At 67.4% G+C, this 52,723-nt stretch carries 58 protein-coding genes and 1 tRNA gene (1 of these 59 running past the window's edge); 37 read left to right on the forward strand and 22 right to left on the reverse strand.

Features of this window, described 5'->3' with window-relative positions; all coding sequences use genetic code 11:
* The 4 genes from U5O44_RS03340 to U5O44_RS03355 all read left to right on the forward strand — a co-directional run.
* A protein-coding gene (locus U5O44_RS03340) for a proline--tRNA ligase (RefSeq protein ID WP_322587034.1) crosses the window boundary here: on the forward strand, positions 1 to 1,584 show its 3' portion. The gene continues 162 nt to the left of window position 1, outside the view; the window shows 1,584 of its 1,746 coding nt (coding positions 163-1,746); its start codon lies off the left edge, out of view; its stop codon occupies positions 1,582 to 1,584.
* A complete protein-coding gene (locus U5O44_RS03345; RefSeq protein ID WP_322587035.1) occupies positions 1,581 to 2,240 on the forward strand; it encodes a lytic transglycosylase domain-containing protein in 660 nt (219 codons plus the stop codon). Before U5O44_RS03340 ends, U5O44_RS03345 begins: the two co-directional genes overlap by 4 nt.
* Before the next feature lie 26 nt (positions 2,241 to 2,266).
* Complete coding sequence (locus U5O44_RS03350) at positions 2,267 to 2,629, forward strand: hypothetical protein (RefSeq protein WP_322587036.1); 363 nt, start codon at positions 2,267 to 2,269, stop codon at positions 2,627 to 2,629.
* Positions 2,630 to 2,712: 83 nt separating this feature from the next.
* Positions 2,713 to 3,408, forward strand: a complete 696-nt coding sequence (locus U5O44_RS03355; RefSeq protein ID WP_322587037.1) for a Bax inhibitor-1/YccA family protein — start codon at positions 2,713 to 2,715, stop codon at positions 3,406 to 3,408.
* A 72-nt stretch (positions 3,409 to 3,480) separates the two neighbouring features.
* Here U5O44_RS03355 and U5O44_RS03360 read toward each other — a convergent pair whose 3' ends face one another.
* The 6 genes from U5O44_RS03360 to hemA all read right to left on the reverse strand — a co-directional run bounded on the left by U5O44_RS03360 (position 3,481) and on the right by hemA (position 8,329).
* Positions 3,481 to 4,065 (reverse strand): UbiX family flavin prenyltransferase, encoded by a 585-nt coding sequence (locus U5O44_RS03360; protein WP_322587038.1) that lies wholly within the window; start codon positions 4,063 to 4,065, stop codon positions 3,481 to 3,483.
* Between the two features lie 10 nt (positions 4,066 to 4,075).
* On the reverse strand, positions 4,076 to 4,399 hold the full coding sequence (gene grxD, locus U5O44_RS03365; RefSeq protein WP_322587039.1) for a Grx4 family monothiol glutaredoxin: 324 nt from the start codon (positions 4,397 to 4,399) through the stop codon (positions 4,076 to 4,078).
* A 125-nt stretch (positions 4,400 to 4,524) separates the two neighbouring features.
* On the reverse strand, positions 4,525 to 5,013 hold the full coding sequence (locus U5O44_RS03370; RefSeq protein WP_322587040.1) for a hypothetical protein: 489 nt from the start codon (positions 5,011 to 5,013) through the stop codon (positions 4,525 to 4,527).
* A 117-nt stretch (positions 5,014 to 5,130) separates the two neighbouring features.
* Positions 5,131 to 5,952, reverse strand: coding sequence for a peptide chain release factor N(5)-glutamine methyltransferase (gene prmC / locus U5O44_RS03375; protein WP_322587112.1), 822 nt, complete (start codon positions 5,950 to 5,952; stop codon positions 5,131 to 5,133).
* Positions 5,953 to 5,966: 14 nt separating this feature from the next.
* On the reverse strand, positions 5,967 to 7,049 hold the full coding sequence (gene prfA, locus U5O44_RS03380; RefSeq protein WP_322587041.1) for a peptide chain release factor 1: 1,083 nt from the start codon (positions 7,047 to 7,049) through the stop codon (positions 5,967 to 5,969).
* Entirely contained in the window at positions 7,046 to 8,329 is a 1,284-nt protein-coding gene (gene hemA / locus U5O44_RS03385) for a glutamyl-tRNA reductase (RefSeq protein WP_322587042.1), read from the reverse strand. The genes prfA and hemA overlap by 4 nt, the downstream gene beginning before the upstream one ends.
* A gap of 101 nt (positions 8,330 to 8,430) precedes the next feature.
* Between hemA and U5O44_RS03390 the strand changes: the two genes are divergently transcribed.
* Positions 8,431 to 8,727, forward strand: a complete 297-nt coding sequence (locus U5O44_RS03390) for a hypothetical protein (RefSeq protein WP_322587043.1) — start codon at positions 8,431 to 8,433, stop codon at positions 8,725 to 8,727.
* Here U5O44_RS03390 and U5O44_RS03395 read toward each other — a convergent pair.
* Both U5O44_RS03395 and U5O44_RS03400 read right to left on the reverse strand, forming a co-directional pair.
* A complete protein-coding gene (locus U5O44_RS03395) occupies positions 8,716 to 9,669 on the reverse strand; it encodes a LysR family transcriptional regulator (RefSeq protein WP_322587044.1) in 954 nt (317 codons plus the stop codon). The genes U5O44_RS03390 and U5O44_RS03395 overlap by 12 nt on opposite strands.
* Positions 9,670 to 9,678: 9 nt before the next feature.
* A complete protein-coding gene (locus U5O44_RS03400) occupies positions 9,679 to 10,605 on the reverse strand; it encodes an MBL fold metallo-hydrolase (protein WP_322587045.1) in 927 nt (308 codons plus the stop codon).
* Between the two features lie 106 nt (positions 10,606 to 10,711).
* Here U5O44_RS03400 and U5O44_RS03405 point away from each other — a divergent pair, with 106 nt between their 5' ends.
* A complete protein-coding gene (locus tag U5O44_RS03405) occupies positions 10,712 to 11,362 on the forward strand; it encodes a response regulator transcription factor (RefSeq protein WP_322587046.1) in 651 nt (216 codons plus the stop codon).
* On the opposite strand, the gene U5O44_RS03410 is transcribed toward U5O44_RS03405, so the two are convergent.
* Positions 11,268 to 13,325, reverse strand: coding sequence for a sensor histidine kinase (locus U5O44_RS03410; protein ID WP_322587047.1), 2,058 nt, complete (start codon positions 13,323 to 13,325; stop codon positions 11,268 to 11,270). The genes U5O44_RS03405 and U5O44_RS03410 overlap by 95 nt on opposite strands.
* Before the next feature lie 245 nt (positions 13,326 to 13,570).
* Between U5O44_RS03410 and U5O44_RS03415 the strand changes: the two genes are divergently transcribed.
* The 3 genes from U5O44_RS03415 to U5O44_RS03425 all read left to right on the forward strand — a co-directional run bounded on the left by U5O44_RS03415 (position 13,571) and on the right by U5O44_RS03425 (position 16,791).
* Positions 13,571 to 14,461, forward strand: a complete 891-nt coding sequence (locus U5O44_RS03415; RefSeq protein WP_322587048.1) for a hypothetical protein — start codon at positions 13,571 to 13,573, stop codon at positions 14,459 to 14,461.
* 34 nt (positions 14,462 to 14,495) lie between these two features.
* Complete coding sequence (locus tag U5O44_RS03420; RefSeq protein ID WP_322587049.1) at positions 14,496 to 16,238, forward strand: hypothetical protein; 1,743 nt, start codon at positions 14,496 to 14,498, stop codon at positions 16,236 to 16,238.
* Between the two features lie 184 nt (positions 16,239 to 16,422).
* Entirely contained in the window at positions 16,423 to 16,791 is a 369-nt protein-coding gene (locus U5O44_RS03425) for a hypothetical protein (RefSeq protein ID WP_322587050.1), read from the forward strand.
* Here U5O44_RS03425 and miaB read toward each other — a convergent pair.
* Positions 16,781 to 18,175 (reverse strand): tRNA (N6-isopentenyl adenosine(37)-C2)-methylthiotransferase MiaB, encoded by a 1,395-nt coding sequence (gene miaB, locus U5O44_RS03430; RefSeq protein ID WP_322587051.1) that lies wholly within the window; start codon positions 18,173 to 18,175, stop codon positions 16,781 to 16,783. The genes U5O44_RS03425 and miaB overlap by 11 nt on opposite strands.
* A gap of 550 nt (positions 18,176 to 18,725) precedes the next feature.
* On the opposite strand from miaB, the gene U5O44_RS03435 reads away from it, so the two are divergent.
* The 9 genes from U5O44_RS03435 (at position 18,726) to U5O44_RS03475 (ending at position 25,508) form a co-directional block, all read left to right on the forward strand.
* On the forward strand, positions 18,726 to 19,115 hold the full coding sequence (locus U5O44_RS03435) for a bactofilin family protein (protein WP_322587052.1): 390 nt from the start codon (positions 18,726 to 18,728) through the stop codon (positions 19,113 to 19,115).
* 35 nt (positions 19,116 to 19,150) lie between these two features.
* Positions 19,151 to 19,774: a hypothetical protein gene (locus U5O44_RS03440; protein WP_322587053.1), complete on the forward strand. Its 624-nt coding sequence runs from the start codon at positions 19,151 to 19,153 to the stop codon at positions 19,772 to 19,774.
* 97 nt (positions 19,775 to 19,871) lie between these two features.
* The gene (locus tag U5O44_RS03445; protein ID WP_322587054.1) at positions 19,872 to 21,497 is read left to right on the forward strand and encodes a hypothetical protein; all 1,626 of its coding nucleotides are present in this window, start codon (positions 19,872 to 19,874) and stop codon (positions 21,495 to 21,497) included.
* Between the two features lie 14 nt (positions 21,498 to 21,511).
* The gene (locus U5O44_RS03450) at positions 21,512 to 22,048 is read left to right on the forward strand and encodes a GTP-binding protein (protein WP_322587055.1); all 537 of its coding nucleotides are present in this window, start codon (positions 21,512 to 21,514) and stop codon (positions 22,046 to 22,048) included.
* A 20-nt stretch (positions 22,049 to 22,068) separates the two neighbouring features.
* On the forward strand, positions 22,069 to 22,710 hold the full coding sequence (locus tag U5O44_RS03455; protein WP_322587056.1) for a hypothetical protein: 642 nt from the start codon (positions 22,069 to 22,071) through the stop codon (positions 22,708 to 22,710).
* A 76-nt stretch (positions 22,711 to 22,786) separates the two neighbouring features.
* Positions 22,787 to 23,149, forward strand: coding sequence for a roadblock/LC7 domain-containing protein (locus tag U5O44_RS03460; protein ID WP_322587057.1), 363 nt, complete (start codon positions 22,787 to 22,789; stop codon positions 23,147 to 23,149).
* A gap of 30 nt (positions 23,150 to 23,179) precedes the next feature.
* Positions 23,180 to 23,674: a PAS domain-containing protein gene (locus tag U5O44_RS03465; RefSeq protein WP_322587058.1), complete on the forward strand. Its 495-nt coding sequence runs from the start codon at positions 23,180 to 23,182 to the stop codon at positions 23,672 to 23,674.
* Positions 23,671 to 24,420, forward strand: coding sequence for a phosphate/phosphite/phosphonate ABC transporter substrate-binding protein (locus tag U5O44_RS03470; RefSeq protein ID WP_322587059.1), 750 nt, complete (start codon positions 23,671 to 23,673; stop codon positions 24,418 to 24,420). The genes U5O44_RS03465 and U5O44_RS03470 overlap by 4 nt, the downstream gene beginning before the upstream one ends.
* Before the next feature lie 8 nt (positions 24,421 to 24,428).
* Entirely contained in the window at positions 24,429 to 25,508 is a 1,080-nt protein-coding gene (locus tag U5O44_RS03475; RefSeq protein WP_322587060.1) for a FimV/HubP family polar landmark protein, read from the forward strand.
* Positions 25,509 to 25,523: 15 nt separating this feature from the next.
* Here the strand turns inward: U5O44_RS03475 and U5O44_RS03480 are convergent, their stop codons facing one another.
* The 3 genes from U5O44_RS03480 to cysM all read right to left on the reverse strand — a co-directional run bounded on the left by U5O44_RS03480 (position 25,524) and on the right by cysM (position 28,623).
* Positions 25,524 to 26,297 carry a hypothetical protein gene (locus U5O44_RS03480; protein WP_322587061.1) on the reverse strand — a complete coding sequence of 258 codons (774 nt, stop codon included), beginning with the start codon at positions 26,295 to 26,297 and terminating at the stop codon, positions 25,524 to 25,526.
* Positions 26,298 to 26,301: 4 nt separating this feature from the next.
* Positions 26,302 to 27,516 carry an ammonium transporter gene (locus U5O44_RS03485; protein WP_322587062.1) on the reverse strand — a complete coding sequence of 405 codons (1,215 nt, stop codon included), beginning with the start codon at positions 27,514 to 27,516 and terminating at the stop codon, positions 26,302 to 26,304.
* Positions 27,517 to 27,717: 201 nt separating this feature from the next.
* Positions 27,718 to 28,623, reverse strand: coding sequence for a cysteine synthase CysM (gene cysM / locus U5O44_RS03490; RefSeq protein ID WP_322587063.1), 906 nt, complete (start codon positions 28,621 to 28,623; stop codon positions 27,718 to 27,720).
* Positions 28,624 to 28,762: 139 nt separating this feature from the next.
* On the opposite strand from cysM, the gene U5O44_RS03495 reads away from it, so the two are divergent.
* Positions 28,763 to 28,850, forward strand: a tRNA-Leu gene (locus U5O44_RS03495).
* A gap of 53 nt (positions 28,851 to 28,903) precedes the next feature.
* Complete coding sequence (locus U5O44_RS03500; protein WP_322587064.1) at positions 28,904 to 29,509, forward strand: rhomboid family intramembrane serine protease; 606 nt, start codon at positions 28,904 to 28,906, stop codon at positions 29,507 to 29,509.
* Between the two features lie 26 nt (positions 29,510 to 29,535).
* Here the strand turns inward: U5O44_RS03500 and U5O44_RS03505 are convergent, their stop codons facing one another.
* Positions 29,536 to 30,408: an SDR family oxidoreductase gene (locus tag U5O44_RS03505; protein ID WP_322587065.1), complete on the reverse strand. Its 873-nt coding sequence runs from the start codon at positions 30,406 to 30,408 to the stop codon at positions 29,536 to 29,538.
* Between the two features lie 164 nt (positions 30,409 to 30,572).
* Here U5O44_RS03505 and U5O44_RS03510 point away from each other — a divergent pair, with 164 nt between their 5' ends.
* A complete protein-coding gene (locus tag U5O44_RS03510; RefSeq protein ID WP_322587066.1) occupies positions 30,573 to 31,598 on the forward strand; it encodes a CDP-6-deoxy-delta-3,4-glucoseen reductase in 1,026 nt (341 codons plus the stop codon).
* Positions 31,599 to 31,668: 70 nt separating this feature from the next.
* On the opposite strand, the gene rpsT is transcribed toward U5O44_RS03510, so the two are convergent.
* The gene (gene rpsT / locus U5O44_RS03515; RefSeq protein ID WP_179632726.1) at positions 31,669 to 31,974 is read right to left on the reverse strand and encodes a 30S ribosomal protein S20; all 306 of its coding nucleotides are present in this window, start codon (positions 31,972 to 31,974) and stop codon (positions 31,669 to 31,671) included.
* Between the two features lie 84 nt (positions 31,975 to 32,058).
* Between rpsT and murJ the strand changes: the two genes are divergently transcribed.
* From murJ to folK, 7 genes are read left to right on the forward strand one after another with little or no spacing between them, the layout of a single operon-like run.
* On the forward strand, positions 32,059 to 33,618 hold the full coding sequence (murJ, locus tag U5O44_RS03520) for a murein biosynthesis integral membrane protein MurJ (RefSeq protein ID WP_322587067.1): 1,560 nt from the start codon (positions 32,059 to 32,061) through the stop codon (positions 33,616 to 33,618).
* A 24-nt stretch (positions 33,619 to 33,642) separates the two neighbouring features.
* Positions 33,643 to 34,515, forward strand: a complete 873-nt coding sequence (locus U5O44_RS03525) for a SirB1 family protein (RefSeq protein ID WP_322587068.1) — start codon at positions 33,643 to 33,645, stop codon at positions 34,513 to 34,515.
* Between the two features lie 46 nt (positions 34,516 to 34,561).
* A complete protein-coding gene (locus U5O44_RS03530; RefSeq protein WP_416222119.1) occupies positions 34,562 to 35,620 on the forward strand; it encodes an AI-2E family transporter in 1,059 nt (352 codons plus the stop codon).
* Positions 35,621 to 35,668: 48 nt separating this feature from the next.
* Positions 35,669 to 36,352, forward strand: coding sequence for a DnaA regulatory inactivator Hda (gene hda, locus U5O44_RS03535; RefSeq protein ID WP_322587070.1), 684 nt, complete (start codon positions 35,669 to 35,671; stop codon positions 36,350 to 36,352).
* A gap of 18 nt (positions 36,353 to 36,370) precedes the next feature.
* Positions 36,371 to 37,078 carry an HAD family hydrolase gene (locus U5O44_RS03540; RefSeq protein ID WP_322587071.1) on the forward strand — a complete coding sequence of 236 codons (708 nt, stop codon included), beginning with the start codon at positions 36,371 to 36,373 and terminating at the stop codon, positions 37,076 to 37,078.
* Positions 37,075 to 38,673, forward strand: coding sequence for a polynucleotide adenylyltransferase PcnB (gene pcnB / locus U5O44_RS03545; RefSeq protein WP_322587072.1), 1,599 nt, complete (start codon positions 37,075 to 37,077; stop codon positions 38,671 to 38,673). Before U5O44_RS03540 ends, pcnB begins: the two co-directional genes overlap by 4 nt.
* Positions 38,663 to 39,178 (forward strand): 2-amino-4-hydroxy-6-hydroxymethyldihydropteridine diphosphokinase, encoded by a 516-nt coding sequence (gene folK / locus U5O44_RS03550; RefSeq protein ID WP_322587073.1) that lies wholly within the window; start codon positions 38,663 to 38,665, stop codon positions 39,176 to 39,178. Before pcnB ends, folK begins: the two co-directional genes overlap by 11 nt.
* Positions 39,179 to 39,190: 12 nt before the next feature.
* Here the strand turns inward: folK and U5O44_RS03555 are convergent, their stop codons facing one another.
* On the reverse strand, positions 39,191 to 39,652 hold the full coding sequence (locus U5O44_RS03555; protein ID WP_322587074.1) for a TM2 domain-containing protein: 462 nt from the start codon (positions 39,650 to 39,652) through the stop codon (positions 39,191 to 39,193).
* Positions 39,649 to 40,212, reverse strand: coding sequence for a GNAT family N-acetyltransferase (locus U5O44_RS03560; protein WP_322587075.1), 564 nt, complete (start codon positions 40,210 to 40,212; stop codon positions 39,649 to 39,651). Before U5O44_RS03560 ends, U5O44_RS03555 begins: the two co-directional genes overlap by 4 nt.
* A gap of 215 nt (positions 40,213 to 40,427) precedes the next feature.
* On the opposite strand from U5O44_RS03560, the gene rpsP reads away from it, so the two are divergent.
* The 6 genes from rpsP (at position 40,428) to U5O44_RS03590 (ending at position 44,374) form a co-directional block, all read left to right on the forward strand.
* Positions 40,428 to 40,700, forward strand: coding sequence for a 30S ribosomal protein S16 (gene rpsP, locus U5O44_RS03565; protein ID WP_322587076.1), 273 nt, complete (start codon positions 40,428 to 40,430; stop codon positions 40,698 to 40,700).
* Positions 40,701 to 40,735: 35 nt separating this feature from the next.
* Positions 40,736 to 41,329: a ribosome maturation factor RimM gene (rimM, locus tag U5O44_RS03570; protein ID WP_322587077.1), complete on the forward strand. Its 594-nt coding sequence runs from the start codon at positions 40,736 to 40,738 to the stop codon at positions 41,327 to 41,329.
* 16 nt (positions 41,330 to 41,345) lie between these two features.
* Entirely contained in the window at positions 41,346 to 42,086 is a 741-nt protein-coding gene (gene trmD / locus U5O44_RS03575; RefSeq protein ID WP_322587078.1) for a tRNA (guanosine(37)-N1)-methyltransferase TrmD, read from the forward strand.
* An 85-nt stretch (positions 42,087 to 42,171) separates the two neighbouring features.
* Complete coding sequence (rplS, locus tag U5O44_RS03580) at positions 42,172 to 42,525, forward strand: 50S ribosomal protein L19 (protein ID WP_322587079.1); 354 nt, start codon at positions 42,172 to 42,174, stop codon at positions 42,523 to 42,525.
* Between the two features lie 101 nt (positions 42,526 to 42,626).
* The gene (locus U5O44_RS03585) at positions 42,627 to 43,331 is read left to right on the forward strand and encodes a CoA pyrophosphatase (protein ID WP_322587080.1); all 705 of its coding nucleotides are present in this window, start codon (positions 42,627 to 42,629) and stop codon (positions 43,329 to 43,331) included.
* A gap of 59 nt (positions 43,332 to 43,390) precedes the next feature.
* Positions 43,391 to 44,374 (forward strand): CobD/CbiB family protein, encoded by a 984-nt coding sequence (locus U5O44_RS03590; RefSeq protein WP_322587081.1) that lies wholly within the window; start codon positions 43,391 to 43,393, stop codon positions 44,372 to 44,374.
* A gap of 14 nt (positions 44,375 to 44,388) precedes the next feature.
* On the opposite strand, the gene U5O44_RS03595 is transcribed toward U5O44_RS03590, so the two are convergent.
* A complete protein-coding gene (locus U5O44_RS03595; protein WP_322587082.1) occupies positions 44,389 to 45,009 on the reverse strand; it encodes a LysE/ArgO family amino acid transporter in 621 nt (206 codons plus the stop codon).
* Between the two features lie 75 nt (positions 45,010 to 45,084).
* Here U5O44_RS03595 and U5O44_RS03600 point away from each other — a divergent pair, with 75 nt between their 5' ends.
* On the forward strand, positions 45,085 to 45,987 hold the full coding sequence (locus tag U5O44_RS03600; protein ID WP_322587083.1) for a LysR family transcriptional regulator ArgP: 903 nt from the start codon (positions 45,085 to 45,087) through the stop codon (positions 45,985 to 45,987).
* Here the strand turns inward: U5O44_RS03600 and rsgA are convergent.
* Positions 45,981 to 46,895 (reverse strand): ribosome small subunit-dependent GTPase A, encoded by a 915-nt coding sequence (gene rsgA, locus U5O44_RS03605; RefSeq protein WP_322587084.1) that lies wholly within the window; start codon positions 46,893 to 46,895, stop codon positions 45,981 to 45,983. The genes U5O44_RS03600 and rsgA overlap by 7 nt on opposite strands.
* A complete protein-coding gene (locus U5O44_RS03610) occupies positions 46,882 to 48,150 on the reverse strand; it encodes a M48 family metallopeptidase (protein WP_322587085.1) in 1,269 nt (422 codons plus the stop codon). The genes rsgA and U5O44_RS03610 overlap by 14 nt, the downstream gene beginning before the upstream one ends.
* Positions 48,151 to 48,206: 56 nt before the next feature.
* Here U5O44_RS03610 and orn point away from each other — a divergent pair, with 56 nt between their 5' ends.
* Positions 48,207 to 48,797: an oligoribonuclease gene (orn, locus tag U5O44_RS03615; RefSeq protein ID WP_322587086.1), complete on the forward strand. Its 591-nt coding sequence runs from the start codon at positions 48,207 to 48,209 to the stop codon at positions 48,795 to 48,797.
* On the opposite strand, the gene U5O44_RS03620 is transcribed toward orn, so the two are convergent.
* Complete coding sequence (locus tag U5O44_RS03620) at positions 48,706 to 48,966, reverse strand: AbrB/MazE/SpoVT family DNA-binding domain-containing protein (RefSeq protein WP_322587087.1); 261 nt, start codon at positions 48,964 to 48,966, stop codon at positions 48,706 to 48,708. The genes orn and U5O44_RS03620 overlap by 92 nt on opposite strands.
* A gap of 112 nt (positions 48,967 to 49,078) precedes the next feature.
* Positions 49,079 to 49,771: an NBR1-Ig-like domain-containing protein gene (locus U5O44_RS03625; RefSeq protein ID WP_322587088.1), complete on the reverse strand. Its 693-nt coding sequence runs from the start codon at positions 49,769 to 49,771 to the stop codon at positions 49,079 to 49,081.
* Positions 49,772 to 50,083: 312 nt separating this feature from the next.
* Here U5O44_RS03625 and U5O44_RS03630 point away from each other — a divergent pair, with 312 nt between their 5' ends.
* The gene (locus U5O44_RS03630; protein ID WP_322587089.1) at positions 50,084 to 52,633 is read left to right on the forward strand and encodes a hypothetical protein; all 2,550 of its coding nucleotides are present in this window, start codon (positions 50,084 to 50,086) and stop codon (positions 52,631 to 52,633) included.
* The last annotated feature ends 90 nt before the right edge of the window (positions 52,634 to 52,723 follow it).

Here is a 52,723-nt window from a genome sequence, read left to right on the forward strand (position 1 = left end):
GCCATCATCCGCGAGGAGATGGGACGCGCGGGCGCCGTGGAGATGCTGATGCCGGTGGTGCAGCCGGCCGAGCTGTGGCAGGAGACGGGCCGCTTCGACAAGATGGGCCCGGAGCTGATGCGCGTGAAGGACCGGCACGGCCGCGACTTCATCATCCAGCCGACCAGCGAGGAGGTCGTCACCGACGTCGCCCGCCAGGAGCTGCGCAGCTACAAGCAGCTGCCGAAAAACTTCTACCACATCCAGACCAAGTTCCGCGACGAGCGCCGGCCGCGCTTCGGCATCATGCGCGGGCGCGAGTTCACGATGAAGGACGCGTACTCCTTCGACCGCAACCCGGCGGCGGCGGCCAAGAGCTACGAGACGATGTTCGCCGCCTACAAGCGCATCTTCGACCGCTTCGGCCTGCAGTACCGCGCCGTGGCCGCAGACACCGGGGCCATCGGCGGCGACCTGTCGCACGAGTTCCAGGTCATCGCCGACACGGGTGAGGACGCCATCGTCTACTGCCCGACCAGCGACTACGCCGCCAACATCGAGCTGGCCGAAGCCGTGGCGCTGACGAGCGAACGGGGCGCGGCGACGCAGGCCCTGACCAAGACCGCGACGCCGGGCAAGAGCACCTGCGCCGATGTGGCCGTGCTGCTGGGCCTGCCGCTGGCGCAGACGGTGAAATCGCTGGTCATGGCCACCGACGAGGTCAATGAGAAAGGCGATATCGTCAAGTCCACGGTCTGGCTGCTGCTGGTGCGCGGCGACCACGACATGAACGAGGTCAAGGTCGGCAAGGTCGAGGGGCTCAAGGGCGGCTTCCGCTTCGCCACGCTGGGCGAGATCGAGGACCACTTCGGCTGCAAGCCCGGCTACCTCGGCCCGATCGGCCTGAAGAAGCCGGTCAAGGTCATCGCCGACCGCACGGTGGCGAACATGGCCGACTTCGTCTGCGGTGCCAACGCGCCGGACTTCCACCTCACCGGCGTCAACTGGGGCCGTGACCTGCCCGAGCCGGACCTCGTTGCCGACATCCGCAACGTCGTCGCGGGCGATCCGTCGCCGGACGGGCAGGGCGTGCTGGCGATCCAGCGCGGCATCGAGGTCGGCCATGTGTTCTACCTCGGCACCAAGTATTCGAAGGCCATGAACGCGACCTTCCTCGACGAGACCGGCAAGCCAGCGCACTTCGAGATGGGCTGCTACGGCATCGGTGTGACGCGCATCCTCGGCGCGGCGATCGAGCAGGCCCACGACGCCCGCGGCATCGTCTGGCCGGACGCGATCGCGCCGTTCACGGTGGCGATCTGCCCGATCGGCTACGACCGCTCGGCCGACGTGAAGGCCGCCGCCGACGCGCTGCACGACGAGCTGCAGGCCGCCGGCATCGACGTGATGCTCGACGACCGCGGCGAGCGCCCGGGCGCGATGTTCGCGGACTGGGAGCTGATCGGCGTGCCGCACCGCGTGGTGCTGTCCGACCGCGGGCTCAAGGAAGGCCAGCTCGAATACCAGGGTCGCCGCGACGCTGCGGCGACCAAGGTGGCCACGGGTGAGGTCGCGGCCTTCGTGAAGGCCCGTCTGCAGGCATGACACCGTGTCGCCGCACGCTGCTGGCCTGGGCTGGCAGCGTCGGTCTGACTGGCTGGGCGCCTGCGGTGCAGGCCGGTCGACAGGCCGAAGAACCCCTCGCCGACTCGGTGCGCACCGCGCTGGCGGCCGCGGTGGCCGACAGCGGGGCGCCTCCCAGGCTCGACTTCCCGTCGCTGGATGCGCGGCTTGCGCACCTGCGCTGGCTGGGGGCGATGAGCCAGCGGCTGGCCAAACGCAAGCCGGATTTCGATGTGCGCCGCGAGTTCCTGGAGACCGTCTGGTACGAGAGCCGCCGCGCCGGGCTCGACACCGCGCTGGTGCTCGGGCTGATCGAGGTGGAAAGCGGTTTCCGCAAATACGCCATCTCGGTGGTCGGCGCCCGCAGCTACATGCAGGTGATGCCGTTCTGGGCGCGCCTGATCGGCGACGGGGACGCGAGCCGGCTGTTCCACATGCAGACGAACCTGCGCTTCGGCTGCGTCATCCTGCGCCACTACCTGGACCGCGAAAAAGGCGATCTCTTCATGGCACTCGGCCGCTACAACGGCAGCCGCGGCAAGGCGCCGTATCCAACCATGGTGATGGCCGCACGGCGGCGCTGGGAATTCGCCGATTCTGCGTCGCTTACCCCGATTGTTTCTCCGACTTCACGGTGATCGGCAACCCGCTACACTCAAGCGTCATGTTGCGCCGCGGTCTGTCCCTGTTGCTTGCCTTCCTGCTGCTGTTCGCCGGCTGGTCTGGCTCGGCGCGCGCCAGCGCCATGGTGCTGGACGCCGTCGGAGGCGCGGTGTCGCAGGTGTCGGAGCGGGTCTGTGGATCGGCGGAGACACCGGAGGAGGGCTTCTGCCGCTCCGAATTGCCTGCAGCGCCGGTGGAGGCGCCGGGGCAGGTCGAACTGGCAGAGCTGCTCTGCCTGCCTGTGGACCTGGGTGCTGCCGCCTTCGGGCTGGGTGTCCATCTGCGTCCCTACCCCGTGCTGGAGACTGGGCACCCCGCCCCGTGCCTTGCGGGCCTGCTGCGCCCCCCATCGCACGGCGCCTGAGCCCTTCTCAGGCCGCGGCCGCGGCTTGATTTCCGCCTGTTCGTCTCCATCTCGTTTCCACTGCACTCTCAGGAGTACCTGTCATGTCCGATCTTTTCCAGACCCACGGCTTCGGCCCTGTGGCGATGCCCAGCGCCGCCGAGCGCAACCGTGTCCTGCGCAACACCTACTGGCTGCTTGCGCTGTCGATGATCCCCACCGTGCTGGGCGCCTGGATCGGCGTCAGCACTGGCCTGACGCGCATGATGTCGCCGATGGTCGGCCTGATCGTGTTCATGGCCGGCGCGTTCGGCTTCATGTACGCGATCGAGAAGAACAAGAACTCGGCTGCGGGCGTGCCGCTGCTGCTGGCGTTCACCTTCTTCATGGGCCTGATGCTGTCGCGTCTGGTCGGCTCGGTGCTGGGCATGGCCAACGGTGCCAGTCTCATCATGATGGCCTTCGCTGGCACGGGCGCCATCTTCCTGGGCATGGCCACGCTGTCCTCGGTCATCAAGCGTGACCTCGGCTCGATGGGCAAGTTCCTGTTCATCGGCATGATCATGCTGGTGGTGGCTGGCATCGCCAATGTCTTCCTGCAGTCGAGCGCGCTGATGATCACGCTGTCGGTGCTGGCGATCGGCATCTTCTCGGCCTTCATCCTGTACGACCTGAAGCGCGTCCAGGACGGCGAGGAAACCAACTACATCACCGCCACGCTGGGCATCTACCTGAGCCTGTACAACGTGTTCCAGTCGCTGCTGGCACTGCTTGGCATCTTCGGCGGCAACGACGACTGATGACCATCGCCTCTGCCGTCAGCCGTCAGATGCCTGTCTGACTGACTTGACTGACTGACGGTTGCTGGGCCATCAAAGCCCGTTCCAGGCCTTGGGACGGGCTTTTTCCATTCCGCTGAGCTGCAGCACCCGCTCCACCGTCTCGTCGACCAGTTCGGCAATGGTCTGCGGCCGGTGGTAGAAGGCTGGCAGCGGTGGGAAGACGATGCCGCCCATCTCGGTCACCGCCGTCATGTTGCGCAGATGCGCGAGGTTGAACGGCGTCTCGCGCACCAGCAGGATCAGGCGGCGACGCTCCTTGAGCGTCACGTCGGCGGCGCGGGTGAGCAGGTTGTCGCCAAAGCCATGCGCGATGGCGGCCAGTGTCTTCATCGTGCAGGGCGCCACCACCATGGCGGCGGTGTCGAAGCTGCCGCTGGCGATGCAGGCGCCAATCTCGCCGGGGGCATGGGCGCGGGTGGCCAGCGCTTCGAGCTGGCGGCGGTCGAGGCCACATTCATGGTGGACATTCAGCACGCCCGAGGGCGTCACCACCAGATGCGTCTCGACCCCGAGATCGCGGGCGCGCTCCAGCAGCCGCACGCCATACGCCGCGCCCGAAGCGCCGGTGATGCCGACGACAAGGCGCTGGGGCGCTGCAGGCACAGGGGCGGTCAACGGGATGCGCTCAGGCCGCCGGCTTGACCGACTGCACCAGTTCCTGCAGTTCGCCCGCCTGGTACATCTCCATCATGATGTCCGAACCACCGACGAACTGGCCGCCGATGTAGAGCTGCGGGATGGTGGGCCAGTTGGCGTATTCCTTGATGCCTTGGCGGATTTCCGGGTCTTCCAGCACGTTGACCGTGGTGAGCGGGCCGACGCCGCAGGCCTTGAGGATCTGGATCGCGCGACCGGAGAAACCGCACTGCGGAAACTGGGCCGTGCCCTTCATGAACAGGACGACGGGGTTGCCCTTGACGAGTTGGTCGATGCGTTGCTGTGTGGACATGGTGCAGGGGGAATCGGTTGTGGAGTACGTGAACAAGCCCGATTTATACGGCAAAGCGTGTGCCCGGGACACGATCAGGGCACTCGCCCGTCACCGGGTGCCCCGGAAATCGTCTGGCGGTCCGCTCAGAATGCGTACGACACCCCCATCTGCAGCACGGGTGTCAACCGCAGTTCGCGGAGCAGTTCACCGACGCCGGCCGGGTTTTCCAGCGCCCGGCCGAGTGTCAGATCGCTGCCGCGCCCAGCCAGCACGCCGATGTCGGCCGACACGCCCCAGCCGCCCCAGCGGTTGGCGCTGACACCGCCGGTGCTGTAACCCAGCCCGACGTACGGGATGGCGCGCTGGCGGGTCGTGCCGAGCCGGATGTCGCTGCTGCGGGCCATGCCCGCTTGCAGGCCGCCAGTGGCCCGCAGGCCCAGGCTGGGTGCAAAGTAGTAGTCGCCGACCATCTGCCAGCGTACCGGGTTGGCAAAACTGCGGACCAGTCCTGCGTGGGGACGCAGTCCCGGCTGTCCAGGCGTGGTGTCGGAGCCGGTCTGGTCGTTGGCCGTTGCGGTCTGGCAGACCAGCGTCAACAGGGCCAGGGTCAGGATGCGAGCGGATGGGGCCATGGGATCCTCCAGTCGGTGCCGGCGTGGGATGCGCCGCTGAAGTCCATGCTACGTCGGTAACCAAACGTGTGCTTGCGACATGGGTCGGGGTGTGCACGAATTGGGAATACGGGTGGCTCAGCCAGTGGGCCGCATGGCGCCTGTACAACGCCAGTGGCCCGCGAGGTCGTTTCGCCGGTCTGTGCCGCGCCACCCTGCCGCGTCGAGCAGGGCGGCCACGGCAGGCCCCTGGTCATGGCCATGCTCCAGCAGCAGCCAGCCCCCAGGCTGCAGGTGTGCCGGCGCGTCGGCCACGATCTGCCGGATCGCGTCCAGCCCGTCGGCGCCGGAGGTCAGCGCCAGCGTCGGCTCATGGCGCAGCGCGGGCAGGTGCGCATCGCCCTCGACGATGTAGGGTGGGTTGCTGACGACCAGATCGAAGTGCTCGCCCGCCAGCGGTGCGAACCACGCCCCCAGCCGCCAGCGCACGCGCAGGCCGAGCCGCTCGCCATTGCCTTGTGCCACGGCCAGCGCGGCGGGGCTGAGATCGACAGCACTGACCACGGCGTCTGGCTGACGGTGCTGGATCGCCAGCGCGATCGCGCCGCTGCCGGTGCCCAGATCGACCACCTTGGCGCCGGGCGGGCGGGTGTTCAGTACCTCCAGCGCCCAGTCCACCAGCGTCTCGGTGTCCGGCCGTGGGTCGAGCACGTCGGGCGTGACGTGCAGCAGCAGGCCGTGGAACTCGTGCTGGCCGGTGAGGTAGGCCACGGGGATGCCATCGGCGCGGCGGGCGAGCCAGTCTTGCCAGCGGGTTTGCTGCGCTGCGTCGAGCGGGGCATCGTCGTGCGTGAGCAGCCAGGTGCGCGAACGGCCGAGCAGCGCGCCGAGCAGCACATTCGCATCGCTGCGCGGCAGGCCGAACGTGCGGGCCAGTGCCAGCGCCTCGGCGACGTTCATCGCCGCCACCGCCGTCACCCCTGCGCTTCCATCTCGGCCAGCAATTCCGCAGCGCGTGCGGCCTTGAGCGCGGCGATCACCTCGTCCAGATCGCCTTCCACCACCGCGCCGAGCTTGTACAGCGTCAGGTTGATGCGGTGGTCGGTCAGGCGGCCCTGCGGGAAGTTGTAGGTGCGGATGCGGTCACTGCGGTCGCCGGAGCCGATCAGGCCCTTGCGGGTCGCGGCGTCCTTGGCCTGGCGCTCCAGCCGGTCCTTGTCGCGCAGCCGCGCGGCGAGCACGGCCAGCGCCTTGGCCTTGTTGCGGTGCTGGCTGCGGTCGTCCTGGCATTCGGCGACGAGGCCGGTGGGAATGTGCGTCACGCGCACGGCCGAGTCGGTCTTGTTGATGTGCTGCCCGCCCGCGCCGCTGGCGCGGAAGGTGTCGATGCGCAGCTCGGCCGGGTTCAGCGTGACCTCCTCGGCTTCGTCCGGCTCGGGCAGCACGGCCACCGTGCAGGCGCTGGTATGGATGCGTCCCTGCGTCTCGGTCTGCGGCACGCGCTGCACACGGTGCCCGCCGGACTCGAACTTCAGCGCCTCGTAGACCGCGTCGCCCTCGATGCGCACGACCACTTCCTTGTAGCCGCCGAGGTCGGATTCGCTGGCCGACATCAGCTCGGTCTTCCAGCCCTGGCGCTCGGCGTGGCGCAGGTACATGCGCAGCAGGTCGCCGGCGAACAGTGCGGACTCGTCACCGCCGGTGCCCGCGCGGATTTCGAGGAAGGCGTTGCGGTCGTCGTCGGCGTCGCGGGGCAGCAGGGCGGTCTGCAGCTCGGCGTCGAGGGTGGCGATGTCGGCCTCGGCCGCGGCGATCTCGTCGCCGGCCATGTCGGCCATCTCCGGGTCGTCGAGCATCTGCCGGGCCTCGGCCAGATCCCGCTCGCGCTGCTGCAGCCGTGTCCAGCGCCCGGTCAATGCCGAGACGCGGGCGTGTTCGCGGGTCAGCGCCCGCAGGCGGGTGATGTCGGAGACGACCTGCGGATCGGCCAGCGCGGCATCGAGTTCGGAGAGGCGGACGAGCTGGCGGTCGAGTTGCAGGCGCAGGAACGGGGTCATCGGGGCACGTTGTCGCCGCGCAGGAAGAGCCGCGTCACCGCCTCGATTATCCGCGCGCGCTGCTGGGGGTCGGCGTTGTGCAGCTCGGCCAGGGCGCCGTGCAGCATCTTCTGGGTCAGGCTGCGCGCCAGGGCTTCAAGCGCGTCATCAGGCGAAGTGCCCTTGGCGATGAGCTTGCGGGCGCGGGCGACCTCGATCTGGCGCCAGTGCTCGGCCTGGGCGTTGACGGCCTGGATCAGCGGCACGGTGGCCCGCTGGTCCAGCCAGTGGACGAAGTTCTGTACGCCGGACTCGATGATGGCCTCGGCCTGCGCGACGGCGGCCTGGCGCTTTTCACCAGCGGTCTGCACCACGGCGGAGAGGTCGTCGACGGTGTAGAGGTAGACGTCGTCGAGCTGCGCCACCTCGGGCTCGATGTCGCGCGGCACGGCCAGATCGACCATGAAGATCGGGCGGCGGCGGCGTGCCTTCAGCGCCCGCTCCACGGCGCCGAGGCCGATCAGAGGTAGCGAGCTGGCGGTGCAGGAGATGACGGCGTCGAATTCGTGCAGCCGCGCCGGCAGGTCTGAGAGTCGCATCACCTCGGCGCCGAACTGGTTCGCCAGCTTCTCGCCGCGCTCCAGCGTGCGGTTGGCGATGGTGATGTGCTTGGGGGCCTTGGCGGCGAAGTGGGTCGCGGCGAGTTCGATCATCTCTCCCGCGCCGACGAACAGGATGCGGATCTTGCTCAGGTCTTCAAAGAGCTGCCCGGCGAGCCGGACGGCGGCGGCCGCCATGCTGATCGAGTGCGCGCCGATCTCGGTGGAGGTGCGCACCTCCTTGGCGACCGAGAACGAGCGCTGGAAGAGCTGGTGCAGCGTCGTGCCCAGGGTGCCGGCGGTGTCGGCCTCGCGCACGGCCTGCTTCATCTGGCCAAGGATCTGCGCCTCGCCGAGCACCATCGAGTCCAGCCCCGAGGCGACGCGGAAGGCGTGGCGGGCGGCTTCCTGGCGCTCCAGCACATGGGTGTGGCGCACCAGCTCGTCGGCGGACACATTGCCGTGCGTGGCCAGCCATTCGAGCGTCGGGCGCACCAGCGCGTGGCTGTCGCCGGGACCGGCGGCGATATACAGCTCGGTGCGGTTGCAGGTAGACAGCAGCGCGGCTTCGGGCGCGGCGCGGTGCAGCCCCTGGCGCAGCCCGTGCAAGGCGGCCGGAATCTGCTCCAGCGTGAACGCAAAACGACCGCGCAGGTCGACCGGCGCGGTGTGGTGGTTCAAGCTCAGGGCAAAGACGCTCATGGCGTGATTGTAAGATTCCGCACTGGCCTGCGCTTTCCTTCACGCCGCTGCATTTTTTGAAACTTTCCCCAGATTCGCCCCGAAAGGGCGTGGATTGAAACATGGGCCCACTCGACGCGCTCTGGCATTTGTTCAATTTCCTGCTCACGCCGGTCGGCCTGGGGCTGATCGCGGCCTCGCTGTGCAAGCTGGCATGGTGGCGCCCGCTGCGGGCAGTGCGCTGGCAACGGCTGGCGTGGCCGGCGGTGGGTGTCGCAGTCTTGATCCAGATCATCTTCCTGGTGTGGCTCGGACGCGACGGACGCATGTCCACCTACGCCGCCCAGGTCGTCGGCGTGGCGCTGGCGCTGTGGTGGGCGGCGTTCGGGCCGCGCCGGCGGCTTCCCTCAGCCGGGTGAGGGCGCCCCGCTGCAACGCGGGTGAGCCTGCCAGGGGTCGCGGTCCTCGCCGCCGAAGGTGTGCAGCAGGAAGTCCCAGAACACCCGCGTGCGCACCGGCACATGCTTGCGGGTCGGCATCGTCAGCCACAGCCCGAAGCTCATCGCGTGCCAGCCGGGCAGCACCCGCTCCAGCGCGCCTTCCTGCAGCGCGTCCTCCACCACCAGCGACATCAGCGCGGCGATGCCCAGTCCGGCCAGCGCCGAGGCATAGAGCGTGTCCGTGTGCGCCGTCGTCAGCAATGGCCGGTGCGGTGGGCTCACGCGCACCGCGGCGCGACCATCCTCGTGCACGAACGTGACGTCGCGCTGCACCATCGACGCCGGGGGCAGCAGCAGCTGGTGCTGGTCCAGCAACCGAGGCGAGTCGGGTCGCCCGGTGCGGTCGAGGTAGCCCGGGGCTGCGCAGAGGATGACCTCGCTGCGCGCGAGCCGGCGCGCGACGAATTCGCCCCCGGGGGCATCCCGCAGTGCCATCACGGTGATGTCGTGGCGGTCGTCCGGGCCGCTGAACTCGATGGTCGAGGTCAGCGACAGCGTGATGTCGGGGTATTCGGCGTGGAAGGCGGGCAGGTGCTTGGCGAGCTGGTGCACGGCGAAGGCCGAGGGCACCATCACCCGCAGGTGGCCCCGCGGCGACTCCGCGACCGACTGCACCTGCGATTCGGCCTCGTCGACATCGGCCAGGATGTGGCGCACCCGCTCCAGGTAGCGCTCGCCGACGCTGCTCAGCGCCAGGCTGCGGGTGGTGCGCTGGATGAGGCGTGCACCGAGGTGTTCTTCGAGTTCGGCGATCAGCCGGGTCACGACCGCAGGGGCCAGGTCGAGGGCACGGGCGGCACCCGCGAAACTGCCCTCGTCGATGACACGGGCGAAGACCCGCATCGCGCGCAAATGATCCATGGAAACTCCCTAGACATCGTGGACCTCCTGCTGCTGGATGCGCAAGGCGCCCGAGGCCACCAGCTCGGTCAGCAAGGTCTGGCAACTGGTCCGCACCGGTTCGTGCAGTCCTGCCCTCGCCAGGGTGCCGATCACCAGCGGGGTGCCTTCGGCCCAGTTCAGCAGGTCTTCGAGAGCTTGTTGACGCTCTTCCATCACGTGGTATTTCAACAGAACCTTGGCCGCATGTCGGGCATGCAGCGGCGGATTGGCAACAAATTTCGACAGGCGCTGACGGGCCCGCTGCAGGGCGGGGCCGACATCGGTGAAGGCCGGGCCGTGTCCGGGGATGACGGTGCGGACGTCGAGCCGCTCGATCAGGTCGAGCACCTCGGCCACCTGGTCGAAGGCGTCGAGGCCGTCCAGCTCCGGAAACACCACGCCGAAGCCGTTCTGCCAGAGCGCGTCCGCCGAGACCAGCACCCCTGCCTGCGCGTCGAACAGCATCAGCGAATCCGGGTCATGGCCTGGCGCTGCCAGCACATCCCAGGCCCGTGTGCCCGCGTGCAGCACGTCGCCCGGGCGCAGCACGCCGTCGTGCCGGAAGCGGTCGCAGCGCTGGCCCGTGGTGCGGTAGGTCAGCACGTCCAGATCCCAGCCGGGCACCGCATCGGCCTGGCCTGGCGCGATCCAGACCGACATGGCCGGGTGTGCCGCCTGCAGCGCGGCGTTGCCGCCGCAGTGGTCCGAATGCAGGTGGGTGTTGACGATGCGCGCCAGCGGCGCGTCGCCCAGGGCGTGTGCCACCAGCGCCACGGTCTGTGCGGCGTGCACGCTGTGGCCGGTGTCGATCAGGGTGGCGCCTTCGCCCGGGGCGCCGTGCAGCAGGAGGTTGTTGGAGGAGAGCCAGCCGCGCTCCAGCAGGGTCAGGTCGTCGGGCAGTCGGGCGGTGGTCATGCTTGCTTTGGGTCAAGGGATCCGAGGCTGCCATTCTCACAATGAAGTGGCCCGGGCGCTGTCACCTGCTCACAGGTGGTCCGGGCGCCAGGGGGAGCGACACAACATGAACCACATCCACCACCTCAAGACCCTGCTGCTGGTCGACGACCAGGTGCTGTTTCGCGAAAGCCTGGCGCTGGTGCTGCGCCAGCGCCTGCCGCAGGTGCGGGTGCTCGAAGCGGGCTCGCTGCATGTGGCGCTGCGGCGCTGCGCGGAGGAAGCGGCGATCGACCTCGTCGTGCTGGACCTTGAGCTGCGCGACAGCCGCGGCCTGATGACGCTGGAGCGCCTGCGTGCAGCGCGGCCGGGGCTGGCGGTGATGGTGGTGTCGGGCACGGTCGACGAGTCGATGGCCGGGGAGGTCCGCCAGCGCGGTGCGCTGGGCTTCCTGTCCAAGTCGAGCCGGGCCGAGACGCTGGTGGACGCCCTGCAGCGCACGCTGCTCGGCCGTGAGTCCGCCGCGCGCCACGACGAGCGGGTCGAGGGCCTGTCCGAGCGCCAGCAGGAAGTGCTCGGGCTGCTGCTGGCGGGCAAGTCCAACAAGCTGATCTGCCGCGAGCTGGACGTGTCGGAGGCGACGGTGAAGACACACCTGCAGGCCATTTTCCGCAAGCTCGACGTCAACAGCCGGACCCAGGCGGTGGTGGCGGCGGTGCGGCTGGGCCTGCACACGTCCGCGCCGATGCCGATGCCGGTGGCACCGTCGGGTCACTGACGTCGCGCAGGCGCGGCACGACCAGGCTGAAGCGGCTGCCGCGCCCCGGCACCGAGTCCAGGGTCAACGTCGCGCCGAGCAGGTCCGCGCTGCGCCGGGCGATGGCCAGGCCCAGTCCCGCGCCGTGGGCTTCCGGGGTGCGGGTGGCTGGCCGGAGCCGGACGAACTCGTCGAACAGGCGCGCCTGGCCGGGGCGGTCGATGCCCGGCCCCGTGTCCTGCACGACGATGCGCACGGCCTGCGCGCCGCAGGGCCGCACGCCGACCAGCACCCCGCCGCGGTCGGTGTAGCGCACCGCGTTGCCGACCAGGTTGCGCAGAATCTGCGCCAGCAGCACCGGGTCGCTGTCCACCACGGCCGACGTGGGGTGCAGGATCAGCCGCAGGCCCTTGTCCCGGGCCAGCTCGTCGCTCAGGCCGACGATGTCCTGCAGCAGCGGCTGCAGCGCCACCGCCTGCCGACGCACCACCAGTCCGCCGTCGTCCAGCCGCGACAGGTCGAGCAGCCCGGCGATCAGCCGGTTCATCGCCGCGCAGGCGCTGTCCAGCCGCTGCGACAGCGCCTGCAGGGCCGACCGGTCGGCGCTGTGGACGCGGTCGTGCAGCAATTGCAGCAGCAGCGTGAGCGTGGCCATCGGCTGGCGCAGGTCGTGGCTGGCGGCGGCGAGAAAGCGCGAGCGGGCCTGCAGCGCCTGGTCCAGCGCCTGCGTGCGCTCGGCCACGCGGGTCTCCAGCGCGGTGTTGAGCCGGTCCATCTCGTCCATGCCGCGCATCAGGCGCCGCAACTGCGCCACCGAGAACGCCAGCACCAGCACCGGCACCGCCAGCGGCAGTGCGTACTGGTGCGTGATCGCCAGATGGCCAGTCTGGTAGGCGTAGTCGTGCGCAGCGGCGGCCAGCACCAGCCCCCAGCCGGCGAGCTGGGCCTGCAGCGTGCGCCGGGACGGATGGCGCAGGGCGTGCCGCAGCAGCAGCCAGAGCGCCGGCAGGCAGGACAGCAGCAGCAGCGGGTAGGCCCAGCGCCGCGCCAGCGGCATCGTGCCCGTCAGCGCGGCCACCGGGCCACAGACCAGCAGCACGCCGAGCACCACGCCCAGCGTGCGGGCATAGCCCCGCGGTCGGTGCTGCGTGCGGGCCATCGCGAACAGGCCGAGCAGTCCGGCGCTGGCGACCTGCGCCAGGTAGAAGAGCAGGTCGGCCCACGCTCCGGGGAGCGGGCTGTCCGGGCTGTAGTAGCTCAGGTTGCGCAGGCAGGCCAGCAGCGCCACCGCACCGAAACTGCCCAGCAGCGTCTCGTGGCGCCGGTACAGCCACAGCAGCAGCATGAACAGCGCGATGCCCGCGCCCGCCGCATTGAGCATCCGGGGCAGGTCGACGTACCAGCGCAGGAACTGGTGGTGGCGCGGCAGCAGCGCCTCCATCGGCCCGACCTCCACCGGCGACAGGCCCGCCCGCTCGCCGGTCTGCACGGTGATGTCGAGCGTGTTCTCGCCCGTGTGCAGCGTGTCGCCGGGCAGTGTCAGCAGCACCGGCACCGGCCGACGCACGCTGTACGGCTGCAGGCCGAGCGTGTCCGCCACCAGCCGGCCGTTCAGGCGCACCGCGTGGCGGTTCGAGAGCCGCTCGGCATGCAGTGCCCAGACCGTGTCGTGGCCCGGCGCGGTGGTGAGGGTGAAGCGCAGGGTGTAGCGGCCGGGCTGCCCCGCAGGCTGTCCGCGCTGTGTCCAGGTGTCGGGCAGGGGCAGGTCCGGGTGCTGCTGTCCGGTGCTGTCGGTGAAGGCGGCCCGCCGGATCTCGGTGACGGCGGCGGTGGCACTCGGCTGGGCGGGCGATGACAAGGGCAGCAGGCCGAGCACCACGGGCAAGGCCAGCAGCAACGCCGCGAACGCCACCGCCAGCCGGACCAGCCGTGCCCGGTACAGCGCGGGCCGGGCGTCCGCAGTCGTTGCGCCGAGGGTGTCCATGCGGACCATCCTAGACCGGTGGCGGGAGGTCTGGCGGAGCGCCGACGGGAGAACGTGCAGCCGGGCTGATCTGGCGCAGAGGTCGGGGACGGCAGCGCGGGGGGTCAGCCATTTGGTGGACGCCACCGCCGCGGGGGCTGCGTAACGTTCGCTGGCGATGCCTTGAAGGACGCTGCGGATCGGCGGTGTCCGAGGCCTCAATGCCCGATCACCCTGATGCCTGAATTGTTCCCAAGGGGGCTCCCATGCACACAACGAACACAAACAAGACATTCCTGGCGATCGCTGCGGCACTGCTGTGCGCGGCCACAGGTACCTGGGCGGCTCCGGAGCTGCCGACGACCGCCGAAGCGCTGGACGACAAGGGCTTCTCGTATTTCATTGGCCTGTCGCAGTTGCACAGCCACTACCGGGAGGACGTGAGCCTGATGCCGATCCGCAGCAAGGTCACCGCCTCCAGCCCGCTGCTGGTCACCGGCGCGCTCTACGCGGTCACGCCCGACTGGCTGCTGTCGCTGGACAACGAGACCACCTTCGCGCCCCGCACCGCCACCGAGACCTGGCAGGCGACGGGACCGGTCGTGGCCGGCGTGACCTTGAGCAGCCCGACCCTGCAGACCAACCGCTTTCGCCTGTCGTCGTCCCGCACGCGGATGCTGGTCCACCACCGGTGGCAGGACCAGTTCTTCCTGCTCGGCGGGCCGGAGTTCCACTCGCAGTCGTTCCGGCGCTATGCCTACGAGAGCGGTCCGGACGGACTGGTCCGCATCGTCAACGGCCAGACCTCGGAGGAAACCTCCGCCGAGGTCGTGCTGGCCCTGGGCGCGGCGATCGAGTCCGAGGCGGTGCGCCACCAGCCGCAGCACTACAGCCTGCGGGCGATGGTGGGCGTGCCGGTGTGGCGCCGGGTGGAGAGCACCAGTTCTCCGCAGGCCCGCTTCACCGGCCTCGGCGGATACGACCTGACGCTGGAAGCCCGCTACAGCCGGGCCGTCCTGGACGACGTCCACCTGGGCGGCTGGGTCAAGTTCAGCCGGGCGGAACGGTCGCGCGACACGGCAGGCGCCAGTCTGGAACTGCCACGCAGCCGGCTCGACGGGCTGGCGGTCGGGCTCGAATTGCTCTGGAAGCTGTGAACCCTGCGTTCTGAATCACCGAAAGGAAACTACCATGAAGACGATGCAGACGAACCGAGCGGGCCTGCCCGCGACGATGAAGACGCTGGCGACCGCCGCCGCTCTGGTTGCACTGGCCGGTTGCGGCGGGGGAGGCAGCGACAGCACGACCGGGGGCACGACGACGCTCGGCCCGCTGACGCTGTCGGGTGTGGTGGCGGCGCGGGCCGTGGCGACGGGCAACTCCGTGGACGTCAAGTGCGCCAGCGGCACCGGCACAGCCACCAGCAACGCCGACGGCAGCTACACCGTGACCGTCACCGACGGGCAGCTGCCCTGCGTGCTGCGCGCCAAGGGCACGACCGACGGGGATCTGTACTCGGTGGCCACCGGCACGGGCCGCACGGCGACCGCCAACCTGACACCGCTGACGCAGTTGGTGGTGGCCAGCATGGCGGGCGGCGCGCCGGCCACGTTCTACGACAACTTTGGTGCGGACATGGGGGCGCTGGTCACCCCGGCCCGCGCCGAGGCGGCGCTCGGCACGGTGCAGACGGACCTGACCGCTCGCGGGATCAACACTGCGGGCATCGGCAACCCGATCACGGCGCCTCTTGTTCCCGTTGGCACCTCCCAGACCGCCAACCCCTATGGCGAAGTGCTGGCCGGACTGGAGGCTGGCCTGACGACGGGGGGCACGACGCTGGCACAGCTCGTGACTGCGGTCGCGAAGGCCAGTCCGACGGTGCGGCTGCCGGCCGAGCTGCTGAGCCAGCCGCAGGCGAGCAACTGCTCGGCCGTACGCAGTGGGGCCTTGCGGTTCGTCTGGATTGCGCCGGCTGAGCTGAAGGCCGATGGCGATTTCGGCACCGTGTCGCGCATCACACTGGATGCCCAGACGATGACGTTCAGCAACGCGAACGGCTCAACGACTTCGGTGACCGCCAACGGCACCTGCCGCTACAAGGGCAGCACCGGCCTGAACGGTGGCCCGGCAGAGGTCGTTGTCTCGCAAGGTGGCGTGATGCTCGTGTCCTCGACGATCAGCGGTGTCAAGCGCCTCGGCATCGGGTTTCCCGAGCAGTCGCTGGCGGATCTGGCGGGCGAGTACAACATGATGCAGGTGGAGTCGAGCCAGGGTGTCGTGGCCGGCAATGGCGTGACCTTTCGGCTGAATGTGAGCGGGGCCATCGAATCGGGATCGTGCCAACCTGGCGAAGTGCTGGCCCGGACCTGCACACCGTTTGCTGGCCCACTCCCGAAGCTGTCAGTCAACACGGCGGGCGGATTCACGATGACCTCGACTGATCCGGCCGACCCCTGGACCGATCGCTGGTTCGCGTATCGCACCGGCAGTGGCGACGTGATGCTCATGTGGATCGGGCAGGGCGGTACCTTCGGTTTCGCGTCGCCCAAGGTCGCCCGCACGCTGCCCAGTCTGGGCACCAGCCGTTCCTGGGGCGCATCGATGGACATGGCCAGCGCCGCCAGTGCGACCACATTCGGCGAAACGACCTACCGCACCAAGAGCGTTGACGCCGCCACGGACAGCTATGTGCGCACCATCCGCAACCCGCTGCTGGCCACCGACGACAGCCATGACCAGACCATCCAGCACAACTGGCCCCGCACCGGCTGGACCCACCTGGCGGCAGGCTCCTCGCCCACACCGAGCGGCACGCTGGTCAGCTTCCGCGAGTGGGTCAATCTTCGGCTGCTGGGCACGGGGCTGTCGGTGACGTACTCGGTGCCGACCGCAACGCAGTCGCCGGTGTTCTCGTTCACGGTCACACAGTGATGCCCATGGCGGTGGGGCGCATGGCGCAGCAGCGGCGAATCTGAAAAATCACCCGAGATAGGCCTCAGATCGCGGCAGATCGCCCCATCTTTCAGGGGGCGCGCATGCCCGGTGTTGTGCGTAGCATCGGCGGCGCACAACGCTCACCACACACACCGCCTCCCAGGCGGGGCAGGACCGGGACATGAAGCAATTCAAGGTGTACAGACACCCTTCGGGCGCACTCGACTGCGTCAAGCCAGGATGGTCGTGGCGGGCCTTCTGCCTGGGCGGCTTCTGGGGGTTCCGCAAGAAGATGTGGGGGCTGGGCGCCGTGGAGTTGAGCAGCCTGCTGGTGTTGCTGCTGCCGGTCCATGTGGCGTTTGCGGGTGTGGCCGTGTTTGTCTGTCACCTGGTGGTCGGCTGGCAAGGCCAGGCCTGGCTGGCCCGCCACCTCCAGGGCCAGGGCTACCGCCACGCCGACACGGTGACCGCCGAGGACCGTGGCAGCGCGCTGGCGCTGTCGATCCGCCAGCGTGGCTGGCGGGTGCCGGCGGGCTCGCTCAACGGGTGATGCACACCTCGCCGCGCAGCGAGTGCGGCATGGCACTGACGATCTGCACGTCGAGCATCTGACCCACCAGCCGCGCCGGGTTCGGCCCGCCGGGGAAGTTGACGATGCGGTTGCACTCGGTGCGGCCCATCAACTCGGTCGGATCCTTGCGGCTCGGGCCTTCGACCAGGATGCGCTGCACGGTGCCGACGCGGCTGGCGCTGATGCGGCGCACGTTGTCCTCGATCGTGGCCTGCAGGTGCTGCAGGCGCTTCAACTTCACGTCAGCCGGCGTGTCGTCGTGCAGTGCGGCGGCGGGCGTGCCGGGGCGCGGGCTGAAGACGAAGCTGAAGCTGGCGTCGAAGCCGATGTCCTCGATCAGCTTCATCGTGCGGGCGTGGTCGTCGTCGGTCTCGCCAGGGAAGCCGACGATGAAGTCGGTCGACAGGCTGATGTCCGGGCGGATCGCGCGGATCTTGCGGACCGTGCTCTTGTATTCGAGCACCGTGTAGCCGCGCTTCATGCCGGCGAGGATGCGGTCGCTGCCGTGCTGCACGGGCAGGTGCAGGTGGTTCACGAGCTGCGGCACCTTGGCGTAGACATCGACCAGGCGCTGCGTGAACTCGTTGGGGTGGCTGGTGGTGTAGCGGATGCGCTGGATGCCGGGGATCTCGGCGACGTACTCGATCAGCATCGCGAAGTCGGCGATCTCGCTGGTGCCACCCATCGTGCCGCGGTAGGCGTTGACGTTCTGGCCGAGCAGCGTGACCTCCTTGACCCCTTGGTCGGCCAGTCCGGCGACTTCGGTCAGCACCTCCTCGAACGGCCGGCTGAACTCCTCGCCGCGCGTGTAGGGCACGACGCAGTATGAGCAGTACTTGCTGCAGCCTTCCATGATCGAGACGAAGGCGGAGGCGCCCTCGACCCGCGCCGGGGGCAGGTGGTCGAACTTCTCGATCTCGGGGAAGCTGATGTCGACCTGCTGGCGGCCGATCGCCTTGCGCTGCGCCAGCAGCTGCGGCAGGCGGTGCAGCGTCTGCGGGCCGAACACCACGTCCACATAGGGCGCACGCTCGATGATGGCCGCGCCTTCCTGGCTGGCGACGCAGCCGCCGACGCCGATCATCACGCCCTTGGCCTTCAGGTGGCGCACGCGGCCGAGGTCACTGAACACCTTCTCCTGCGCCTTCTCGCGCACCGAACAGGTATTGAAGAGGATCAGGTCGGCTTCCTCGGGGTCGTTGGTCGGGGTGTAGCCCTCGGCGGCGCGCATCACGTCGGACATCTTGTCCGAGTCGTATTCATTCATCTGGCAGCCGAAGGTGCGGATGTAGACCTTCTTGCCTGTCGCGGCGGGTGGCGTGGCGGTGTCGAGGGGCAGGGCGGGGCGGGTGTCAGTGGACATGGCGAACCGGGGAGGAGGCTGGTGGAGGTGCCGCCGGTCCTGCCCGCGCACGAACGCCCGAACGGACCCGCGTTGCCTGCGTGCGTCCAGGGCGCAGCGTTGCGTGGTGTAGATCCAGAGGCTGCTTCCGGGATCTTACGCCGGGTCTCATTGGTACCGAATCGTGACCAAAGGTAGCAATAGTGACGGTGGGGCTCAATTTGTGAGCCACTGCCGAATCGATTGCCCGGGCTGGCATGTTCAAATCGAGGGGATGCGTGGGATTTGATGCATTTTTTGAAAATATCAGAAATTTCATTTTCGGCGGGTGGCCAATGGCGTGTGCTAAGCGATGCAAAGCGATTTTTCGCGGATCAGCTTCCCTGGTTCATGGGGCGCGGACCCGTACCACGGCATGGTGTGCAGCGGACGTGGTTACCATCGACCGCACCAAGGTGTACCGGCCTTCACCCGCAGCCTGTCGATCCGAGCCTCTGCAGTCCTGGATGAAGTTGCCGATATGAACCGGTCAATCAACGCTCAGCAGCAGCCACGATGGGGGCACCGCACCATGCGATTCGGCCGTACGAAACCGCGGGGTGACCCCGTGCAGGAGCGCATCGACTGTCTGGTCGGGCCCGGCACCACCGTGACAGGTGACCTCACCTTCGCCGGTGGCCTGCGCATCGACGGCCATGTCGAGGGCGATGTGCTCGTCTCGTCCGTCGTGCCCGGCACGCTGGTGATCGGGGACGGGGGCAGTGTCGCAGGCGATGTCCGGGTCTCGCACCTGATCGTGTTTGGTCGGGTGATGGGCACGGTGTATGCCAGTGGCCTCGTGGACTTGCGCATCAGTGCGCAGGTGGACGGCGACGTGCACTATGGCGCGATCGAGATCGAGAAGGGCGCGGTGGTCGAAGGCCACCTGGTCAAACACAAGATGGCGGGTGCAATCCAATGAGCGGTGTTCAGTCGGTGACCGGGGGGTCGGACCCCATGTTCGTGTTCGCCCGTGCCGGGCGGCTGGACTGCCCGTCGGGCATGGACGTGCAGGATGCCTGGCGCCATTTCTCGATGCAGATCGCACGCGATCCGCTCGACATCGAAGCCCATGCGCGGCGTGTGCTGCTGGCCAGCCGCCCGCCAATGACGGACCGGGCCTTCGGTGCGCTGGTGGACCTGTTCCTCGCGCTCGGTGACAACGGCCGCAGCCTGCGCCGCCAGTTGCTGGAGCAGGCGTCAGCCTGGCTCGACCCGGACGATGCGCATTTTCTTCGTCTCCACCTCGACACCCGCCTGTCGCGTGGCGCGCAGCTGCCGACGCAGCGCTGGTCGGTGCTCGACACGGCGGTCGTGGGGTCGCTGGGCATGGTCGGCCTGCAGCGCCGGGAAGTGGCGCAGGAGACGCCATTCCAGCAGGCGATGTCGTTACTGGAATACGGAGACCTGGCGGGCGCCCGTGGCATGCTGGAGGCCGCGCTGCTGGAAGAGCCGGACAACGAGGAGGTCAACCGAGAGCTGCTGGCGATCTACCAGCACAGCCGGGATGACGCAGGCAAGGCCGAGATGGCCGACAAGCTCGTGGCCCGCCACGGCGCATTGCCGTCGGGTTGGTCCTGAGTTGTCTCCGGACGCTCCATGCAGACCTGCCCAGCCGATCGACCTATTCATGACCTTGAGCCTGTAGTCAGTGGAAGCCACCAAGCTGCAAACCCGATTGAAGGTAGTCCTTCTGTCCCTGCCTCCACGCACCCAGGCGGTGCTGGATTTCTTCTTTTCGAGCACAGGGCGCAGCAGCTTCGCGCCCTCGACCGAAGACGCGGCCGAAGTGGCCATCTTCGACTTTGACACGCTCGAATCCCGCCAGCACTGGGAAACCTGGCATGCCCTGCGGGGTGGTCCAGGCATCGCGCTGTCGACCCAGTCGCAGGAAGTGGCCTCGGCCATCTGGGTGCAGAAGCCCGTGACGCCGGCGGCCCTGCTGGCGGCTGCGGCCGAGTTGCGCACGCGGCGCTGGAGTGCCCCGGCGGGCAGTCCGACTGCGGTGGTGCGGCCTGCCGTGGCGCCGGCACCGCCGGTGCCTGCACCGGCCCCCGTGCCCGTGCCCGTGCCCGTGCCTGCCCCCGCAGTGGCTGCCGTGGCGGCGTCGACCTGGACGGAAAGTCCGCCACCCGTGCCGCCGCCTGCGCCAGTGGCGCCCGCTCGACCTGCCGCCGTGCGTCCGGCGCCTGCGCCGAGCCGGCCGGTGGCCGCCGCGCCTGCTCCGGCGCCTGCGGGTGGCCTGGGTGGATTCATTCGCCGGCTGTTTGGCAAATCTGCGCCTGTCCCGGCGCCGGCCTCTGTGGCCGTGCCGGCTCCGACCTCCGCTCCTGAGCCTGTGGTCGCTGCTGTGGTGCCACCCGTGCCGATGCCCGCTCCTGCGCCCCCGGTGCCTGCCCCGGCACCGGTACCGGTACAGGCGCCTGTGCCCGCACCAGCGCCAGCGCCAGCTCCCCCGGTCGCGCCAGTCAAGCCCAAGGCCGCAGCGGCCAAGCCCGCTTCCGTGCCGGCTCCTTCGCCAGCGCCTGTGGCACCCCCCGCGCCGTCGCCGGCCGCCGTGGCGCCTGCCGAACAGGATGCCCATGGCCACCGGCGCCCGCGCCCTGAGGAGCTGGTCCACGAAGCGCGTTACTGCGGTACGCGCGCGGATGTCGCGGATGCGGCGCAGCTGGCCGACAGCAGCACCCGCTATGACCCGGCCCAGCACCTGGTCGGTGTCCTCAAGGATGCCTACCTGGTGAGCTGCAAGTGGCAGGTGCCGACCCACCTGGACAGCCCCGCCGGCCGCATCACCGTCGATGGCACGACCAACCTGATCTACTGCGAGTTCACGGCCGCGCAACTGGCCGGCCTCGTGAACCAGCCGCTCGACAAGCGACCCAAGACCCGCGCGTTCAGCCGGCAGGAGTTCGCCGATCTGCAGGGCACGCTGGAGCAGAAGGCGCTGGTGCAGCGGCTCGACCATGTGCTGTGGCAGACCGCGCTGGAGACCTCGGCGGGCCGCTTGCCGGTCGGTGTCGATCCCGTGGCGCCGGTCTACCTGAAGCAGTGGCCCAACCTGACCCGGCTGCACCGCACGCCGCACGCGCTGCGCATCGCGGCACTCTGGACCACCAAGGGCGCCGGGCTGCTGGAGACGGCCCAGACGCTCAAGATCGCCCAGCGGCATGTGTTCGCGTTCTACAACGCGGCACTGGCGCTGGACCTGATCACGGAGGATGGCGCGCAGGTCCGCAGGGCTCAGCGCAAGACCAAGAACAACCGTGGTCTGCTGACACGCTTGTTCGGTTGGCTGAACAAATAAGCCTGATAAGCAACATGGCCCAAACCGATCACAAAATCATCTTCACCGGCCCCGTCGGTGCAGGCAAGACCACCGCCATCGCCTCGATCAGCGACATCGAGCCGATCCGTACCGACGAACACGCGTCGGACATGACCCAGAAGCGCAAGTCCGCCACCACCGTGGCCATGGACTACGGAATGATCCGTCTGGGTCCGAAGGAGAAGGTCCACCTGTACGGCACGCCCGGCCAGGAACGCTTCGACTTCATGTGGGACATCCTGACCAAGGGCGGCATCGGCCTGGTGCTGCTGCTGGACAACACGCGCCCGACGCCGTTCGAGGACATGCGCTTCTACATCAAGGCGTTCAAGGAGTTCATCGACGGCACCCGACTCGTGATCGGGGTGACGCAGATGGACGCCCGTCCGACGCCGACCATCGACGAATACGTGCGGCAACTGGCGGAGCTGGACGTGTCCGCGCCCATCTTCGAGGTGGACGCCCGCCAGCGCACCGATGTCTCGACGCTGATCGAGGCGCTGCTGCTCCAGATCGATCCGACCCTCTGACCCGGGAACCCCGCGCCTCCATGGACCACTACACGCTCACTGGCGAGTTCTTTCTCCACCCGACGCCGGCGGGTGCCTACTACGCCGCCAGCCGGCCCACCCGTGATCCGGCGCGGCTGTTCCTGCAGCGGCTGCTGCGCGAGTCGGAAACGCCGCGCCTGACCGCCGATCTGGTGCAGGACTGGATGTCGATGGGCCAGCAGGACGCGCTGGAGTTCATCTACCGTCTGCAGTCCTCCGGCTTCGTGCAGGGATTGCCGATGCATGTGGAGGTGCCGCCGGACTCGATCGAGGCGATGCTGCCACCGCTGCTGTCGCAGCTGTCCGACGAGGGGAAGGCCATTCTGGCGGACAAGCGCGGCCTCTACCTGGGCACCGCCGGCTTCGCGCACGAGACGGCCGAGGAACTCGCCGCGCTCGGTGGCGATCTGGCCAGTGTCCACGAGCGCCACTCGCGTCTGCTGCACGGCAACATGCGCCTGCGCAGCGATGGCTGGGGGATGGTGAACGCCTCCGGTTACTGCGAAGTGGGGTTCTGGCCGCTGTACTTCGGTGACGACTACTTCATCCTGATCGTCAGCGGCATGCCGCGTTTCAACCAGGAGGCCTTCACCACGCTGGTGTGGACGCTGGGTGTGCGCTATGGCAACACGGCCATCTGATCCGATCTGATCCGACGTGACCTGAATTCCCTTTCCCTCCCCCGATCTCCCATTTTTTTCCCCAAGGAACTGCCCCATGCGTGAAGAGCTGCTGAACTCGATCCTGAGCGAACTCAACGGATCCACCGCCGACATCGAAGCCTCTGCCGTGCTGTCCACGGACGGTCTGATGATGGCCTCGATGCTGCCTGCCGGCATGGACGAGGACCGTGTCGGTGCCATGAGTGCTGCCATGCTGTCGCTGGGTGACCGCACATCGCGCGAGCTTGCCCGTGGCGAGCTGGAGCAGGTGCTGGTCAAGGGCGCCAAGGGCTATGTGCTGATGACCTATGCCGGCAAGGACTCGGTGCTGACGGCGCTGTGCAAGCCGAATTCGCGGCTCGGCCTGATCTTCCTCGACGTCAAGCGTGCGGCGGACGCCATCAGCAAGGTCATCTGATCGGTCTGTCGAGATCGAGGGAAATCGATGATGACCGACATGAGAGAGGTGGATCTGGTTCCCGTTGCCACGCACCGCGAATTGACCCTGAGCTACCACGACGGACGTACCCGGCGCGTGCTGGTGAACGACCAGGAAGTGCCGTATCCGGACGGCATGCTGATCGTGTCGCGCACGGACCCCGCAGGCATCATCACGCATGCCAACCAGGCCTTCGTGGACCTGTCCGGCTACGAGCGTGACGAGCTGATCGGCGAGAACCATTGCATCCTGCGCCATCCGGACATGCCGGCGGCCGCGTTCCGGGATCTGTGGGACACGGTGGGCCGAGGCGCCAAATGGCAGGGCTATGTGAAGAACCTGCGCAAGGACGGCGCCCACTACTGGGTGTTCGCCACGGCCATTCCCAATGTGCGCGAGGGGCGTGTCGTGGGCTATACCTCCGTGCGCCGCAAACCCTCGCGCGCCAAGGTCAACGAATATGCTGCGCTGTACGCACGGATGCGCGCCGAGGAGCTGAAGTGACCCTGGAACTGACCGTCAGCCCCGACTTCTCGCCCGAGCACATCGCCGGCTGGTATGTCTTCAACACCTGGCTGCAGCGCAAGCTGGGCGTGCGCATCCATCTGGAGCTGTACGAGGACTTCTCGGCCCAGCGCAAGGCGATTGCCGACGACAAGGTCGACCTGATCTACGCCAACCCCTACGACGCGGCCATGCTGGTGCGCGAGAAGGGCTTTGTCGCCATTGCCGCACCGCGTGGCAAGGCCGACGAGGTGGTGATCGCTGTCCCGGCCGACTCGCCCGTGCAGTCGGTCGAGGAACTGCAGCCTGGGTTGCGCCTGGCGGTGACCCGCGATCCGGACGTCAACCTGATCGGCATGATCCTGCTGGAGTCGGCCGATCTGGGGCGCGACAACACGGTGACGCAGCAGGTCTCGACCTATGTCGTGCTCGCCCGGACCTTGCTTCAGGGCAAGGCCGATTGCGGATTTTTTCTCAAGGAAGCGTTTGATGATCTGAGTGCTCCGATCCGTCGGCAGCTGCGCCCGGTGATGACCAGCCAGATCAGTCTGGTGCACCATGTGCTGCTGGTGGGCCCTCGCTGCGCCGAACTGCGCGATGCGCTGCAGGCGCTGGTGCTGGGCATGTCCGATCCGGGCTCGGATGGCCGGGCCACCTTGCAGGCCCTGGGCCTGAGTGGCTGGGACCGGCAGGACCAGGAAGACACCGAGTTCATGATCGACCTGATGGACACCTTGATGGTGTGAAAACGCACATGTTGCCACCTCCCCTGAAGCGTCACCTCCTCACCCTTGCGCTGGCCCTGTCGGCCGGGCCGATCCTTGCCCAGACCGTGGCGGCTGGTGCAGGTGCGGCCGCCCCTGTGCAGCGCACGACCGTCGAGCAGGACAACCTCTGGGACATCGCGGGTCAGCAGGCGCCTGCGGTGGGCGCGACCCGCCAGCAATACATGGTGGCGGTGCTGCGCCGCAACCCCGAGGCCTTCGTCAAGGGCAACATCCACCGTCTGCGCAAGGGCGTTCCCCTGACGCTGCCGGGCCGGGCCGATGTGCTCGCCGAGGACCGTGCGGGCGCGGTGGCGCTGGTGGATGACCACTTGAAGGCCATGCGCAGTGGCACGGTGCTGGCGCCCTTGGCACCGCGTGCCGTGACAGGCGATGTGCCTCCGGCACCACCAGCACCGCAGCCGCCAGCACCGCCACCGCCACCGCCACCGCCACCGGTGTCTGCACCGGCTGCCGCATCTGCGCCTGCTGTGCCTGCACCTGCGTCGGAGCCTGCGCGCCCCGTGGCGCCCGTGGCGCCCGTGGCGCCCGTGGCCTCGGCGGTCGCGCCCACCGTGCCGACGCCGGTCGAGGGGGCCTCCGGTACCGCCAGCGCTGCCAGCGCGGTCGAGGGGGGCGCAGGGTCGTCCGCACGGGTGCTGCCCTGGCTGCTGGTCCTCGGGGGTGTGGCGGGGGGGGTGATCCTGTGGCGCCGTCGGCGTGCCGGTTTCCAGCCGGACGCCTCGCCGCAGGACTTCACCAACACCCTGAGCGCCACCCGCAGTGGCGGTCCGCGCGTGTTCGACATCTCGAATGCCGCAGCCGAAATGGCCCGTTCGGTGGAAACCTCCCAGGTGGCCACCCAGTTGGTGCGCCACGCGGCGGCGACGGACGACGATGTGGATGTGACCCGTCTGGCCGAGCAGGCTGCGCTCAAGCTGGAGATCGCCCGTGCCAGCCTGGAACTGGGCCGTGTCGATGACGCCAAGGCGCTGCTGCATGCGGTGATGCGGGAGGGCTCTGGGCGCCATGCGGCAGAAGCCGCCGAACTGCTGGCGCGCATGGGCTGAGGCCCAGACGTCAGATCAGATCAGTTTCCGGGGAGAGAACTGGCGGGCGGCAGGGATCTGCTCCGCCGCCCGTACCGCGCGTGTGAGCACCTGGTCGGCGTCGATCGGACCCAGTGCCTCGCACAGTGCGACATAGAACTGGTGCACCAGCTGCGAAAGCTCCGCCGGGGTGCCGTCGATCACCCAGGTCGATTGCAGCGGCTGCGCCCACGCATCCCGGGCCTGCTTGCGCACGGGCTGCGAGAGACGGCCCTGGTCGATCTGCTCCAGCGCGCTGCTGCGCAGGTCGGACATGGCGATGCCGTGGAAGCGCTGCACGTCGGCGATGGCGCTGCGCAGCAGTTCGGCGCAGACCGCGCGGTCCGGTGACGGCGGCGGCAGCATCTGGCTGGCCGGCAGGGCCGGTGCGGTGGCCTGCAGGGCGGCCGCAACGGGCGTGATAGCCGCCACCGGTGCGGCGGCAGCCAGGGCGGCTGGCGCTGCGGCCGGTGTCGCGACCGGGACGGCAGGGGTGCCGATCTGCATCAGCGGCCAGGGATCCATCGGCAGCTCGCTTTCAGGCTGCTTCAGGGCCTTGTAGTAGGCCTCGTAGAGCTTCTTGCGGCTGGCGGCATCGATGTTGTGGCGCGCGGCCACCTGGTCGATGTAGCCGATGATGTCCGACACCGAGTCGCCGCGCATCGACTGGTGCTGCATCCGCAGCGCATCCAGCAGCGCGTCTTCCTCCAGCAGGGGCGACAGCACGGCATAGGCGGCGCGACGCCGCTGGGACAGGGCTTGGGTGGCCATCGGCTCAGGATTCCTTGTGCAGCTGGCCCGGCGAGTTCTGGAACTCCGGGTAGCCGATTTCGTGGTGCTCGGTGTAGTCGAGGCCGCGCTGCTCGTTCAGGGTCGGTGCGCGCAGGCCGATCAGCTTGTCGACCAGCTTGAAGCAGACATAGGCCATCGGGAAGGCCCAGGCGAACGCCGCCACTGCACCGATGGCCTGCACCATCACGCGGCCCCCGTTGAACATGTCGCCCTGGAAGAACAGCCCGGCGGCGAGCAGGCCCCAGGTGCCGCCCAGGCCGTGGACCGCGATCGCGTCCACGGTGTCGTCGATGCGGCGCCTGCGCAGGGCCTCGGCGCCCCAGGTGCACAGCGCCCCTGCGATGAGGCCGGTCAGGATGGCGGTCATCGGGTTGAACACCGCCGCACCACCCGTCATCGACACCAGTCCGCACAGACTGCCGTTGACCGAGGCGCTCATCAGGATGGGGCGGCCCGTGAAGCGCATGAACGCCAGCGCGCCGATGCCGCCTGCACAGCCGCCGAGGTAGGTGTTGAGCAGCACGGTGCCGAGCTGGCCACTCTCCACGCCCGCGATCGAGCCACCGTTGAAGCCGAACCAGCCCAGCCACAGGATGAAGCCGCCCAGCGCGACCATCGGCAGGTTGTGGCCGGGGATGTCGCGCACTTCGCCGTTCTTGCCGAATCGGCCCAGACGCGGCCCGAGAGCCATCAGCCCCGCCAGCGAGCACCAGGCGCCGACCGAGTGGATCGCGCCGTCACCGGCCAGGTCGACGAAGCCCATGGTCTTGAGCCAGCCCCCTGGATTCCAGGCCCAGTGGGCGTAGACCGGGTAGATCACCAGCGCCATCAGCACGGCAAACGCCAGGTAGGCGCTGTAGCGCATGCGCTCGGCCACGGCACCGGAGACGATGGTCACCGCGGTCGTGGCGAACATCATCTGGTAGAGCAGGCCGAGGGTGTCCGTGCCGCTCAGGGACTGCGGGGCAAAGCTGCCGCCACCGAAGATGCCCTCGACGGAGGGACCGAACGCGATGCCGTAGCCGACCAGCCAGAAGCTCACCCCGATGAAGCAGGTGCCCAGGTAGATCTTCATGATCACGTTGATCGAGTTCTTGGCCCGAGACAGACCGCCTTCGACCAGCGCGAAACCCGCTTGCATGAAAAACACGAGGGCGGTGCAGATGCCCACCCAGACGAGGTTGATCAGTTCGTTCATTGGCGTGCGCCCCGCTGTTTTTGAGTCCCGGCAGGATGCAAGGCCAATGCCAGTCACATCAGTGACTTGTATGGAACGAAAGTGAAAAAATCACGAGTCGTTAGATGCAATTTGTCACGATGTGCCATGCCCCGCAACAGGTCGTTTCCGTCAGGTGATTCACATTGGTGCGCACCGATGTGGTGAATGCACTGAGATCGGTCATGCGGGGAAGACGCCAGTCGACAGGTAGCGGTCGCCGCGGTCGCAGACGATGAAGACGATGGTGGCGTTGCGCACCTGCTGGGAGAGCTGAAGGGCCGCCCAGCAAGCGCCTGCCGCCGAGATGCCGGCGAACAGGCCTTCCTCGCGGGCCATGCGGCGGGCCATGTCTTCGGCATCGGCCTGGCTGACCAGCACCAGTTCGTCCACGCGGCGCGGCTCGTAGATCTTCGGCAGATAGGCCTCGGGCCACTTGCGGATGCCGGGGATGCGCGAACCCTCGGAAGGTTGCGCGCCGATGATGCGCACCGCCGGGTTGCGCTCCTTCAGGTAGCGCGAGGTGCCGGTGATGGTGCCGGTGGTGCCCATGGCGCTGACGAAGTGGGTGATCTGTCCGCTGGTGTCGGCCCAGAGTTCGGGGCCGGTGGTCTCGTAGTGGATGCGCGGGTTGTCGAGGTTGGCAAACTGGTCGAGTACCCGGCCCTTGCCATCGCGCTGCATCTGCTCGGCCAGATCCCGGGCGTATTCCATGCCACCGGCCTTGGGTGTGAGCACCAGTTCGGCGCCGAACGCCTTCATGGTCTGGGCACGTTCGATGGACAGATCCTCCGGCATGATCAGCACCATGCGGTAGCCGCGCACCGCGGCGGCCATGGCCAGCGCGATGCCGGTGTTGCCCGAGGTGGCTTCGATCAGCGTGTCGCCCGGCCGGATGTCACCGCGCTCCTCGGCACGGCGGATCATGCTGATGGCGGGGCGGTCTTTCACCGAGCCGGCCGGGTTGTTGCCTTCGAGCTTGGCCAGCAGCACGTTGCCGCGTTCGGCAGCGTCTGCGCCGGGCAGGCGCTGCAGGCGCACGAGCGGGGTCCGGCCGATCACGTCTTCGATGGTCTGGTAGGCGGGCATGGGGTCTTGTCTCCGGAAGGGGGCGGCAGGGCTGTGCTTCATTTTGGCAGCAAGGCGCGCGCTGTGCTGCGCGGAGGTGGCGCGGGATGTGTCATGCCATAATCGCGGCTTCGCGCAATACGCGGCGCGAGATCCACCTGCCGGAGTGGCGAAATCGGTAGACGCAGCGGATTCAAAATCCGCCGCCCTCAACAGGCGTGCCGGTTCGAGTCCGGCCTCCGGCACCAGTGCAACAGGCACTGTCAGGCAATCCACTCTCACTTTCTCAGAGAGTCTCTTCATGCCCCACATCCCCCCCGTCACCAAGGCCCTGATGCTGATCTGCACGGCGATGTACTGCCTGCAGATGCTCACCGGGTACTGGGTCGAAGTGCTGTTCGCGCTCTGGCCCCTCGGCGGCGAGCAGTTCATGCCGTGGCAGCTGATCACCTATGCCTTCCTGCATGGCGGCATGGGCCACCTGTTCTTCAACATGCTGGGGCTGTGGATGTTCGGGGCCGAGCTGGAGTCGGTCTGGGGCCGTCAGCGCTACCTGCAGTTCCTGGGCGCCAGTGCGCTGGCCGGCGGGGTGGTGCAGTTGCTGGTGGTCAGCCTGGGCGCCACGGGAGGCGGGCCGACGCTGGGCGCGTCCGGCGCACTCTTCGGCCTGCTGATGGCGTTCGGCATGATGTTTCCCGACCGGACCATCATGCCGCTGTTTCCGCCCATCCCGATGAAGGCCAAGGTCTTCGTGATGGTCTTCGGCGGCATGGAGCTGCTGTTCGGCATGGCGGGTGCCGGTGGCGTGGCGCACTTTGCGCACCTGGGCGGGATGCTCGGCGGCTGGCTGATGATGCGTTACTGGCGCGGTCTGCCGCCGTTTCCGCCGAAGAGCCGCCGCCGCTGATCGGCTGGACCGGACCTGCTGCGGCCTCAGGCCAGCAGGCCGGACGTGACATCCGGGTAGCGCAGCGCGACCCGCAATTCCCGTTTCATCCGCCGGTTGTCCAGTCGGCGTGATTCGCTCATGAAGCTCAGCAGCATCGGGCTGAGCTGCGTGCGGGCCTCCTCGCGCGAGATGCGCCGCGGCAGGGGCAGTCCGCACAGCCGGGCGGCCAGATCGAAGTAGTCGCCCATCTTCAGTTCCGTGTCGTCACAGGCGTGCCAGACGCGCTGCGGCCGGCCGCGGTGCAGTGCCGCGATGCACAGGCGCGCCAGATCGTCGGCATGGATGTGGTTGGTGAACACATCGTCCTCGGCCCGCAGGACGGGCGTGCCGCGGGCGAGCCGCTCCCGCGGGTGTCCGCCGGGCCGGTCGCCGGCGTAGATGCCTGGAATGCGCAGGATCGAGGCATTCACTCCTGTGCGGACGGACCAGTCGCGGATGGCCGATTCGGCGGCGACGCGGCGCCTGGCTCGGGCGTTCACCGGCGCCACCGGACGGGTTTCGTCGAAGCGGGCGCCCCCGGTGTCGCCGTAGACGCCTGTGGTGCTGCCGTAGACGAGGCGCTGGCAGATGCCGTGCCGCCCGAGCGCGTGCAGCAGATTGCGGGTGCGCGGGTCGCCATCGCCGGTTCCCGGTGGCGGCGCCAGGTGCAGCACCCGCGTGGCCAGTGCGCCCAGCCGGCGCAGCGTGGCGGGTTGGTCCAGGTTGCCCACCAGTGGCGTGATGCCCAGGGTGCGCAGCGGGTTGCAGCGCTCGGCCTGTGAAGTCAGTGCCAGGACGTTCCAGCGCTGTGCCAGCGCACGCACGACACGCTGTCCGACATCCCCGCATCCGACGATCAGCAGGCGTGGCCTGCGCATGCGCCGCAGCGGGGTCGGGGCGGGTGCTCGGGCTGCGTTCCGGTGGGAAGGGTGGGATGGGTGGGGCATGGGACAGTTCTTTCGGATCGGTGCGGCACAATCGCGCCCGCGGTGAGACCGCCAGGAACCACGACATCGCCAGGACGGCCCAGAGGATACGAGCAATGACTTTCAAGGTGACAGTGCAGCCCGCGGGCCGCAGCTTCGATGTGGCGCGCGACGAGGCGATGCTGCCCGCGGCGATACGCCAGGGTGTGGGGCTGCCGTATGGCTGCAAGGATGGCGCCTGTGGATCGTGCAAGAGCCGTCTGCTGCAAGGTCGCGTGCTGCACGGGGCCCATCAGCAGAAGGCGCTCAGCGAGGCCGAGGAGGTGGCCGGCCTCGTGCTCACCTGCTGCGCCACACCGCAGACCGATTGCGTCATCGAATCCCGGCAGGTGACGTCGGTCGGACAGTTCCCGGTGCTGAAGATGCCGGTGCGGGTCACGACGATCGAACGCAAGGCGCCGGATGTGGCGGTGCTGACGCTGCAACTGCCCGGCAACCAGGTGTTCCAGTACCACGCGGGCCAGTACGTCGAATTCATCCTGCGTGACGGCGCGCGGCGCAGCTATTCGATGGCGAGTGCGCCCGAGACAGCGCAGGGCCAGATGCAGCTCCACATCCGCCACATGCCGGGCGGGCGCTTCACCGACCATGTCTTCGGGGCGATGAAGGAGCGCGAGATCCTGCGGGTGGAGGGGCCGTTTGGCAGCTTCTTCCTGCGCGAGGACAGCATGAAGCCGGTCGTGCTGCTGGCCTCCGGCACGGGTTTCGCACCGATCAAGGCGCTGATCGAGCACATGCAGGCATGCGGCATGGCGCGTGAGGCCGTGCTGTACTGGGGCTGCCGCAGCGAGGCGGATCTCTATCTGCACGACTGGGCGCAGGCACAGGCCGAGGCGCTGCCATGGTTGCGCTATGTGCCGGTGCTGTCGGAGCCGGGGGAGGGCTGGCAGGGGCGCACCGGGTTTGTGCACCGGGCGGTGATGGCCGATCTGCCCGATCTGTCAGGGCACCAGGTCTATGCCTGCGGTGTGCCGGTGATGGTGCAGTCGGCGCAGCGGGATCTTGTGGCGCAGTGCGGGCTGCCCGAGGAGGAGTTCTTTGCCGACGCCTTCACCAGCGAGGCGGACAAGCAGGGCGCTTGAGGCGGGGCGCTTGAGCAATGCAAAAGGCCCGCAGAGCGGGCCTTTGCGATCGATCCACCCGGATCAGTCTTTAGGCAGCGGCAACCGCCAGGGCCTTGACCTTGGCAGACAGGCGGCTCTTGATGCGAGCGGCCTTGTTCTTGTGGAAGATGCCCTTGTCGGCGATCGAGTCGATCACGGCCTGGGCGGACTTGAACGTGTCACCAGCCTTGGCCTTGTCACCCGTGGCAACAGCCTTCAGCACGCCCTTGACGGCAGTGCGGAACTTCGAGCGCAGCGAGGTGTTCGCGGCGTTCAGCTTGACGTCCTGGCGGACGCGCTTGCGGCCGGAGGCGATGCGGACGGTTTTTTTCTTGGCTTTGGAAGCGGTGGCCATAAATGTGTCTCGTGTTCCGGGTGGAGGAAAGCCTAGCACTATAGCATGGATAATCGCAGGCTTTGCGACCGAGAACCCCTGCCCATGAGTCTGCTTCGTTCTGCCTCTGTCGTGTCGGCGCTCACGCTGGCGTCCCGGATCACCGGGCTCGTGCGCGAGCAGCTCATCGCGGCCACCTTCGGAGCGGGCAGTGCTACCGATGCCTTCCAGGTCGCCTTCCGGATCCCGAACCTGCTGCGCCGTCTGTTCGCCGAGGGGGCGTTCTCGCAGGCCTTCGTGCCGATCCTGGCCGCCTCGCGCGCCAAGGAGGGCGACGAGGCCACCCAGACGCTGATCGACGCCGTGGCCACGGTGCTGCTGTGGGCGCTGGTGGTGGTCTGCATGGTGGGTGTGGCGGGCGCGCCAGTGCTGGTCTGGATGATGGCGTCGGGCCTGCCGGCCGAGGCGCAGGAGTCCGCCGTCGTGATGACGCGGCTGATGTTTCCGTACATCGGCTGCATGTCGCTGGTGGCCTTGTCGGCGGGCATCCTGAATTCCTGGAAGCGGTTTGCCGTGCCGGCCGTCACGCCGGTGCTGCTGAACCTGAGCGTGATTGCCGCCGCCTGGTGGCTTGCGCCGCACTTCACCCGCTGGGACATTCCGCCGGTGTATGCGCTGGCCGTGGGCGTGATGCTCGGCGGGCTGCTGCAGCTGGTGGTCCAGCTGCCGGCGCTGCGCAGCGTGGGTGTGATGCCGCGCCTGGGGTTCACGCTCGGCGCCTTCCGGCGGGCCTGGGCGCACGAGGGCGTGCACCGCATCCTCCAGCAGATGGCGCCGGCCCTGCTGGGGGTGTCGGTGGCCCAGCTGTCCTTGCTGGTGAACACGCAGATCGCGTCGCACCTGACGGCTGGCTCGGTGTCCTGGCTGACCTTCGCGGACCGGCTGATGGAGTTTCCGACCGCATTGCTGGGGGTGGCGATGGGCGTGGTGCTGCTGCCGCAGCTGTCGGCGGCGCAGGCCAAGGGCGACACGGAGCAGTATTCCGCGCTGCTGGACTGGGGGCTGCGGCTGGTGGTGCTGCTGGCATTGCCGTGTGCGCTGGCGCTGCTGGTGTTTCCGCAGCCACTGGTGGCCGTGCTCTACCACTACGGTCGCTTCACTGCGACCGATGTCCAGCAGACCGTCATGGCGTTGATGGGCTATGGCGCCGGATTGATGGGGCTGGTGGCGATCAAGGTGCTGGCCCCGGGCTTCTACGCCAAGCAGGACATCCGCACGCCGGTGCGCATCGCCATCACGGTGCTGGTGTTGACACAGGCGCTGAACGTGGTCTTCGTGCCGCTGCTGGGGCATGCGGGACTGGCCCTGTCGATCGGGCTGGCGGCGCTGGTGAATGCGAGCTGGCTGCTGATCGGCTTGCGCCAGCGTGGCAGCTACCGGCCGTCGCCGGGCTGGCTGGGCTTCGGTCTGCGGGTGGTGGTGGGCAGTGCCGTGATGGCGGGTGGCCTGGCCTGGGCAGCGCAGGCCATCGACTGGATCGGCCTGCAGTCGCAGGCCGGGTTGCGGGTGGCGCTGCTGGCGGGGGTGCTGGCGGCGGCGGCCGGGGTGTATTTTGGTGTGCTGCTGCTGCTCGGGGTGAACCTGCGGCAATTTGCACGCCGCTGAGACGCGACCGATACACTTTCGGCCATGGAGTGCCCCTCGCCATCCCCGCTGGACTACTTCGCCGCGCTGGTCCGCGATGACGACAGCCTGTCGCTCACCGAAGCCGCGGGCGCGATCGCACTGGCCGAGTACCCCGGGCTGGATCTGGCCGCGCTGCAGACCGAACTCGACGAGCTGGCCGCCCGCCTGCGCCGACGCCTGCCGGCCGACGCCGGCGCGCTGCAGCGGGTGCGTGCGCTGCACCAGTTCTTCTACCGCGATCTCGGCTTCGGCGGCAATGTCAACGACCTGCGCGATGCCGACAACAGCCACCTGCACGCCGTGCTGCAGCGCCGGCGCGGACTGCCGATCGCGCTGGCCGTGCTCTACCTCGACCTCGCAGGACAGGTCGGCCTGCAGGCGGACGGCGTGTCCTTCCCGGGCCACTTCCTCATCAAGCTGCACCTGCCGCTGGGCGAGGCGGTGATCGATCCGGTCGACGGTCGCTCCCTGACCCGTGCGGAGCTGGAAGAACGCCTGGAGCCGTTCCTCGGTCGCGAGACGCGCTTCGAGCTGGAGTCCGGCATGGGCCTGGGCGAGTTGCTGGGTGACTATCTGCAGCCGGCCTCCGGGCGGGAAATCCTGGCCCGCATGCTGCGCAACCTCGCACGGCTGCACCGCGAGGACGGCGACCTGCTGCGCCTGCTGCAGATCCAGCAGCGCCAGGTGGTGCTCGAACCCGAGGACTGGTCTCTGCGGCGTGACCGTGGCCAGACGCTGGCCGCTCTCGGCCAGACCGAGGCGGCGATCGCGGATCTGGCGCTCTACCTGCAGCGCGCAGGCGGCCCTGCCGACGGACCGCGTGTCGCTGCGCAGCTCGCGGCGCTGCGCGAGGCGGGTCCGCCGCGCTGGCATTGACGCGGGCATTGCTGCGCTGCGCCATGCTGAGACAATGTCCGACATGTTGAAGTTGTCCTTGTCCCAGCGCCTGATGGTCGGCTGGCTGGCGCTGGCGCTGGTGGCTGCGCTGCTGGTCGACTTGCTGGCGCCCGTGCTGACGCCGTTTCTGGCGGCGGCGGTGCTGGCCTATGTGCTCCAGCCGCCGGTGGACCGGCTGGCGCGGCGCATGCCCCGGGCCCTGGCGGTGGTGCTGGTGGAGCTGATGGCGATGGCGGCGGTGCTGGGGGTGGTGCTGCTGATCGTGCCGGTCATCTCGCGCGAGCTGCCGGTGCTGCGCGAGCAGATTCCGGTGCTGGCCATGCGGCTCAACGAGCATCTGGCGCCGTGGCTCGCCCAGTACGGCATCGAGGTCAAGCTCGACATCGCCAGCATCAAGGCCTTCGTGGTCAAGTATTTCGACTCCAGTGGCGATGACTGGCTGGCGGCGCTGCTCAGCTCGGCGCGCATCGGCGGCAGCTTCCTGCTGGCCATCGTGGGCAATGCGGTGCTGGTGCCGGTGGCCACCTTCTACCTGCTGCTCGACTGGCACGACCTGCTGCTGCGCATGCGCCGCATGGTGCCGCCGCGCCACCGGGACGCCGTGTTCGGCTTCCTGCACGAATGCGACGAGGTGCTGGGCCAGTACCTGCGCGGCCAGGTGCTGGTGATGCTGATCCTGGCCGGCTACTACACGGTGGCGCTCGCGCTGGCAGGATTCGATCTGGCGCTTCCTGTGGGCGTGTTCACGGGCCTGGCCATCTTCATCCCGTATCTGGGCTTCGGGCTGGGTGCCGTGCTGGCGCTGCTGGCGGGTGTGTTGCAATACGCCAGTCTGTACGGTGTGGGCGTGGTGGCGGTGGTCTATGGCGCAGGCCAGGTGGTCGAGAGCTTCTTCCTCACGCCGCGCCTGGTCGGCGAGCGCATCGGTCTGCACCCGCTGGCGGTGATCTTCGTGCTGCTGGCCTTCGGGCACCTGTTCGGATTTGTCGGTGTGCTGCTGGCGCTGCCGGCAGGGGCGCTGGTGCTGGTGGCGCTGCGGCGCTTGCGCACGGGTTATGTGGCCAGTCGGCTGTACCAAGGATGAACCTCTCGAATGCCTCGCGGAATGCCTCGTGACCGGACTTCGCCGTTGATGCGGCAGGTGCCTCTGGCCTTCGGGCCGGAGCCGGTGCTGCGCTTCGACACCTTCCTGCCGGGAGGGAACGCACAGTGGGAGCAGGTGCTGATGGCGCTGCTCTCGCCGAATCCCTCGATGCCGCTCTACCTCTGGGGCCCGCCTGGCAGTGGCAAGACGCATCTGCTGCAGGCAGCGGTCAGCCAGGCCCAGTCCTTCGGCCTGCGCACCATGAAGTTCGACCTGACCACCCCGACGCCCTGGGAGTACGACGAGGAGGCGCGCCTGCTGCTGCTCGACGACTGCGACCGCTTTGACGCCGAGCGCCAGCACGAGGCCTTCCGCATGTTCATCGAGGCGACCATCGCGGGCGTGCCCGTCATCGCGGGCGGTCGGCTGCCGCCGGTCGACCTGCCGGTGCGCGACGATCTGCGCACGCGGCTGGCCTGGGGGCTGGTGTACCGGCTGGTGCCGCCGACGGACGAGCAGGTCTGCGCGCTGCTGCGCCGCGAGGCCGAGCGGCGCGGCATCGCCCTCGGCGACGAGCTGCTCGCCTATCTGCTCAGCCACAGCGAACGCGACCTGACCCACCTGATGGAACTGCTCGGTCGCCTCGACCGCTACGCGCTGGCGCACAAGCGGCCGGTGACCCTGCCGCTGCTGCGCCAGATGCTGGCCGAGCCGGACCTGCACACGCTCTGATCCCTGACCCTGTTTCCCATGTCCCAGACCGCACAGACCGCCCAGACCGACCGCCACCTCTGCCTGTTCGACCTCGACGGCACGCTGATCCCCATCGACTCCGACCACGCCTTCGGCGAGTTCATGGTGTCGATCGGCTGGGCCGACGGCGAGACCTTCCGCCAGCGCAACGACGCCTTCTATGCCGACTACCAGGCCGGCACGCTCGACCTGCCGGCCTACATCGCCTTCACCACCGCCGCCTGGCGTGACCGTCCGCTGGCCGAATCGGCAGCTGCGCACCAGCGCTTCATGGCCGAGGTGCTGCGCCCGAACATCCAGCCGCAGGCGCTGGAGCTGGTGCGCTTCCACCAGCAGCGCGGTGATCTGGTGGCCATCGTCACGGCGACCAACGCCTTCGTCACCACCCCGATCGCCGCCGCGTTTGGCGTCGACCACCTGCTGGCCGTGGACCTCGAACGCCAGCCGGAACCCGATGGCCGCTGGACGGGTACCATCCGCGGCACGCCCACCTTCCGCGAAGGCAAGGTCGGCCGGGTCCACGACTGGCTTGCCGGCCTGGGCCACCGCCTGAGCGACTTCTCCGGCATCAGCGTCTACAGCGACTCGCCCAACGACCTGCCGCTGCTGGAATTGGCCACCGAACCGGTGGCGACCAACCCGAGTCCCGCGCTCGAAGCCACTGCCCGCGCACGCGGCTGGCGCATCCTGCGGCTCTTCCCATGATCAAGAAATTCTTCGACAAGCTGCTCGGCAAATCGGCCGGCAAGACGACCACCGACCCGCAGATGCCCGCTGCCGAACCCGAGGCGGTCATGCCGGCCGGGCCGGTGATCGGTGTGCGCGTGGAGGTGCCCGTGTCCGAACACGGCATCAACCCGGCGCTGCTCGACGACCGCGCCGTGAAGGTGGTCACCACATTGCAGGACGCGGGCTTCGAGGCCTACGTGGTCGGTGGCGCCGTGCGCGACCTGCTGCTCGGCCACCGCCCCAAGGACTTCGACGTCGCCACCAGCGCGACCCCGGAGCAGGTGAAGGCGCTGTTCCGCCGCGCCTTCATCATCGGCCGGCGCTTCCGCATCGTCCATGTCGTGCACGGCCGTGGCCGCGAGCACGAGGTGATCGAGGTGTCCACCTTCCGCGCCTACCTCGATGCCTCCGCCGCCGAGCAGGTGGCGGGCAACGAGAAGACCTCCAAGTCCGAACTCGCCGGCAAGAGCCACGTCGTGGACGCCAGCGGTCGGGTGCTGCGCGACAACGTCTGGGGCCCGCAGGACGAGGACGCCGCGCGGCGCGACTTCACCGTCAACGCGCTCTACTACGACCCGCGCCGCCAGATCGTCGTCGACTACCACCACGGACTGGCTGACGCCAAGAAGCGCCTGCTGCGCATGATCGGCGACCCGGTGACGCGCTACCGCGAAGACCCGGTGCGCATCATCCGTGTCGTGCGCTTCGCGGCCAAGCTCGGCTTCGAGATCGAGCCCGGCACGCGCAAGCCGATCCGCGCCTGCGCCGACCTGCTCGCCAACGTGCCGGCCAGCCGCCTGTTCGACGAGATGATCAAGCTGCTGCAGACGGGGCATTCGCTGGCCAGCCTGGAAGAGCTGCGCAAGCAGGGGCTGCACAAGGGCGTGTTCCCGATCCTGGACGCTGTGCTCGACGATGCGCACCAGCACGACGGCCGGGAGCAGTTCATCCAGCGCGCGCTGGGTGACACCGACCGCCGTGTCGGCGAGGGCAAGCCGGTGGCGCCGAGCTTCATGCTGGCCTGCATGTTGTGGCACGACGTGCTGCGCCGGACGGAGCAGCTGCGCGCCAAGGGCGAAGGTCCGATCGCTGCCATGCAGGCCGCCACGGATGCTGTCTTCGACGCCCGCATCGGCGACATCTCCGGCCGCGGCAAGCTGGCCGCCGACATGCGCGAGATCTGGCTGATGCAGCCGCGCTTCGAGCGTCGCACGCCCTCGTCGGCGCTGTCGCTGGTGGAGCAGGTGCGCTTCCGGGCCGGTTTCGACTTCCTGCGCCTGCGCGCCGATGCCGGGGAAGCCGATGTCGAGCTGGCCCGCTGGTGGGAGGACTTCTCCACCGCGAACGAAGCCGAGCGCGAAGAGCTGCTGACCGAAGCCCGCGTGCAGGACCAGGCCCGCCGCGCAGCGGGCGGATCCACTGCCCGTGCGCCCGTGGCGGAGGGGGACTCCACGGCCGCCGCCGGCCCGGCGCCTGCTGCCGCCCGCAAGCGTCGCCGTCGCCGCAAGCCGGCGGGCGAGCGAGGCGCTGCGGCGCCTGCCGCCACCGACCCGAACGGCAGTGACACCTGACACCCCGGCAGTGCTGGCCTGCATCGGCCTGGGCGCCAACCTGGGCGATACGGCGGCGACGCTGGATGCCGCGTGTGCCGCGCTGGCCGCGCTGCCCGAGACGGTCTGGGTGGCTGCCTCCGGGCGGTGGCGCAGCCGGCCGGTCGAGGCGAGCGGCCCGGATTACCTCAATGCGGTGGCGTGTGTGCGCACTGGCTTGTCGCCCGAGGCGCTGCTGGAGGCCCTGCAGGCCATCGAACACCACCATGGCCGCGCACGGCCTTACCCCAACGCACCGCGCACCCTGGACCTGGACCTGCTCCTGCACGGTGATCTGCAGCGGAGCACCGCCCGGCTGACGCTGCCGCATCCGCGCATGGCCGAACGGGCATTCGTGCTGCTGCCGCTGATGCAGCTGTGTGCGGCCTTGCCGGGGCAGATCCGGCTGCCGGGCGGGGCGGATGTGGTCGACTGGACCGCGCGTGCACAGCACCTTGCGGCGCAGCAGGGCATTGCCCCCGCCTGATCTGGTGCCCCTTCAAGGGCGCTGGCTCGATTCGATCCGGGCTTCGATCTGGGCCTCGAAATAGCGTTGCAGCGTGAAGGTGATCGACGACAGCAGCATCGTGGTCCCGACCAGCAGCGCGGTGATGACGCCGAGCACGGCCAGCCAGCCGCCGGGGGGGGTGCCCTGGCCTGCAGGTGCCGTGGGGTTGTGGCGCGCATCCCACCGCTCGTCACTGCTCAATCCACCGAGAATCGCCGCGAACATGCTCGCCACGATCGACAGCCCGCCCAGCGGCAGCAGCCACGGGGCGGCGTGGTCGTCGATCCCGAAGGCCAGCATGCGCTGCACCCCGGCCATGCCCAGCAAGGTCATCGGCACATGCACCCAGCCCCACACGTCGCGCAGGCCGTGCAGGTAGAAGCGGTGCAGCCCGAAGCCGCCCCCCACCACGGCCAGCCAGGTCGCCAGCGTCTTCGACTTCACGCGGGTCATGCCGAGGCTCCGGGCTGTGCGGTCGTCGGGTCCAGCGTGTCGCCTGCGCCCAGCATCCGTTGCATCATCACCACATCGAGCCAGCGGTCGAATTTCCAGCCGACCGAGCGCATCACGCCGAGTGTCTCGAATCCGCAGGCGCGGTGCACGCCGATGGAGCCGAGGTTGTCCGAGTCGCCGATCACCGCGAGCAGTTGCCGTGCACCCAGCGCCGTGCACTGCGCGATCAGCTCGACCAGCAGCAGTCGGCCCAGCCCCAGGCGGTGGGCGCGCGGGGACAGATAGATCGAATCCTCCAGTGCGTAGCGCCATGCGGGGCGGGCACGGAAGTGGTTGGCGTAGGCGTAGCCGAGCACCTCGGGCCCTTGGCCGAGGTCATGTTCGACGACCAGCCAGGGCAGGCCCTTGCCGAGCACATCGGCGCGGCGGCGGGCCATCTCGGCCAGGTCGGGTGCGTCGATCTCGAAGGTGCCGGTGCCGTGGTCGACGTTCGCGGCATAGATCGCCGTGATGGCCGGCAGGTCGGCTTCCTGGCTGGGACGGATCGTGGGAGCGTTCATGGGTGTCCGGGAGAGTTTATAATCTTGGGTTTTCCGACGACGGCTGACCGGCAAGCATGCCACGCAGCGTGATCTAACGGGGTCGGGAAGAAAGTGGTGGTCGCTGGCAGGTCTTCTGGACTTGCGAGCGGCATTGTCTGATCTGCTGGCCTGAGTGTCTCCTGGTCGCGTGGGTCTCTGGTTTTGTCTTCTCTACCTTTGATCAAGGAAACATCATGGTCGTGATCCGTCTTTCCCGTGGTGGCGCCAAGAAGCGCCCGTTCTACAACCTGGTCGTGGCCCACAGCCAGAACCGCCGTGACGGCCGCTTCATCGAGCGCGTCGGCTTCTACAACCCGGTCGCCTCGGGTCAAGCCGAAGCCCTGCGCGTCGCCTTCGACCGTGTGGACTACTGGACCAGCGTCGGTGCGCAGCTGTCGCCCACCGTCGAGCGTCTGATCAAGCAGGCCAAGTCCACGGTCGCTGCGCCCGTCGCTGCCGCTGCCTGATTGCCCTTGCCCTGACCGCCCTGAGCACTCCCACCATGACCGTGACCACTCCCGATGACGCCGTGGCCTGGCCCGATGACGCCATCGAGGTCGCGCGGGTGGCCGATGCCTGGGGCATCAAGGGCTGGCTGCGGATCCAGCCGTACGCGGCGGATCCGCAGGTCGTGTTCAAGGCACGGCACTGGTTCCTGCAGCCACCGGCCGGCAAGCCGCGCGCCAAGGATGCGCCCGCCTTGCCCAAGGTGCTGAACGTCACGCTGGTCAAGGAGCACAGCGATGGCGTGATCGCCTCCGTGCGCGAAGTCGCCGACCGCAACGGCGCCGAGGCGTTGCGCGGTGCACGCATCTTCGTGTCGCGTTCGATCTTTCCGAAGACGGACGACGGCGAGTATTACTGGATCGACCTGATCGGCCTGAACGTGGTCAACCGTGACGGCGCGGCGCTGGGCACGGTCGCCGAAATGATGGACACCGGCGCCCACAGCGTGATGCGCCTGACCGCCGAGAGCGTCGACGAGGCCGGCGCGCCCCGCACCATCGAGCGCCTGATCCCCTTCGTCGCCGCCTACATCGACGATGTCAGCCTGACCGAGCGGCGCATCGTCGCCGACTGGGGTCTGGACTACTGACCCCGCTGCGCCTGCCGTGCGCTTCGACATCGTCACCCTGTTTCCCGAGCTGTTCGACCCGTTCCTGAAGGTCGGCGTCACCCGCCGCGCCTACACGACGGGGCAGGTCGACGTGCGCCTGTGGCCGCTGCGCGACCACGCCGACAACCCCTACCGCCGGGTCGATGACCGCGCCTACGGCGGCGGACCGGGCATGGTGATGCTGGTGGAGCCGCTGGAGCGTGCGCTCGCGGCCATCCGCGCCGACCGGGTCGAGGCCGCGCCGGTCCTCCTCTTCAGTCCGGCCGGCGCCACGCTGACGCAGTCGCGCGTGCAGGCGCTGGCCGCCAGCCCGGGGGCGATCCTGGTCTGTGGCCGCTATGAAGGGCTGGACCAGCGTTTCATCGACCGCCATGTGGACGAGGAAGTCAGCCTGGGTGACTTCGTGCTGTCGGGGGGCGAACTGCCCGCGCTGACGCTGCTGGACGCCGTGACGCGCCTGCAGCCGGGTGTCCTGAATGCAGCGGCCTCGCACGAGCAGGACAGCTTTTCCGACGGCCTGCTCGACTGCCCGCACTACAGCCGCCCCGAGACGCTGGGGGAGGACGCCGTGCCACCCGTGCTGCTGTCGGGCCACCACGCGCACATCGCCACCTGGCGCCGCGAGCGGCAGCTGGAGCTGACGGCGCGCCGCCGTCCCGACCTGATCGCCGCGGCTCGCCAGGCTGGCCAGCTCAGCCGGGCCGATGAGCTGTACCTGTCGAAAATCCGGCTATAATCTTGGGTTTTGATCCTCTGCCTGAAGGCAGCCGGGTGCTCGGCATGAGTCCCCGCCCTTGCAAGCACGATCGCCTGGAGCTTCCATGAACCTGATCCAAGAACTCGAGCAAGAAGAAATCGCTCGACTGAACAAGACCATCCCCGTCTTCGCCCCTGGCGACACGGTGATCGTCAGCGTCAACGTCGTCGAAGGCACCCGCAAGCGTGTGCAGGCCTACGAAGGTGTCGTCATCGCCCGCCGCAACCGTGGCCTGAACAGCAACTTCATCGTGCGCAAGATCTCCAGCGGCGAAGGCGTGGAGCGCACGTTCCAGCTGTACAGCCCGCTGATCGCCTCGATCGAAGTCAAGCGCCGCGGTGACGTCCGCCGCGCCAAGCTGTACTACCTGCGCCAGCGCAGCGGCAAGTCGGCACGCATCAAGGAAAAGCTGGCCTGATCGCTGGCTCACCCGCCGACCCAGGCATCCTGCACGCAGGACACCTCGGCAACAAGGCCGCCTTCGGGCGGCTTTGTCGTTTTCGGCCTATGCTGAACGGCATGTCTCGACCGCCCACCCTGATCCGCGATCCACGTGCCGTGCCGGTGGCCAGCGCGGACTCCCATCTGCCGGCGCTGCCCGGTGATCGTCTGCAGCCTGCCCTGCTCAAGGCGCGGTTCGCATCACCGCCCGACTGGCAGCCTGAATTCCGCGGCGATGGCGGTGGTCCGCTGTCGGCGCGTGTGCCGGCCGCTGCGGCCGTGCTGGTGGCGCTGGTGGTGCGCGAGGAGGGTCTGCGCGTGCTGCTGACACGCCGTACCGACCACCTGCGCCACCACGCCGGGCAGATCAGTTTCCCGGGCGGGCGGGTGGATCCCGGCGAGGTGGATCCGGTCGTGACCGCATTGCGCGAGGCGCGCGAGGAAATCGGGCTGGAGGACCGGCACATCGAAGTGATCGGCGCCTTGCCTGCCTACACCACTGTCACGTCCTATGTCGTGACCCCGGTGGTGGCGCTGGTGCATCCGCCCTTCGATCTGCAGATCGACGGCGGCGAGGTCGCCGAGGCGTTCGAGGTGCCACTGGAGTTCCTGATGACGCCTGCGCACCACCGGCTCCACCTCTTCGACACGCCCACCGAGCGCCGCAAGTTCCTGTCGATGCCCTGGCACGGTCCGTCGGCGCAAGGTGACGAGCGCGAGTACTTCATCTGGGGCGCCACAGCGGCGATGCTGCGCAACCTCTACCGCTTTCTGGCTGCCTGATTGTTGATGCGCATGATGGCCTGTGCCGTGTCGTTGTTCACACCGTTATCATTGACGGCATGAGTTTTCTTGCCGTCCTGCTGGCGCTGATCGTCGAACAACTGCGGCCCCTGCCGCAGGGAAATCCTGTGCACGAGGCCCTGATCGACTGGGCCCGCTGGACCGCACGCAACTTCGACGCGGGCCGCGAACACCATGCCTGGGTGGTCTGGGCCGTGACGGTGTTCACCCCGGCGCTGCTGACCTGGGGGGTGTTCGAACTGCTTCACCACCAGAGCTTGCTGCTGGCACTGGGCTTCAACCTGCTGATCCTCTACCTGACGCTGGGATTCCGCCAGTTCAGCCACTATTTCACCGACATCCGCGACGCCCTGGAGCAGGGTGACGAGGACCGCGCCCGCCGTGTGCTGCAGGAGTGGCGCCACCTCGACGCCAGCGAGCTGCCGCGCACCGAACTGCTGCGCCACGTCATCGAACACGCGCTGCTGGCGGCGCACCGGCACGTGTTCGGCGTGTTCTTCTGGTTCGTGCTGGGCTCGGCGCTCGGGCTCGGGCCGGTGGGGGCGGTGGTCTACCGCATGTCGGATTTCTGCGCCCGCTACTGGGCCTTCAAGATCCGTGCAGAAACCGCCCCTGTCAACGGGGCGCTGATGCTGCGGTCGCAGGCGGCGTTCGCGGTGCTGGACCATGTGCCGGCCCGGCTGACGGCAGCGGGTTTTGCGGTGGTCGGCAATTTCGAGGAGGCGGTGGATTGCTGGCGCCAGCATGCAGGCCTGTGGCAGCAGTCGAATGACGGCATCCTGCTGTCCGCCGCTGCCGGGGCCTGTGGCGTTTCGCTGGGCGGGGCGGATGCGCCGGCCCTGAGTCTCGGAACCTTCGCAGTGGCCTTGCCCGGTGAGGAGGCTGTCGGTGGCCAGGGCAGCACGCCGGGTGCGCCACCCGCCCTGTCGCACTTGCGTACGGTGGTCGGGCTGGTCTGGCGCTCGATGGTGCTGTGGATGATGCTGCTGGCCTTGTTGTCGCTGGCGAACCGGCTGGGCTGAGCGGGTGGGGCATATCAGCCCTTGAGCGTCTGCACCGTCAGACCGCCCGCCAGCGCCATCATCATCATCGCGACGCCTGCGTCGAACACCCGCCACGTCTGCGGCCGCCGGAACAGCGGCGCCAGCCGCCCCGCCGCCCACGCCAGCAGCGTGAACCACAGCAGGCTGGCCGTCATCGCGCCTGCGGCGAACACCCAGCGTTGTTCCCCCTGCGCATTGGCGAGAGATCCCAGCAGCACCGTGGTGTCCAGCCAGGCATGGGGATTGAGCCAGGTGAAGGCCGCCACCTGCAGCAGTGCCGTCGACAGAGCCATGGGCGCTCCGCCTTGGGCATCGAGGCCCTGTCCGTCGGGCCGCCATGCCCGGCGGGCGGCGCGCAGGCCATACACCGACAGGAACAGGATCCCGCCGACCGTCAACAGTGGAATCGCCAGCGGGAAATGGGTGGATGCGGCGCCGATGCCGGCCGTTCCCAGCGCGATCAGCACAGCATCCGAGATGGCACAGAAGGCGACCACCGCGGCCACATGTTCACGCCGGATGCCCTGGCGCAGGACAAACGCATTCTGGGCACCGATGGCCATGATCAGGCCCGCGCTGGCGGCCATGCCGAGGAAGAAGGTGGTGGTGTTCATGGGGGAGAGCGTAGGCAGGCAGGGTGATTCAGTCCAACTAAACTTCCTAACCATGATTAAGCTGAACTTCATTTTATGATCGACCTCGCCGCGCTGCGTGCGCTGTCCACCGTGCTGCGCCTGGGCAGCTTCGAGCGGGCGGCACGCGAGCTGCACGTCACGCCCTCGGCCATCTCGCAGCGGGTCAAGGCGCTGGAGGAGCGGCTGGGCTGCGTGCTGCTGATCCGCGCGTCGCCGGTCACGCCGACGCCGGAAGGCGCGCGGCTCTACCGCCATTACCTGCAGATCGAGATGCTGGAGGCCGACCTGCAGCACGACCTGCAGCCGCTGACAGAGCCGGGCGCGCCGGGCACGCGCGCGCGCTGCATCCCCGTGGCCGTCAACGCCGACAGCCTGGCGACCTGGGTGGTCCCGGCGATGGCCGATTTCCATGCCCGCACCGGCGACACGCTGGCGCTGCACGTCGATGACCAGGACCACACCCGCGAGTGGCTCAAGAGCGGCACGGTGTTCGGCGCGGTGACGGCGGCGGCGGAGCCGGTGGGGGGCTGCCGGGTCGATGCGCTGGGGGCGATGCGCTACATCGCGGCGGTGAACCCGGCGTTCGCGGCGCGGCATTTTGCGGACGTGACGCTGGCGGAAGGCTTCCGCCGCGCGCCGATGCTGGTCTACAACCAGAAGGACCAGATGCAGCACCGCTTCCTGTCCGACGTGATCGGCGAGGACTGCACGCCGCCGCAGTGGTGGGTGCCGTCGGCGCAGGGGTTTCTGGACGCCGCCATCGCCGGGCTCGGCTGGGGGCTGCACCCGGTGGCGCTCGCGGCCCCGGCGCTGAAGGCGGGCACGCTGGTGGATCTGTGTCCGGGGCACAGCGTCTCGGTGGCGCTGTACTGGCAGAGCTGGCGGCTCGATTCGGCCAGCGTGCGTACGCTGCGGGACTGCGTCTGGCGGGCGGCGTCGGCGGTGCTGGATCAGTAGTGCGTGCGCCCCAGTTCGTCCCGGATCTCCAGGTAGATCCTGTGCCGTGACGGCGCGATGTCGCCACGCGCCAGCGCCGCCAGCACGGCGCAGCCCGGCTCGTGGTCATGGCTGCAGTTGGCGAAGCGGCACTGGCCGAGGTAGGGCGAGAGGTCCGGCATCCACGCCGCCAGGTCTTCCACCGGGATGTGGCGCAGGCCGAATTCCTGAAACCCCGGTGAGTCGATCAGCGCGCCGGTGTGCGCATCGTCGAGCCAGTACCAGCGCGTGTGCGTCGTCGTGTGGCGGCCCGAGTTCAGCGCCACCGAAATCTCGCGCACCGGCGCCGCCGCGTCGAGGCCCAGCAGGTTCACCAGCGTGCTCTTGCCCGTGCCGGACGGGCCGAGCACCAGTGTCGAGCCGGTGGCGAGCAGGTCGGTCAGCTTCGCACGGGTGGTGTCCGGGTCGGCCTTGATGGCGACCTCGACCACGTCGTAGCCCATTTTCACGTACGGGGCCAGCCGCTCGCGGGCGAGCTGTGCGGACTCGATCAGGTCGATCTTGTTCAGCAGGATGCTGACCTTGATGCGCGCTTGTTCGGCGGCGATCAGCGCGCGGGCGAGCTGGCTTTCGCTGAACACCGGCTCGGCGGCGACCAGGATCAGCAGCCGGTCCAAGTTCGCCGCGAAGGACTTGGTCTTCCACTCGTCCTGGCGGTAGAGCAGGTTGGTGCGCGGCTCCATCGCCTCGATCACGCCCTCATTGCCGAGCGTGTCGGTGGGCTGCCAGCGCACGCGGTCGCCGACGACGAGCTGGCTTTTCTTGCCGCGCGGGCTGCACTTGATCTCGCGGCCCTCCGGCGTCTCGACGAGGTAGTGGCGGCCGTGGCCGGCGATGACGAGGCCGATGTCGAGTTCAGGTGTGGGCATGGAGGGCGGCGAGGCGTTCGGACGCGGGCGGGTGGGAATAGTGGAAACGCACGTACAGCGGATCGGGCGTCAGCGTGGTCGCGTTGTCCTCGAACAGCTTGAGCAGGGCGGATTGCAGGTCGGTGGCGCGTGCCTGCTGGCGGGCGTAGGCGTCGGCCTCGAACTCGTGGCGGCGCGACACGGCGGCCGTGATCGGCGTGATGAAGAAGCCGAACACCGGCCCGGCCAGCGTCAGCAGCAGCAGCGCCAGGCCGTGGTTCGGCGCCATCATGTTCGGCTGCACGCCCAGGCCCGTGTAGAAGGACGGCTGGTTCATCAGCCAGCCCAGCAGCGCCAGACTCGCCAGCCACACGCCCATCACCGTGACCAGCCGCTTGGGCACATGGCGGTGGTGGAAATGGCCGAGTTCGTGGGCGAGCACTGCCTCGATCTCCTCCGGCGACAGCCGCGACAGCAGCGTGTCGAAGAAGACCACGCGCTTGCTGGCGCCGAAGCCGGTGAAATAGGCGTTGGCGTGCGCCGAGCGCTTGGAGCCGTCCATCACGTACAGCCCCTGCGCCTTGAAGCCGCAGCGTTGCATCAGCGCCTGCACGCGGCCCTTGAGCGCCTCGTCGGCCAGCGGGTGGAACTTGTTGAACAGCGGCGCGATCACGGTCGGGTAGAGCACCTGCATCAGCAGCGTGAACCCGGCCAGCACCGCAAACGCCCACAGCCACCACAGCGGCCCGGCAGCGGCCATCAGCCACAGCACCAGCGCCATCAGCGGCACCCCGACGACGATGCCCACCACGGTGCCGACCAGCGCGTCCTTGAGCCACAGCCCCCAGCTCATGCGGTTGAAGCCGAACTGCTGCTCGATGCGGAAGGTGCGCCAGAGGTCGAAGGGCAGGTCGATCACGCTGCCGATGGCGCTCACCGCCACCAGCAGCGCCACCTGATACCCCAGCTCGCCCCAGCGCGGCAGCGCCCAGTCCAGCACGAGGCCATTGACGGCGTCCAGCCCGCCCAGCAGCGTCCAGCCCAGCAGCATCGCGCCACCCCAGGCGGTGGTCAGCAGCTCGAAGCGCTGGCGGGCGATGGTGTAGTCGGCGGCCTTCTGGTGCGCGTCCAGCGAGACGACCCCGGCGAAGGCGGCGGGCACGGCGCCGCGGTGCTGCGCGACGTGGCGGATCTGGCGGCTGATGAGCCACAGTCGGGTGCCGAGCATGGCCACGAGGGCGGCGGCGAAGGCGGTCGTCACGGCAAGCGAATTCATGGCGGGATTCTCGCCGATGGCGCGTGGGAAAATCCCGGCACTTTCTGGAGCCCTTGATGACCGAGCCGACCGCCGCTGCCGCCACCACCCCGATCCCCGTCCTGGCCCGCCATGACCAGAACCTCGTCTGGGTGGACATGGAAATGACCGGACTTGACCCCGCGACCGACCGCATCATCGAGATCGCCGTCGTCGTCACCGACGCGCAGCTCACCGTGCGCGTCGAAGGCCCCGTGATCGCCATCCACCAGTCCGACGCCGTGCTCAACGGCATGGACGCCTGGAACAAGGGCACGCACGGCAAGAGCGGCCTGATCGACCGCGTGAAGGCGTCCACCGTGACCGAGGACGAGGCCGCACAGCAGGTGATCGCCTTCCTGAAGCAGTACGTCAGCGCCAAGGCTTCGCCGATGTGCGGCAACAGCATCTGCCAGGACCGGCGCTTCATGGCCAACTACATGAAGAAGCTCGAAGCCTTCTTCCACTACCGCAACGTCGATGTCTCCACGCTGAAGGAGCTGGCGCGCCGCTGGCAGCCGGGGCTGGTCGAAGGCTTTAAGAAGCACCAGAAGCACACGGCGCTGGCGGACATCCATGAGTCGATCGAGGAGTTGCTGTATTACCGGGCGCACATCCTGAAGGTTTGAGCAGCCCCTCGACCCGCTCGGACATGAAGTCGTCGGTGACTTGCAGGCCGGCGAGGAAGAAGCTGTCCCAAGCCGAATTCAGTGGCGCAATGATGCGTTCCTGACCCACGACCCGCACGGTCACCACACGAGTCTCGGCTGGAAACCGCACATCAGCAGGCAGACGCACGGCCTAGGTGCGGTTGTTCGTGAAGATGGTGCTGGTGGTCATTGGTCACCTCGGCGGAAGGGGGCTTGCTATATACATTGCCCGCGCAGGCATGGTCGATCGGGTGCTCCGCTCAAAAGCCGACCACGGTGACCACCGCTTGCAGGAAGAAGTCCCGAGGAAATGAGGCCCTTCCATGCTCGTCGCACAGGTGCCAGAGCGTCGTGAAGGTGCCGTTGCGGGCGGGGGCGGTGAAATCGAGGTGCAGCGCCACGGACTGACCCGGTGCGGTGTCGGGTACGGCGGTACAGGCTGCGCTGCAGCGCAAGTGCGCATCCTCCACGGCTTCCAGCCCTTCGCCCGTGCGTCGTGCGATGACCAGTTCGTCGTCCAGTCGAACCAGCCGCCGCGCCTGCCAGGCGACGGTGCCGACGTTGTGCAGTGACCAGGTCTGGGTGAATGTCTCGCCTGGGGCGATCAGCGTGGGGTGCTCGTGCGTGGGCAGATGGGGAATGACGGCGACCGCGTCGCCTGGGGTGGTCTGGCTGCGCACGACGCCAGCAGCGGCTTGGCCGCGAAGACTGGCCTGGTGGCCGTGGAGATAGTGCCGCAGCAGCACGATCGGCGACACCTGCAGCGCCCCTGACAGCCGCGTCAGCGTGTGCACAGAGGGGTCGCGCGTGGAGCCATCGAGCAGCGAATACAGGTGCGAGCGCGTGATGTCCGCCTTGTCGGCGATGTCCGACATCGACAGCGCCAGTTCATGGCGTTGGCGCCGGACCAATTCCTGAATTGGCGTGCTGGCGCCCGAGGTTTGCCGTGGCATTCGGGTTTCTCCCTGGGTTTTGTCCGGCGACTGGGTGCGCCGTTTTGTTGACTGTGGAATTTCTCACATTTGTAAAGAGGGTGTGAAATTTTTGTGTATCTGTCCGCTATAGCGGACATGGGCGGTGCGTAGGATCCGTGCGGATTTCGCATAACAGGCGCACGTCGGTACACGGAACTTTGTGGTTCTCGGGCTAGGCGGGTGCGGCAGGGGGAGGGGTCTTGCGGTGGGCGCCGGAGTGGCGTGTAGCTGCGCAATCAATTCCCCGTTTTTTTATCACCGGCTCAGGTGGGAGTCGGCTGCATTCCTGTGTTGTTACAAATTGGTGGATTTATGCGCTTTAAATTTTCTCTGACCAAGGTTGCTTTCGCGTCCGCTGTACTTCTTTCTGGTTGTGGAGGCGGTGGAGATAGTAGCGTTGATCAAAATATCACAGGTAGGGTGGCTGATGGATATATAAGTGGCGCTATTGTTTTTTGGGATTGCAATAATAATATGATAGTGGATTCCGGCGAGATTTCCACCAATTCCGGTGCGCATGGCGTATATAATATATCTCCCCCACCGTCTGCTTCGTGTGTTCTTCGAGCCTATGTCCCTGCAACTGCGATTGACGAAGACACCAACTCACCTGTAGGGGCGGGGTTGGTTCTTTCCTCAGTTAGTGGGTCGCCGTATTTTATTAGCCCTCTTACTACACTGATTGAACTGGGAGCGGTAACAGAGGCTGATTTAAATAAAACAATGGCGGGGTCAACTGTCCCCGCCTCAAAGGACTACATTGCCGCAGGATTAAGTGGGGTTCAAAATCACGTTGCGGCAAAATATGCAGCCGAGGCATTAAAGGCTGTGGCTGGGCAGATTGTTGTTGGCGATGTCGATGCTAGAAGAAGAATCGTGTCGAACGCATTTTCATTGTTGCCGCCGGAAGCGTTTGTATCAAAATCAGTAAAAGACCAGTCTGTGTACGAAAAATTTTTCTCTGACATTAAAGGTGTTGGACGAATTAATCCATTGGCGGCATTTCTGGGTACGGCGGAATTTGCTATCAATGAAGAAGCTTTCTCGATCAACGACCCCCGCCGGCCTGTTGTGCAGGCTGCGCTAGACGCTATAAAAATGCATCCGCAAGTTATTGTTGGATCAAATATTAGGTGGGGATCTTTGCCAGAATCGGTAAGACTTAACTTCGCTTCAAAATTAGCCGATGGAAATATTTTTCCAGAAACAGATGAGGTTAAAAAGTTGCGAGATGTATTGTTTAATGAAGCGCAAAAAGCTAGAGAAAAAATAAATGCAGCAAAAGATAAATCATTGCGCGCCCAAACGGTCACTATTTTAAATAATGCGACGGATGCGGCAATGACTTCTGTTAGCTCTGCTATGGCACTTTTCCCTGGGCCGAGTTATGCGGCGTCAGTCGCCAGAAAAGAAGTGGCTCTTGGGAAATTTGTGGATTCAATTAAGATACTAAAGACACTAGAGAAATATCCAAAACTAATCGAGTCTATGCCGGATTGCGCCAAAGCCTTGGAGAGGGCAATTGTTATTTTTGGGTATAAGGAGCTGGAGCTGAAAGATGGCACTGAAGTGGCCATGAGTTTTTTGAAGTGCGCTAAAGGATTTACGAGTGAAAATATGGGGGTTATTGTTTCGGCATTCGATGCAGGAAAGTCTGCAACCGAAATTGGAAATGCGCAAAGCCTGGTTGAATTGTTGTCCACTTTAAATGATGTCACGTCCTCTATTATGGATATGGCGGGACTCTCGGTTGTGAAAGCTATTTTTGATGAATGGGATCTGGTGGTCGTAAAAAGGCAAAAATACCTGATTGATCAAATTAGGGATGGGAATTTGGCTGATGCGAAAATGCAAAAAACAATGGATGATGTTATTGGGTCACTTAATTCTCTGTATGAGGATTTGGGTGAGCAATTAATATCGGCCAGATTACGCCCTTATATTCATATGGTGGCTGATTCATGTTCTGGTGGGTATTTGTTGGTGAAGGGTCGCTGTTATATGGCGCCTACGGTTTCTTCGGTGTTGCCGATTCAGGTGGTGCTGAACCAGGCCACCCCCTTCACCATCACCGGCCAAAACCTCCCCCTAACCTCCGTCCTCTCCATCGCCGACGCCACCTGCCAGACCCCCACCAACCGGACGGCCACGGGCTTCACCGTGGTCTGTACGCCGGGTGGGGCGGCTGGGAGCAAGGTGGTGACGGTCAAGACGGATACGGAGGTGAACAGGGGGGAAGTGATTAATCCAAGTAAGTCAATTACTGTGACGGCTCAGACAAGTAAATACCCTGAGGGAACTTGGTATAGCGTCTCAAAAAATATCTTATCGACCGAAAATGTTGCAAAAATTGATGGGAATATTGTTAACTCCCAGCCTTTCGGGGGATTGTTCTATAAACTTAATTCACCTGTTGATGCAGATAATATAACATTCGAGGTGTCGGCGGTTTTTGCGTCAATGCCGGGTACTTATTCGGGTTACGATATTGCCTTTGCCCTAAACAACATGTTCACCTCGGGGGAGGTTGATAGTAATAATATACCGTCTCCAACACGAGTGCTGCAGGCCAACTTTAGAACAAATGGATGGTCTGATATAATTACAGCTATTACGGAAAATGGAAATCAGGCTATATACATAGGTACAACTGACACAAGACAGTGGCATTTATATAAGGTGACAACACTAAATGGTGTTATTGGTGTCTACGTGGATAATGTGTTGAGGTATACTATGCCATATGCTGGCAGCATGGGCATGTCTTCCGCTTTCACAGCCAATGGCTTGTCTGGAATAATGATTGACCCTGCTTCTTTAAAAATATATCCGACACGGTAATTTGGTTCGTGCCGCATGGCACTGCCGAGCTGGGCAAGGGTCTGGATGCTGCGATCAAGCGCCAGTTGGGTCTGTGAAACCGGAGACGCA

The sequence above is a fragment of the Sphaerotilus sp. genome, from assembly GCF_034519685.1.
Taxonomy (GTDB): Bacteria; Pseudomonadota; Gammaproteobacteria; order Burkholderiales; family Burkholderiaceae_C; genus Sphaerotilus.

Coding starts and splice junctions, on each gene's coding strand:
- miaB (WP_322587051.1), bottom strand. CDS start 18,175: ATGTCCACTGACACCCGCCCCGCCCTGCCCCTCGACACCGCCACGCCA.
- U5O44_RS03415 (WP_322587048.1), top strand. CDS start 13,571: ATGCACACAACGAACACAAACAAGACATTCCTGGCGATCGCTGCGGCA.
- U5O44_RS03560 (WP_322587075.1), bottom strand. CDS start 40,212: ATGAACGCTCCCACGATCCGTCCCAGCCAGGAAGCCGACCTGCCGGCC.
- U5O44_RS03600 (WP_322587083.1), top strand. CDS start 45,085: ATGATCGACCTCGCCGCGCTGCGTGCGCTGTCCACCGTGCTGCGCCTG.
- U5O44_RS03510 (WP_322587066.1), top strand. CDS start 30,573: ATGACTTTCAAGGTGACAGTGCAGCCCGCGGGCCGCAGCTTCGATGTG.
- prfA (WP_322587041.1), bottom strand. CDS start 7,049: ATGACCCCGTTCCTGCGCCTGCAACTCGACCGCCAGCTCGTCCGCCTC.
- pcnB (WP_322587072.1), top strand. CDS start 37,075: ATGATCAAGAAATTCTTCGACAAGCTGCTCGGCAAATCGGCCGGCAAG.
- U5O44_RS03405 (WP_322587046.1), top strand. CDS start 10,712: ATGAACCACATCCACCACCTCAAGACCCTGCTGCTGGTCGACGACCAG.
- U5O44_RS03625 (WP_322587088.1), bottom strand. CDS start 49,771: ATGCCACGGCAAACCTCGGGCGCCAGCACGCCAATTCAGGAATTGGTC.
- U5O44_RS03410 (WP_322587047.1), bottom strand. CDS start 13,325: ATGGACACCCTCGGCGCAACGACTGCGGACGCCCGGCCCGCGCTGTAC.
- U5O44_RS03400 (WP_322587045.1), bottom strand. CDS start 10,605: ATGACCACCGCCCGACTGCCCGACGACCTGACCCTGCTGGAGCGCGGC.
- U5O44_RS03610 (WP_322587085.1), bottom strand. CDS start 48,150: ATGAATTCGCTTGCCGTGACGACCGCCTTCGCCGCCGCCCTCGTGGCC.
- U5O44_RS03475 (WP_322587060.1), top strand. CDS start 24,429: ATGTTGCCACCTCCCCTGAAGCGTCACCTCCTCACCCTTGCGCTGGCC.
- U5O44_RS03390 (WP_322587043.1), top strand. CDS start 8,431: ATGGGCCCACTCGACGCGCTCTGGCATTTGTTCAATTTCCTGCTCACG.
- U5O44_RS03555 (WP_322587074.1), bottom strand. CDS start 39,652: ATGACCCGCGTGAAGTCGAAGACGCTGGCGACCTGGCTGGCCGTGGTG.
- hemA (WP_322587042.1), bottom strand. CDS start 8,329: ATGAGCGTCTTTGCCCTGAGCTTGAACCACCACACCGCGCCGGTCGAC.
- U5O44_RS03435 (WP_322587052.1), top strand. CDS start 18,726: ATGCGATTCGGCCGTACGAAACCGCGGGGTGACCCCGTGCAGGAGCGC.
- grxD (WP_322587039.1), bottom strand. CDS start 4,399: ATGTCCACACAGCAACGCATCGACCAACTCGTCAAGGGCAACCCCGTC.
- U5O44_RS03505 (WP_322587065.1), bottom strand. CDS start 30,408: ATGCGCAGGCCACGCCTGCTGATCGTCGGATGCGGGGATGTCGGACAG.
- U5O44_RS03440 (WP_322587053.1), top strand. CDS start 19,151: ATGTTCGTGTTCGCCCGTGCCGGGCGGCTGGACTGCCCGTCGGGCATG.
- hda (WP_322587070.1), top strand. CDS start 35,669: ATGCGGCAGGTGCCTCTGGCCTTCGGGCCGGAGCCGGTGCTGCGCTTC.
- U5O44_RS03455 (WP_322587056.1), top strand. CDS start 22,069: ATGGACCACTACACGCTCACTGGCGAGTTCTTTCTCCACCCGACGCCG.
- U5O44_RS03345 (WP_322587035.1), top strand. CDS start 1,581: ATGACACCGTGTCGCCGCACGCTGCTGGCCTGGGCTGGCAGCGTCGGT.
- U5O44_RS03590 (WP_322587081.1), top strand. CDS start 43,391: ATGAGTTTTCTTGCCGTCCTGCTGGCGCTGATCGTCGAACAACTGCGG.
- U5O44_RS03395 (WP_322587044.1), bottom strand. CDS start 9,669: ATGGATCATTTGCGCGCGATGCGGGTCTTCGCCCGTGTCATCGACGAG.
- rpsP (WP_322587076.1), top strand. CDS start 40,428: ATGGTCGTGATCCGTCTTTCCCGTGGTGGCGCCAAGAAGCGCCCGTTC.
- U5O44_RS03500 (WP_322587064.1), top strand. CDS start 28,904: ATGCCCCACATCCCCCCCGTCACCAAGGCCCTGATGCTGATCTGCACG.
- U5O44_RS03540 (WP_322587071.1), top strand. CDS start 36,371: ATGTCCCAGACCGCACAGACCGCCCAGACCGACCGCCACCTCTGCCTG.
- U5O44_RS03420 (WP_322587049.1), top strand. CDS start 14,496: ATGAAGACGATGCAGACGAACCGAGCGGGCCTGCCCGCGACGATGAAG.
- orn (WP_322587086.1), top strand. CDS start 48,207: ATGACCGAGCCGACCGCCGCTGCCGCCACCACCCCGATCCCCGTCCTG.
- cysM (WP_322587063.1), bottom strand. CDS start 28,623: ATGCCCGCCTACCAGACCATCGAAGACGTGATCGGCCGGACCCCGCTC.
- U5O44_RS03460 (WP_322587057.1), top strand. CDS start 22,787: ATGCGTGAAGAGCTGCTGAACTCGATCCTGAGCGAACTCAACGGATCC.
- rimM (WP_322587077.1), top strand. CDS start 40,736: ATGACCGTGACCACTCCCGATGACGCCGTGGCCTGGCCCGATGACGCC.
- murJ (WP_322587067.1), top strand. CDS start 32,059: ATGAGTCTGCTTCGTTCTGCCTCTGTCGTGTCGGCGCTCACGCTGGCG.
- U5O44_RS03595 (WP_322587082.1), bottom strand. CDS start 45,009: ATGAACACCACCACCTTCTTCCTCGGCATGGCCGCCAGCGCGGGCCTG.
- U5O44_RS03425 (WP_322587050.1), top strand. CDS start 16,423: ATGAAGCAATTCAAGGTGTACAGACACCCTTCGGGCGCACTCGACTGC.
- rsgA (WP_322587084.1), bottom strand. CDS start 46,895: ATGCCCACACCTGAACTCGACATCGGCCTCGTCATCGCCGGCCACGGC.
- U5O44_RS03350 (WP_322587036.1), top strand. CDS start 2,267: ATGTTGCGCCGCGGTCTGTCCCTGTTGCTTGCCTTCCTGCTGCTGTTC.
- U5O44_RS03370 (WP_322587040.1), bottom strand. CDS start 5,013: ATGGCCCCATCCGCTCGCATCCTGACCCTGGCCCTGTTGACGCTGGTC.
- rplS (WP_322587079.1), top strand. CDS start 42,172: ATGAACCTGATCCAAGAACTCGAGCAAGAAGAAATCGCTCGACTGAAC.
- U5O44_RS03485 (WP_322587062.1), bottom strand. CDS start 27,516: ATGAACGAACTGATCAACCTCGTCTGGGTGGGCATCTGCACCGCCCTC.
- U5O44_RS03525 (WP_322587068.1), top strand. CDS start 33,643: ATGGAGTGCCCCTCGCCATCCCCGCTGGACTACTTCGCCGCGCTGGTC.
- U5O44_RS03465 (WP_322587058.1), top strand. CDS start 23,180: ATGACCGACATGAGAGAGGTGGATCTGGTTCCCGTTGCCACGCACCGC.
- U5O44_RS03585 (WP_322587080.1), top strand. CDS start 42,627: ATGTCTCGACCGCCCACCCTGATCCGCGATCCACGTGCCGTGCCGGTG.
- prmC (WP_322587112.1), bottom strand. CDS start 5,952: ATGAACGTCGCCGAGGCGCTGGCACTGGCCCGCACGTTCGGCCTGCCG.
- U5O44_RS03450 (WP_322587055.1), top strand. CDS start 21,512: ATGGCCCAAACCGATCACAAAATCATCTTCACCGGCCCCGTCGGTGCA.
- U5O44_RS03355 (WP_322587037.1), top strand. CDS start 2,713: ATGTCCGATCTTTTCCAGACCCACGGCTTCGGCCCTGTGGCGATGCCC.
- U5O44_RS03480 (WP_322587061.1), bottom strand. CDS start 26,297: ATGGCCACCCAAGCCCTGTCCCAGCGGCGTCGCGCCGCCTATGCCGTG.
- rpsT (WP_179632726.1), bottom strand. CDS start 31,974: ATGGCCACCGCTTCCAAAGCCAAGAAAAAAACCGTCCGCATCGCCTCC.